This is a genomic window from Thioalkalivibrio nitratireducens DSM 14787 (assembly GCF_000321415.2).
Classification (GTDB): Bacteria; Pseudomonadota; Gammaproteobacteria; order Ectothiorhodospirales; family Ectothiorhodospiraceae; genus Thioalkalivibrio; species Thioalkalivibrio nitratireducens.
The window spans coordinates 3,675,269-3,732,939 of record NC_019902.2 but is presented as its reverse complement, the minus strand read 5'-3'; the positions used below and the strand labels follow the sequence as shown (position 1 = coordinate 3,732,939).

Genomic DNA, 57,671 nt, shown 5'->3' with positions numbered 1-57,671 from the left:
TGGAACTCGCGGTCTCGGGCAATGCCCGCGAGTTGGCGCTGGATCCGCTGCGGATCACGCTGGACGAGTCGACGCTGCGGGGCGATGCCGGTCTGCGACTTTCCGGACCGCGGCCGGCCGTCAGTTTCATGCTGAAGGGGGATCGGCTGAACCTGGACCGCTATCTGCCCCCCGAGGTCGAACAGGCGCGGGTATCGGAGGCGGAGCCGCCGCCCGGCGCCCCCCCGGTGCCCGAGGAGGTTGATATTCCGGTGGAGCTTCCGGCAGAACTGATGCGTGCGGTGGATCTCGACGGGCGTCTGACGCTGGAGACGCTGACGCTGCTGGGCCTGACCCTGGAGGCGATCGAGGTCAATCTGCGCGCCCGCGATGGCGAGTGGAAGGTCGAACCCCTGACCGGGCGCGGGTACGAAGGCCAGGTCGAGGGGCGCGCCACGGTCGATGCGAGCGCAGCGGTACCCCGCTACGCGCTGGCCGTGTCGCTTGCCGGGGTCGCGATCCAGCCGCTGCTGGGGGCCCTCAGACAGGACGAAGGCCGCCTGGTCGGCACCGGCAATCTTGCGCTCGACGTCACCGCCGCCGGCGCGAGTGTCCGCGCGCTGACTTCCAGCCTGCATGGTAGCGGCGACATGCGGTTCGTCGATGGCGCCGTCCGCGGGATCAACGTCGCCAGGATCATCCGCCAGGCCGACGCACGCCTGCGCGGGGAACGGCTCGAAGACGACGGGGAGCCGAACCAGACCGACTTCACCGAACTGAGCGGTAGCTTCCGGATCCTCGAGGGCGTGGTACACAACGAGGATCTCGTGGCCAGTTCGCCCTTGCTGCGGGCCACCGGGCATGGTTCGGCAAACCTTCCGGAGCAGACCCTCGATTATCGCGTCGACGCGACACTGGTGGCCACGATCGAGGGGCAGGGCGGGCGCAGCCTCGACGATCTGCGCGGAGTCAACCTGCCGATCCGCATCTCCGGAACCTTCGCCGACCCCCGTTTCCGGCTCGACCTCGACGACGTCGTTCGGGAACGCGTCGAGGACCGCGTCCGACGCGAGGCAGGGCGGTTGCAGGATCGTCTGCTGGAACGGCTCGGGGCCGATGAGCCCGGTGGCGATGCCGATCCGGCGGCCCCCGCGGACGCGGAACCTTCCGGATCCCGCCGGATCGAGGACGAGCTGCGGCGTCTGCGGGAGCGTCTGCGCTAGCGATGCTTCGCCTGCGGTGGTGGACGCTGTCGCTGCTGCTCGTGGTGTGGCCGATGCTACTCACGGGCACGGTTTCCGACATCCACGTTGCCTTCGACGGTGCCCGCGTGGAATTCCGTCTCGATGCGCTGGTTCTGGCCGCGGCCGAGGATGTGCGCGCGGTGGTGCACGACTACGAACGCCTGGACCGCGTGTTTCCCCTGGTTGCGGCCAGCCGGCGACTCGAGGGACGTGACGAGGGCCTGGAGCGGGTTTTCACCCTGATGCGGGGCTGCATCCTGTTCCTGTGCCGGGAACTCGAACACACCATCGATATCCGGACGGTACAGGACAGCTGGTCGTCCGCGGTCACGGTGCCGGAACTCAGCCGGGTCCGGCGGGGACAGTTCTCCTGGCTGATCGAACCCGGCGCTGGAAATCCCGAACACGCGCGAATCCGGATCTACGGGTATTTCGAGCCGGATTTCCGCGTGCCGCGCTTGGTGGGTGCACCCCTGGTCCGAATGCGGATCCTGTCCGAGTTGCGCGAGAGTGTCGCGAGTATCGAGCGCGCCGCGCTCGAACATGCGGCAGCAGTGCGATGAGCAGCGGCTTTGCCTCGCGCCTGCTCGCCTGGTTCGAACGCCACGGGCGGCACGGACTGCCGTGGCAGCATCCGAGGACGGCCTACCGCGTGTGGGTTTCCGAGATCATGCTGCAGCAGACTCGCGTCGAAACCGTCGTTCCCTATTTCACGGCCTTCGTCGACCGTTTCCCCGACCCGGAGACGCTGGCGGACGCACCGTTGGACGAGGTGTTACATCTCTGGTCGGGGCTTGGCTACTATGCCCGCGCCCGGAACCTGCACCGTGCCGCGCGGGTTGTGGTCGAGCGCTACCGCGGCGAGTTGCCGCAGGAGCCCGCGGCACTCGAGGCGCTTCCCGGCATCGGCCGGTCGACCGCCGCGGCGATTCTGGCCCAGGCTCATGATCGCCCGATGGCGATCCTGGATGGCAATGTCCGCCGGGTTCTGGCACGCCATCGCGCGGTCGATGGCTGGCCGGGGCAGTCGCGGGTACAGGCTACGCTGTGGGGGATCGCGGAGTCGCTGGTGCCGGGATCCCGGGCGGCCGACTACACACAGGCGATGATGGATCTGGGTGCGCTGATCTGTACCCGATCCCGCCCGGCCTGCAGCCGGTGCCCGGTCGCCGGCGACTGCCAGGCGCGCCTGCAGGACCGGGTCGCGGAACTGCCCGCTGCGCGCCCCGGCAGGGCCGTGCCCACGCGCACCCGCTGGGCGGCGCTGGTTCGTTCTCCCGCCGGCATCCTGCTCGAGCGCCGCGCCCCGAGCGGGATCTGGGGCGGCCTGTACAGTCTCCCCGAAGCCGACGAGCGCGAGCAGCTGGTCGACCGGATGACGGCCTGCTGGGCCGGCGTGTGCGAGCAGGATGGGCCGCCCGCCCGGATCGCGCATACGTTCAGCCACTACCGCCTCGACCTGTGGATCGTGAGTTTCCGGCTCCCCAGTGTGCCCTGTGGGATCATGGAAGGGCAGGCGGCGATCTGGTATAAACCGGCGTTTTCGCACGCGGTCGGGCTTCCGGCTCCGATCGCCCGCTTTCTGAGAGATCAGGGGACCCCGCACGATGGCACGAACGGTTAACTGCGTGTACCTGGGCAAAGAGGCCGAGGGACTGGACTACCCGACCTATCCCGGCGAACTGGGCAAGAGGATCTTCGCGAACGTCTCGAAGGAAGCCTGGCAGACCTGGCTCCGGCACCAGACCATGTTGATCAACGAATACCGGCTGAGCCCGGTGGACCCCAAGGCGCGCAAGTTCCTCGAGGAGGAGATGGAGAAATTCTTCTTCCAAGGCGGGGCGGCGAAGCCCGAGGGGTATGTCGACCCGGACGCGTCCAAGTAGGATCGCGGCCCGTCTGCTGTCGCGCCGCGGCGTGCAATTCCGTCCGGCTTGACGCCCGCCCCGGCGACCGGTTTAATACGCCCCTTCGCACCGTTGCGGTTCTCCGCGGTACACCGGCCAGGTAGCTCAGTTGGTAGAGCAGGGGATTGAAAATCCCCGTGTCGGCGGTTCGATTCCGTCCCTGGCCACCATTTCATGTTCCAGCAAGGTCCAAAGAAGTTACCAAGCCGCTGAAAGAGCGGCTTTTTTTGCGCCTGCAAGGTCCCGGGAGATCTAAAGGGGGCGTTTGAGTCATCCCGAGAGAGAGGGGTGCCTTCTGGGGTAATACGTCGACCCGAAAAGGGGGTTACCCCGCTACAGCCACTCACAGACGCCGAAACCCGCGCCCTGAAGCCCGGGGAGCGCCCGGTCAAACGCTTCGATGAGAAGGGGCCGTACGTCGGGTCGGGGTGCCGCTGTCCGGAGCGCTGCGCTGGCGGTTCCGGTACAAGTTCGCTGGCAAGGCGAAACTCATGAGCCTGGGGAGACCTACCCCGATGTCCGCCGCCGCGAAGGCAACCCGGAATGCCCGGGATGAGGCCCACGGCCTTCTCGATCGGCCGGGCCTTCGATTCCACCCCGGCGCTGAGCCGGGGATCACGAGCGTATGTCAGTATGGCGTGCCACCGATCACTCTGGCTTCAATTCCACTACGGTGCGTTGCAGGGCGTCCCAGTGATCGGCGGCCACGGCGGGACTGGCCGCCACCAGCACGCGGCGCACCCGACCGTCGGCCCACCGGTGCCCTGCATTCGGCACCGGCAGGATCGCGACCCGGCCGTCGCCCCCGTGGCCCATGAGTTCGGTGATGGCCGTTGCATCGAGCCCCGCCCGCTGCGCGGCTCGATGGACGGCATAACGAACCATCGCGGCCAGCCTGACCAGTTCGGTTCCGGGCAGGGACCACGGCCCGCCGTCGTCGATCGCGCGTAGACTGAAGGCCTGCGACCGCAGCAACGGCGGCGCCAGCGGATCGAGGTACGGACTCAGTGTCGCCTGCGGTTCGCGCGCCGCGGACGGCCCCGAGATACCGACCCGATCGCCGTCGTTGTTCGGCACCGAGGACCGTGCCGGCTCCATGCGCTCGGGCGCCGGTGCGTGGATCACCGGGGGCGGCAGGGTCTCGAGGCGCTTGAGGGCCGCCACGCCGCGCGCCCGCGCCGCTCGGCGCCCGCCAGCAGGGCCCGGAACACGCGCGCCGGTGACGATCGTTTCCTGCTTTCCTGCACAAGGGGGGGGCGTGAAACCAGGTTCGCGCCTCACATCGCAAGTGTGGTCTATCAGCATGCCCGGTATTTGCCCTTACGGGGAAAGGCACAACGTTCGCCTATACTTTTCATTTGTCCGGTTGAAGATCCGGGCATCGGGTCCCGTGCACCCGAAGACTATCGCCGACAGGCTGGCTGGCCGCTGTTCCGCCCCAGCGTCTTCGTGGACGCGCTCCAAGACCAGGTGACGGATTCGCAGGGTCCGGCAGTGGGTTGAGGTGAAGCGCGGGCCAGTGCAGGCGGCTTCCCCGCCGTCCGCATGCAGCCGGCCGCGCGATATCGAGGGCTCCGGATGTAGGGAACAGCCGGGGCGGCGCCGATGGGCTGCCGCAGAAATAGGGAGGAAGCGCAGTGGCCAGGAACATCGTATTGCTCTCGGACGGCACGGCGAACAAGGGCGGAGTCGGACACGAAACGAATGTCTGGAGGCTCTACCAGGCCTTGGTACATGACCAGCGCCAGCTTCTTTGCTATGACGACGGAGTTGGCACTCAGGACTTCAAGCCGTTCCGACTTGCGGGCGGTGCCTTCGGCTGGGGCCTTTCAAGGAATGTCCGCAGGTTGTACGGTTTTCTGGTACGGAACTGGGAACCCGGTGACCGTATTCTGCTCTTCGGCTTCAGCCGCGGCGCCTTCACGGTACGTCTGCTGGCCGGGCTGATCACCCGATGCGGAATTCTCGACTTCTCGCATTACGACTCGGAAGTCGAGTTGAACCAACGGATACGCGGCGCCTACTGCGCCTATCGGCGCAGCCACTTCCACCCCCAGTTTACGGAGCGGTTCTGCCTGCGACACGCGCGCAAGCTGCAGCCGGATGCGCCGGAAAATGACGTCGATGCCCGTCGGCCACCGATCCGCTTCGTCGGGGTTTGGGACACTGTCGATGCCATGGGGGTACCGTTCGATGAGCTTCGGGATGCCATCGACCTGGTGATCGAGTACAGTTTCCGCGACCGGATCCTCAGCCGCCGGGTGATGCACGGATGCCACGCCCTTGCGATCGACGACGCGCGCAAGACCTTTCACCCGGTGATGTGGGACGAGCGCCTGGAACCCGCGGGCGACGGGCGCATCGAGCAGGTCTGGTTCGCGGGGATGCACTCGAACGTCGGCGGCGGTTACCCCAAGTCGCAGATGGCCAGTGTGGCGCTGCGCTGGATGGTCGAACGCGTAACCGATGTCGATGCGGTACCCGAAGCCGAGGACCATCGGCTGCGTTTCCATCCAGGGGCCATTGAAGCGATTCGGCAGGACGCTGACGTACACGGTCAGCTCTACGACTCCCGCAGCGGCCTGGCCGCATTTTACCGCTACGCCCCGCGTCCGCTGGAAGAAATCCGGCGCGAGTACACGACCGGAGACGTGCGCCTCCACCCCACCGTTTGGGAGCGTATCGCACAGGGAACCGACCTCTACTCGCCGCACAATCTCGGTGCGAAGGTTCAGGACGCCCCGTCTCTGACGGGCACTCACGCCTGGCAGACCGCCATGCGACACTGCCACTCCGTGACGAGGCTGCGGCAACTTCTCTACTTCCTGCTGTTGCCGCTGACGCTCGCGCTGGCACTTTTCTTCCTGCCGCCCGGGGTGGCCAACCTTCTCGCGATCCTCGCGGGTTCGGACGCTTTCCGCCACCTGCCGGTGGCCGAGTCCTGGTTCTTCTCCAAACAGCACCTCTGGGCGCATGGTGCGGCGATCGTGGTACTGATCGGCGTTCTGGTAGGAGTCCGACAGTTCCTCAAGGGCAGGCAAGACGCACTGGCGAGTGCTGGCTGGGCCTCCATCCCCGACTTTGCGCAGGCACGTCCCAAAGGGAGGGAGATCCTCGTCTGGGCTTCCCGCTCATCCTGGCTGGCGGTCGGCCGATTTCTCGCGCGGCTATCCGCCAGCGGCGTTCCGGATCTGATCCGCGCCTTTTTCGTCCGCCTCTTCGCGCTGGTGCTGTACCTGCCGCTCAAGGTCGGCAGCTGGCTCCATTGCCGTTTCTGCTTTCGGGACCTGGATGTTTCCGCGCTGGCCGACCCGCTCCACCTCGATCCTGGAGAAATCCGCACGGTCCATCTCGAAACGCGCGACTACCTCTGCCCGACGGGCATCGAACTCAAACTCGGCGAGCACTACCGCGTTCGGGTAGTCGACTGGAAGGGCTGGTTCGATGCCCGATTCCGCGCCACGCCCGATGGGCTGGAGCAAGACGAAACCAGTCTGCCGGGAATCATGCGCCGAAGCCGTTTCCTCAGGCGCCGCCCCGACCAGCCGCTGCTACGGCTGCTCGCTGGCGTCGGGCGCGGGCGGCCCATCGACATCGGATCCGAGGAGACCTTTGTCAGCCCGCGCACCGCGATGCTCCGTCTGTTCGTCAATGATGTCGCGCTGTTTCCCGGGTTTCCGCTATGGGGTATGCGGGACTTGTTCTACAGCAACAACCAGGGAATCGCGATGATCACGGTCGAACGCATTTCGCGGGAATCCGAGGTCGAATGAACGCGGGCTGCAGGCTGCGGCTGAATCAACTGCATTCCACGCCAGCAGCCATCGCGTCGCAGCCTCTGGGTGAGTGTCTGACGTCAATTATTCTGGCCGGTCGGCGTCAATTACTTTGGCCGGTCGGTGATGGATGATTTACGTCAGTGTCTGAGCTTGTGGGTGGCCTCCTGGAGTCTTCGTGTGTGGGTCTTTTTCCGGTAGCTCTCGCCGCTGAGCTCGATGACGTGGGCGTGATGGATCAGCCGGTCGATGGTGGCGACGGCCATCATGTCGTCAGGGAAGATGCGATCCCAGGCGCTGAACGGCTGGTTGGAGGTGATGATCACGCTGCCAGCCTCGTAACGATGGGCGATGAGTTCGAAGAGCACGGAAGTCTCGGCTTCGCTGCGCTGGACATAGCCGATATCGTCGATGTCCAGCAGCCGATACGTGTCCAGTTTTGCCAGGGCATCGGACAGGCGCAGGGCCTGCTTGGCAGACTGGAGTTCCTGCACCAGGGCCGAGGCCGCGAAGTAGCGCACCCGCAGGCCCTGCTCGATCAGGGCATGGCCGATGGCCGCCGCCAGATGGCTCTTGCCGACATCGGAGGGACCGAACAGCGTCACCCAGCCATGATGATTCCGTTTTGCCTTCGTGGCTCCCGCCATGTCACGGGGCCAGTCGGCTCACCCCAGGGGCGGACGCGCAAGTGCGTCGAGCACTTCGCGGATCTGTGCCTCCAGATGGGGTAGGTCGCGATCGACCGTCTTCCAGACTACCGCGAGATCCACCTTGAAGTATCCGTGTGCGAGAACGTTTCTCGTCTCGTAGGCCTGCCTCAGCGGGAAGTCAGGATATTGCTCGGAGAATTCCGGGAAATGCCGCCGGACGTTTCCTGCTGCTTCGCCGATGACTTCCAGATGGCGGAGAACGGTGTCCTGTTTCTCCTCGTTCGCGAGAAAGCCGACATAGTCGATTTCCCGCAGGTAGCGATCGATGCGTTCGAGCGCCTGCTGGATATGTTCCAGGTATTCCCGCAGGTCCAGCGAGTCGCGCCTGGTCACAGCGCGCGTGCCTGGGTCAGCACGTCGTCTCTCCATCGGTCCGATTATCTTTCTAGCCCTCACGCGGGGGGCTAGTCAACCGATCCTGATCCAGGTTTATCTCAAGTTCCGGCCTGGCCACCGCTACTACCGGCCGTCGGCGTCTCTAGCCGACCCGGAGCCGTCGCCCACTGGTTCTTCGCGAACGACCCGTTACCGATCTGCTGCGGACGCCCGGGGTGGCGGCAGCGCGGGTAACAACAGGTCTGGCGGACCGTGGAGTCGACGGATTGGGGGGTTGATCTCTTTCCCGGGATCACGATGCCTGATACGAGCACTCACGCTCGGAACAGGTAGCGCGGAATCCACCAAACGTAGAGGGCCATGGCGAACAATTCCACCAGCGACTGGAGCACGATCACGACGACGGTCGTCTCCCAGCCGGCAGGGAGCGCCAGCGCAAAGGGCAACACCACGAAGGAATTCCGGGTGCCGAGGCTGAATGCCAGGGTACGACCGCTGCTGACCGGAAGGCTCAGGAATCGCGTCAGCACCCGTGCGATCAGGGCAGCCGAGAGTGCGAAGGCGACGAATACCGGCAGCACCGCGAGCAGCATGGCTCCGGAATCGCGAACCACACCGACCTGTGTTGCCGCGACCAGGAAAACCACGATGGCCAGAAGCGGAACGGGTCCCCAGGCCAGTCGGTCGCGCCAGACCCCACGTTCGGGGCGCGCCTCGATCCAGCGCTCGCTGATCGCCGCCAGGACGAGCGGTACCCCAATCAGGCCGATGGCTGCCCGGGCCAGATCACCGATCGAAAGCACCGAGGCAAATTGTTCGGACGGCAACATCAACCAGAGGTACATCGGCAGTAACAGGAACTGCAACAGCAGGTTCAGGGGGGTGACCGCGATGGCGCGGGCCGGGTCGCCACGGCCGAGTTGGGTGAAAGCGATATACCAGTCGGTGCACGGCACCAGCAGTACCAGGAGCACTCCGAGGCGCAGGGCCGGATCGTCCGGGAGCACCAGCACCAGGCCCCATACCAGGAGCGGAATGAGCACGAAATTACCAATCAGCAGCGCGAGCAGGAAGCGCCGATCCTGAAAGGCGTCGCGCAGGTGCAGCAGGGGTACCTGCGTGAACGTGCTGTACAGCAGGGCACCGAGCACTGGCCAGACCAGCGGCTCGAAGAGCGGACCGATATCCGGATCCCGAATGCCGAGCGCGAGACCGCCGACGATTGCGCCAAGGTACAGCCAGACCTGATGACGCTCGAGGATTAACCGATTGAACACGGAAGCTCGGGGGCGCCCGGTCTCAGCAGCAGTAGTCCCTGCCCGCTTCCCGCATGGGCGGGCAGCGTACGCTTCCGTAGGGGCAGAACACACAGCAGTCGCCCAGCTTCGGCCTGAGCAGTGCATGACAGGCCTGACACTCGTAGTACCACTGAGAGGCGTCTGAAGGCATGGTCTCCGTCTTTTTGTACGCGGACTCGGGCCACGTCAGCGTTGATTTCGAGAACGATCATCGCCTTTGCAGTTCCGGCCGGGTTCCGGGGCTCATGATCGAATCCGAGGGTCCCATGGCGCAAGCCTGTTGCAGCTTACGGGAACCTGATTATCACGAAACCTCCTCAGCCAGTGCGATACCTCTCCGCGTCGGTCGTCATTGCGAGCGAAGCGCGGCACTAATGCGCGCAGCGCATTGAACAGCCGAAGGCTGGCCCGCAGGGCGAGCGCAGCGAGTAATCCAGGCGGCGCGGGGGGACCATCGCCCTCTGGATCGCCACGTCCCGCCACGCTGCGCTCGCGGCTAAAGGCTTCGCTCCTCGCGATGACGCTGGTTTCGAAGATGGCCCAGTCCAGCTTGCGGAGCTTCCGTGATAATCAGGTACGGGAATGGGACACGGCTCTGAGTTCTCGCGTTGGAAAGGGCGGGGAGGGGCCCTCGCGACCTCAATGGAAGGACTGTATAAGGCTGGGCTCAGACCCCGGACCGGCCCCGAAAGTCTTTTCGCGACTCAAGAGAGTCTCCCGGCATTCGACGGCAAGGGTCCGCAATGATTCAGGTTCCGGCCTCCGTGGTTCACCGCCTCCAACTGCTCAGCGACGTGTGCGACCGCTCGGGAACGCTGGCGGATCGGAAGCAAATGACATATATTCCATCGGTACGCGGAATATTGGAGTACCAGATGCCTCGCTGCGAACACCCATCAGCCAGGCCCCCTGCAATCCCGGCGACCGAGCTTCTTGGTCATGCGGCCGAGTTTTTTCGGGCGATGGGCGACCTCGAACGTCTCCGTCTTCTCACGATGCTTCAGGAAGGCGAGCGTTGTGTTGGTGAGCTGGTCGGTGAGCACGAGAAACTCAGCACCGTGTCCGCGCGCCTGCAGGCCCTGCATCGCGCCCGACTGCTGCACCGGCGTCGTGAGGCCCGGCACATCTACTACCGGCTCGCCGACGAGCACGTGGCGAGTCTGTTGAACAATGCGCTGGAACACGCGGCGGAGCGGCTTGCGCCACCGTTACGACCCATTCCAGAGGACGATTCCGATGAGCTGCCAGAAACATCCTGATCACGATCACGAGCATGGCCCGGGTTGCGGGCACACAGCGGTAGAGCACGACGGTCACGTCGATTACTTGCACGACGGGCATCTCCATCATCCGCATGGGGACCATGTCGACGAACACGTGATCGCCGTGAGCGCAACCAACCCCGATCAATGCACGCCGGCCCACGACTGCGGCGGTCACGAAGCCGGTCACGTGCACGGACCGGGCTGCGGGCACGAGCCGGTGCCACATGGCGACCACATCGACTATCTCGTGAACGGCCATCTGCATCACCCGCACGGGGATCACTGCGACGACCACGGTCCCTTGAAGGTCGTCGGCTAACGGCGTTTGCGCACGCCAGACGCTTCGCCTGTGGGAGGGGTGCGTTCAGTTTCTCTCGCCCGAGCCGAACCCGGATGCACCGAACCCGGCTTGTCCGGCCGGTGAATCCGGGGAACGGGTCGCGGGAGTCACCACTTCGAGGAAGCCCAGCCACACGGCGCGTGCCTCGGCGCGCGTTCCGCGCACGCGGATCCCTTGGTACAGCGCATAGCGCAATCCGGCCTCGACATGCCGGAGCTGCCTCTCGTCCAGAGCTCGCAGGTACGGATCCCGTTCGGGCGGAAGAGCGTCGAACAGGGCCCAGCAAAGACGATCCCGGGCCACTCCGACCCCCCACTGCGCCGCGCCCGTCAACACAGCACGATGGGTGCGCGGTGCGAGGTACTCGATCAGCGGGCGGTCGTCGGTATTGATGAGGGCCTCGGCGAAGAAACGGCTCTCTTCGGGATTACCCGCGTAGAAAAGCAGGCCCAGCGCCTCGTAGTACTCGTCGGCCCCCTCGTATTCACCGAGCAGGCGGCGCGCGTTGCGAACCAGCACCTCCGGGTCGAGCGGTTCGGCCGTATTGCGGCCGAGCAACGCGACGATCGACCGACTCGGGTACAGGTCGCCGCGCCACAGGGTCAGTTCCGGAAACACCGAGGCCATGGTCGTGCCGATGATCGCCAGTTCCTGCATCGACACCTGGTACAACGGGATCCACTGCACGTACATTCCGCCGGGCTTCAGCCGCTCGGCCGCCAGCCGGTAATGATCCTGCGTGTAGAGGTTGCCGGTGCCCGCCTTCCAGGGGGTGAACAGGTCGGCAATGATGGCATCGAAGCGCTCGGGGCTGCGTGCCAGGCAATGGCGGCCATCCTCCGCGTAGATCGTTACCCGGGAATCATCGAACAGTCCGTTCACCCAGGGCTGGAAGCGGTCCCGCGCCAGATCGACCACCTCGCCCAGGAGCTCGCAGACCACCACGCGCTCCACTGGTAGCAGCAGCGCAGCGCCGGCGGTGATCCCGCTGCCCATGCCCAGGAAGAACACAGTCTCCGGGGGCGGGTGCACGAGCAGCGGGATCAGCGTCTGGTTGCGCTCGGCGATCGCGGCATGCGTGCTGCCGAGCGTGTAGTAGTTGTTCGCACGGATGCTGAGGCCATCCTCTCGCTCGATCACCGCGGCATGTGCGGCGTGCCCTTCGCGCAGCGCGACCAGCGTTTCGCCGTGGCTCGCATCCACCCGGACCGGAGAGGCCGTCAGATCGATTCCCGAGCGCGTGTAGACGAACCCCGTGGCCACGGACCGCGCCCGACCAGGATCAGGATTAGGCTGATTGGCGGCAGCCGCAGACGGCCCCCCATCGCGTGCCCCGCCCGGTGTTCAACGGCGCTGTCCAAGCCCCGGATCGGGTCCGCAACAGCGACAAACCCTCATCGAATTCCATGGCAGGTGCGCTCAATGCGCCGGCCTCGCGTAGCCCGGCATGCCGTGCGGCGTCTGAGGCGAGGGGATCTGCTATGTTCGTGGGAACACGGATGCGCTGGCCCCCCTGGAGGATGCTGATGTCTGAACCTCACGGAGATCGGGACTTGCCGGGCTCGCCCGTTGCGGAGGAACTCCGGCCGGATGATCTGCGCCTGGCGTGTCCGCCGGGCACTCTCGATTTCGAGACCACAGAAGACGTGGACGACCTGGATCGGGTGCTGGGGCAGGATCGCGCGCTGGAGGCGCTTCACCTGGGAATCGAGATCCCGCACCAGGGGTACAACCTGTATGTCCTGGGTTCGACCGGGCTCGGCCGGCGCACGATGGTCAACCGCCTGCTGCGCGAGGCGGCAGCGGGCCGGCCCGTGCCCAGTGACTGGTGCTATATCAACGATTTCGAGGCACCGCACCGGCCCCGGGCGCTGCGTTTGCCGCCGGGGCTGGGCCAGACCCTGCGCCGGGACATGCAGCAGGTGATGGAATCGATCATCACGGCGTTGGCAACGGCGTTCCAGAGCGAGGCCTACCGCGCCCAGGCGCAGGAGATCCACGACGATCTGAAGGAGCGCGATGAGCATGCGTTTGCCGCGCTGCGGGAGAAGGCCGAGGCGCGCAACGTGGCGTTGTTGCGCACCCCCGGCGGGTACACCCTGGCACCGATGCGCGACGGCGAGATCCTGAGCGCAGAGGAGTTCAGCAAGCTGCCGGAAGGCGAACAGAAGGCCACCGAGGAGGCGGTCGAGGAACTGAAGCAGGATCTTAGGCAGCTGATCGCCCAAATCCCGCGCTGGCAGCGCGAGGTCCGGGAACGTCAGAAGGAATTGAACCTGAGCGTATCCAGCCTGACGCTCGATCAGCACCTGGGCGAACTGCGGCGCAAGTACGAGGAATTGCCCGAGGTGCAGCGTTTCATCGACGCGGTGCGCGAGGATCTGCTGGAAAATTCTGAACAGATCCGCAGCCTCGGCGAGGACGAGCAGGGTGGTCCGAACCCGGCGGGGCAGGCGGCCCGGCAGCTCAACCGGTACAAGGTGAACGTGCTCGTGGATCATGCCCACCACCAGGGGGCGCCGGTGATCTACGAGGACAACCCCACCTACCAGAACCTGGTCGGGCGCGTGGAGCACACGGTGCAGTATGGCACCCTGGTGACCGATTTCACGCTGATCAAGGCGGGGGCCCTGGCACGGGCCAACGGCGGCTACGTGGTCCTGGATGTCGATCGGCTGCTGGGCCACCCGTTCGCCTGGCAAGCGTTGAAGCGGGCGCTGCGCGCCCACGAACTTCGGGTCGAGTCCCTCGAGACCATGCTCAGTCTCGCGAGCACGACGACCCTGGAGCCCGAGCCGATCCCGCTCGATCTGAAGGTGGTGCTGGTCGGCGATCGGCTGCTGTACTACCTGCTGCAGGAATACGATCCCGAGTTCGGCCGCCTGTTCAAGGTGGCGGCAGATTTCTCGGAGGATGCCCGCCGGGATGCCGACGCCACTCGGCTCTATGCCCGCCTGATCGCGACCCAGCAGCGCGCCGGCGGGCTGCGGCCGCTGACCCGGGACGCGGTTGCACGCGTGATCGAGCAGGCCGCGCGCCGGGTATCCGATGGCGAGCGCCTGTCGCTGCACCTGGGGTCGCTCGACGACCTCCTGCGGGAAGCCGACTACTGGGCCGGCAAGGCCGACTCGGAACGGGTGGACGAGGCACACGTGGACCGGGCAGTGGATGCCCGCATCCAGCGCCTGAGCCGGATCCGCGAGGACGTGCACGAGGCGATCACGCGCGGTATCCAGCTGGTGGACGTCGATGGCGACGAGGTTGGACAGGTCAACGGGCTCTCGGTGATCAGTCTCGGCGAGTTCAGCTTCGGGCGTCCCTCGCGCATCACCGCCACTGCGCGCCTGGGTGACGGCGAGGTGGTCGATGTCGAACGCGAGGTCGAACTGGGCGGTGCGATCCACTCCAAGGGGGTGCTGATCCTGTCCTCGTACCTCGCCTGGCGGTACAGCACTGACCAGCCGCTGTCGCTCTCCGCGAGCCTGGTCTTCGAGCAGTCCTACGGCCCGGTGGAAGGAGACAGCGCCTCGGTGGCCGAACTCTGCGCACTGCTCTCGGTGTTGGCCGGTGTGCCGGTGCGCCAGTCGCTGGCGGTCACGGGCTCGGTGAACCAGCACGGCGTGGTGCAGGCGATCGGCGGCATCAACGAGAAGATCGAGGGCTTTTTCGATGTGTGTGCGCGGCGTGGTCTGACCGGGCATCAGGGTGTGGTGATGCCGGCCAGCAACCGGCCGCACTTGATGCTGCGCCGGGACGTGGTGGAAGCGGTTCGAGCCGGCCGGTTCCATGTCCACGCGGTGAGCCACGTGGACCAGGTGGCGGAGTTGCTGACCGGGCTGTCCGCTGGAGAAGCGGACGCGGAGGGGCGCTGGCGCGCGGACAGCCTCAATGCCCGGGTACAGGCCCGACTCAGCGAGTTGGCGCGCCTGCGTCAGGCTTTCTCGGCACGTGGCGGTGGTGGAGATGACGGAGCCTGAGTTGCGCCTGCGCCGCATCCTGCTGGCGCTGGATGCCGGCGGGGCGGTGCCGTCCGCGCTGTCGCTGGCCGTGACGATCGCTTCGCGCTTTGGTGGACAACTGGAGGCTTTGCTGCTGGCGCAGGCCGAACTGACCCGCGCCGCGGAGTTTCCCTTCGCGAGCGAAGTGAGTCTCCTGTTCGGGCTGGAGCGGCCGTTGAACGCGCCAATCATGAGGCGCAGCCTGCAAACGTTGTCGGCACGGGTACAGTCGATGATGACGCAGCTCGCCGATCCGGCGCGGATCCCCTGGTCGCTGCAGGTCACCGAGCGCAGGCAATGGGAAGGGCTCCTGGCGGCGCCGGGTGAAGGCAGCCTGCTGGTGCTCACCCACGCGGGCCATCATGTACTGGCATCGCTGGCCCCGGCACCGGGTGGGCTGTACCTGCTGCACGACGACAGTCCCGCCGGGCAGCTGGCGCGGGCACTGGCGGTCGCGCTCGAGCCGCAGTGCGCGCACACGCGCTGGTCGGATCCCGGGGACGCCGGATTGTCGCCGGCCGCGGACGTGCCCGAGGTAGCCCGCCTGCTCGCCGATCTGCGACGGCTTCGGCCCGGGATCCTGATCCTGCCTGCGGCGCGGTACCGGGAGATCGAAGGGGTGTTGCGGCCGCTGATCGCCCGGCTTGAATGCACCGTCCTGCTGGTTGGCTGAAGCCATCGCGGTTGGCGGCGTTCCAGGGTCCGCGCGGGGTTGGGGGTTGACGCCACCAAGCGCGTGTACGACGGGCGCCAGCGCCGGTCGGCCGCGGCGCGGGCCTGTTCAGGATTCGGCCAGTTGCGGCCCGCTCGACTCGGGAAGCGCGGCACCCGTGCGGGACAGGATGCGGCCTCCGGCGATCGCGAGCACCTCGCCCGCTCCGACGGGCTCCCAGCGTTCGGCGGTCAGCGGGACGCTGGCGATCAGCGTCACGCGCTGGTGTGCTTCGGTGAGGCCGAGGGTCAACCCCTCGATCGGTTTCGGGGCGCGGCCCTCGATCTTGGCCGGGCAAGTCCGGCAGAGGGTGAACAACCCCGGTGGCTCGATCCGGCCGCAGGATTCCTGGGTCCGCTCGTGCCCGTGCGCGAACAGGTATTCGCTGTCGGAGTAGAGGAAGTTGGCGGGGCCGAACGGCCGCAGTAGCGCCGCGAAACGGCGGACCACTTCCAGGCGCAGATCCAGCGGCGGGGGTTCTGGGGCCTCCCACAGCGGCGCCAGGCGCGCCAGCAGCAGGCAGAATGCGTGTTCGGAATCGGTGTCGCCGATGGGCCGGAAACGTCCGAGGTCGGGCGCGGTGGCTTCCTCGATCCCGATCAGGTCGCCATTGTGGGCGAACACGTGCATACGTCCGCCCAATTCGCGTGCGAACGGCTGCGTGTTCTCTAGCGAGACGGCCCCCTTCGTGGCTTGGCGCACGTGGGCGAGCACGAGCCGGCTGCGGTACTGCTGTTCGCTCAGGAAGCGGATTCCGCTGCTCTGGCTGGCGGCCCCGGTCTCGCGCAGCCTGCGCACGTCGCGGCCCGCGTAGAACGCTGCACCCCATCCATCCTTGTGCGGGGCGCGCAGTCCGCCGCGTTCCGAGAACGCCTCAAGCGAGATCGACAGTGTTGCCGGTTCAAGGCTGGACATCGCGAGCAGTTCACACATGCGGAGGCCCCGCAGGGAATCGCAGCGCGTTCTCGCGCGAGGCGGTCGATACCGGGTGCTGGCGGTTGCGAGGCGGCATGGAAAAAGTATCAGTGGCCGGCGGGTCCGGGTCAAACCCAACCGCCGAGAGGTCTCCATGACAACGGGCCTCAGGGGTCTGTGCCGCCGGTGGGCCGCACAGGATCCGGAGTGACACGCGGTCCGCGGGGTCAGCGCGGGCCGTAATGGCGCATCTTCCGGACCACCCGGTCGATTTCGACATCAGGCAGCAGGCGCGGGCCGCCGAGGCCCAGGCTCAGGATGTACTGGTGGGCCAGTGTCTCCACCTCCCCCGCGAGCCAGAGGGCGCGCTCGAGTCCGGGTCCGGTCACGACGACGCCGTGATTGGCGAGCAGGCATGCGCTGCGATCTTGTAATGCCTCGACCACGTTGCGGGACAGCGCGTCCGTTCCAAACGTCGCATAGGGGGCGCAGCGGATGTTCGGCCCACCCGCGGCCGCGATCATGTAGTGGAGTGCCGGAATCTCCATGCCGCAGATCGCAAGGGCCGTGGCATGGAGGGAGTGGGTATGCACCACCGCAGCGATCTCGGGGCGGGACCGGAGGATGGCGAGATGGAAGCGCCATTCGCTGGAGGGCCGCTGACCAGGGTTGTGTTTGCCGCGGGCGTTGATGAAGACCATGTCTTCCGGCAGAAGCCGTTCGTAGGCGATTCCCGACGGCGTGATCAGCATGCCGTCGCGCCAGCGGGCGCTGACGTTGCCCGACGTGCCCTGGTTGATCCCCTCGCGGTTCATGCGCAGGCAGGTGTCGATAATGCCTTCCCGCAGCGACCGTTCCGCAGTGTCTGTTCCGGATTGACGCACGATTGACCTCGCGCCCCTATTTCGACCCGCTCCTGCGCGGAGATCGGGGGCTGGTGTTCGTGGGGAGGCGAATGACGCCGGATCCGCGCTGTTCGTCAGCGGCGAGGATCTGGCCGAAGGCCTCGGAAATGGGCATTGGATGGCTGATGAAAAAGCCCTGTGCATAGGTCACGCCATATTCTCTGAGCAGTTCCAGCACCTCGGCGCTGCCGACATACTCGGCCACCGTCTGTTTGCCGAAACCGTGCGCGATGTTGATCATCGCCTGCACCAGCAGGCGATCGTCGGGATTGCGTTCGAGATCCCGGATGAACAGCCCGTCGATCTTCACAAAACTCGCGGGCAACTGGCGCAGATAATGGAACGAGCTGAATCCGACACCGAAGTCGTCCAGCGAGAAGTGGCATCCCAGTTCGCGGATGCGGGAGATCATCCCCTTGGCCTTCACGAAATCGGTGACCGCGGCCGTTTCCGTGATCTCCAGTGTCAGGTGCGAGGCATCGATTCGATGTCGCTGGAGTTCCTTCGCCAACATGTCGTAGAGGTCGTCGGAATGCAGCGAATGGGCCGACAAATTGACTGCCAGATGCAGATCCGGGCGGGATCGGTGCAGCCGGCGCATCAGGTCGAGCGCCTCGCGCAGAACCCAGCGGTCCAGTTCGACGATCTGCCGGCTATGCTCGGCAATCGGGATGAAACGCCCGGGAGACACCAGTTCCCCGTTCGGGCCGCGCATCCGTACCAGCAGTTCGTAGTGGTTGACGTGGTCGTCGGCCAGACGCAACAGCGGCTGCGCAAACAGTTCGAACTTGCCTTCGGCCAGCGCATCGCGCAGATATTCGACCCAGTAAACGCGTTCCTGCACCGCCTCCCGGACCTTGTTCGCGGTGGGCAGGATGTGCCAGTGCCCCGGGCCGGCGTCCTTGGCCTGGTACATCGCCAGATCGGCGCTGGCCATCAGGTCGAGGGGGTTGTCGCCGTGGCGCGGGAACAGCGCCACGCCGACGCTGGCTGTGGTGCGGTGGCGCAGCCCCCCCACGGGCAGCGCCACGCGTTCGAGCCGCCGGGCCACGCGTTCGGCGAGGGCGGTGGCCTGGGGTTCCTCGGCATCCCGCAGCAAGATGCCGAATTCATCCCCTCCCAGCCGCGCGACCATCCCGTCGGCACCGACGACTTCTTCGAGCGCCTCGGCGACCAGGTTGAGCAGCTGATCGCCCGACTGATGGCCGCTGAAGTCGTTGATATCCTTGAATTGGTCCAGATCCAGGAACAGGATTGCGCCGCGCGCGGACGGGCGTTCGAATGCCTTGTCCATCGCCGCCTGGAAGGCACGCCGATTCGGGAGGTTGGTCAGCGGGTCGTGGCTGGCGAGCCAGCTCAGGCGCTCCTCGGCGGCCTTGCGCGCAGTCACGTCGAGCCCTACCGAGATCACCGTGGCGTTGCCCGTTTCCGCGTTGTGCAGCGGGGCGTGGTACCAGGCGACCGTGCGCGGCTCGCGGTCGCTTCCGAGTAGTGCGGTCTCCTCCTGCGAAAGCGGCTCCCCGGACGCTTGGTCTGCGCCGCCGTTCATGAAAATGTCCCGGAAGCGCTGCCCCCGGATCTCGTCTGCGGACAGTCCGACCAGGCTCTGGCCATAGGCGTTTACCAGGGTGATGCGTCCGCCCGCGTCATGGGTCACGATGATCACCCGCGCCGTATCGAGCAGCCGGTTCACGAAATCACGCTGGCGACCCAGTTCCGCCATACGCGCCGAGAGTTCCCGGTCGCGGGCCTTCACGCGCTCCTCCAGAGCCTCGAGCTGCGACGACAGATCCAGGGTAACGACGTCCATCAGGTCGATCTCGTCGGCAAGCTGCCTTCGTGGCTGCCCGACGGCCCGCCGTACCGCCTGGAATTCCCCGCGGGCCAGCAGCGGAAGCTGCTCCGATAGCCTGCGCAGGCGATCCATCGGTCCCCACAGGATGCCCAGGAGCAGCAGTTCGGCGGCGAGCCAGCCGCTCAGTGCGACTGCGAGGGCGGTACGCGTGTCCTGCCGGATGGCTTGCATCTGTTCGGTGATGTCGGAGATCAGCAGCAGGTGTCCCGCGCGGCTGCCGGGAGTCACCTCCAGCGGCAGGGCGGTCAGTTCGTAGTGCTGATCCTGCCAGTCGAGTTGCCGCGGGCTGTGCACCAGCGTCTCCAGCGGCCAGAGTTTACTCGCCGCGTGCAGGACGGGCCGGGTGTGGAGTTCTCCGGTCAGGATCGCCACGTTGCCTGACCAGGGCGCGAGATGCCGTTCCGGAACGAGATCGGGATCCGGATGGGCGCGATGGATCAGCAGCCCGATGTCGCTTCCTGAGATGCGCTGGGCGTTCAACGCGACCTCGGCGAGCGAGCGCGACAGCACCACCGCGCCTCCGAGCACGCCTTCCACCAGCAGCGGCACGATCGCGTACTGGCGGCATCGGGTTTCGCACCAGAGCGCGTGGCGTGGGGCCTGTTGCTGCAGGGCCTCGCGAATCCAGTCGGTGATCGGAGGTGCTGCACCGCGTTCGGGATGGCCCAGCGGCTCGCCCCAGGTCCCGAGGTGCTCGCCTTCGGCCGAGAAGATCAGTACCTCGTCAATGCCCACCTCGAGCTGAATCACCGGCCACTGCGGATCGAACGAGGCCGCGACGGCCGACCGATCGCGACGTTGCAGCGCCGGACCCATGCCGCTGAGTGACGGGAGCAGGGAGCCCAGTTGCTGCAGGTGCTCCCGGGAGCTGACCATTGCCACTCGGCTTTCGCGTGCCTGCCGCTCGTGGATCACCTCGCGGTGCTGCTCAAACTGCAGGTTCAAGTTCGCATGGCTGAGCAGTGTGTACATCACCGCGAGACCGAGCAGCACCAGGCTGGTTAGTAACAGCGCCCGCCACTTCAGGCTCAGGAACGGGCGCCGGGACCGGCTGGTGCGGGTCGGCCTCGTCGAAGGATGTACAGGACCGGGCATCGTGATCGCGGATCAGAAGCGCAGGGAGGCCTGGCCCAGCAGCATGTCCCAGCGCCGCGAGGTCGCGGTGGGGTCGGGGTTGTCCGGGCCGGGCAGCCAGCCGGTGCCATCCACCCGGTGGTACTCGGCCGCGAGCATCAGATTTGGGTTGACCTGCCACTGCAGGCCGACGCTCCAGTCCTTGGCGAAGCGCGTGTGTGCGGGCAGTCCGGTGGCCTGCGCGAACCGCTGGCCGGACCGGTCGTTGTGATCGGTATAGAGGACGTCGTAACGCAATCTCCATGTCCACTCGTGGTTCAGGCGGCGGGAGTACTCCAGGTAAGCGCTTTCGCCGGTTACGTCGAAATCCATGAACGGGGGGTTGAAGCCGGCCAGGCTCGAAGGACGGCGGGCATACTCGCCGGTGAGACTCCACTGCTCCGCGTTGTATTGCAGCGAAAGGATCCAGGGTGTAAAGCTGAACTCCACATTGCCGGGCCCGTCGGGGGGCGAACGGAACCGGGCACCGGTGTCCGCAGCGCTGAGCGCCGCGATGATGCGGCCTCCGTCATGTTCGTACAGGGCCTGGCCGATCACCGACGTCTTGCCCCGGAACGATCCCGGTTGTTTGCTGCCCATCGCGACCCACTCCAGGTCTTCCCCGGTCTGCGGCCTGCCGATCCCGAGGCGCAGGCGCACATCGCCCGCCGGGAGGTTGCGGTCCGCGTAGACCGCGACGCCATCACTCGACAGCGCCAGCGACCGGGTGCGGTCGAAATAGATGGACTGCGGAAGCAGGATTCCCGGCCGGGTGAATGCGACATCCCGGGTCTCGTTGAACAGGCCGAAGGGGTTCTTCGCGCGTCCGACCCGGATGCCCCAGTGGCCGTCGGGTCCCGCGTGCATCTGACGGTCGACCAGCAGGTAGTCGATGGCCGGCTGGGCATCACTGCGTTCTCCGCCGGCGCGGCGGCTGATCACCTGGCCGGCGATCAGCGTATCCGGCCGTGGACGTACCGAGGCATTGAGCCCCAGTTCGATGAACTGCAGGCTCGGGCGATCGCTGCTGGGCCCGAAGAAATTGTTCTGGTCGGTCACCACGACGCCTTGGGTCGCGAACCCGTGCAACTGCAGATTCGTTGGACGGGGGGCGCTCTCGCCGGCCCCGGCCTGCAGCGGCGGGAGCAGCAGGATCCCGGCGAAGGCGGCTGCCTTACTCCACCGGGATGATTCGAACGCGCGCATTGATTGCCTCCCTTGTCGCGTAGCCGACGGCGCCCGGTGTCGAGGCCACCCGTTCCACCATTTCGGTTTCGCTGTTGACCCGTTGCGGCGCCTGGCCGGACCCGGAAAAGATCTGGCGGTCCCAGGCCAGCCGAAGCTGGTGCGGGAAGGCACCCAGCACCACCTTCGTGAACTGGACGTGCACCGGGTGATCATCCGGGAGAACGAATACCCGCGCGGCCTGCCCATCCGGCCAGCTGCGTTGGCGCATTGCGAAAATGGCTCGAACCGAATGCGCCGCCAGTGTTTCGGCCGACAGGTCGGCATGCCCTACCACCAGCACGTCGTCGGACGCAGACGCCGCGGGCATCAGGAGCACGAGGATCACGCCTGCCAGGATCGTCGCCAGCATTCGTCCCCCGGCCGTCGTGGCATCGGCCACGGCCATCCCGAACGGGATGCGACCGGACCGGCTCCGTGCAGCGCCCATGAGCCCCTCGCTGATCGGGTGTTCACTCCCTGGTGCAGCGGCACTGGCAACGCTGAATTCGACAAGCCGCATGTCCCGATATCGTACTTCATGGACTATAGGGCCGTATGGCAGGGGCTGCAAAGATTGTGTCCGGAAGAATGCCTGTTCGATTCATTGCCCCGCGACCGAAAATCACCGCCGGCGTCGGCCGCGGCTTCCCCGGGGGCAGGCCCATTACTCGCGGTACCGGATCAGCCGGCGCCTGCAAGCTCCTCTCCTTGTCAATGAATGCGATCGATCGCGTGGGACGTTCCAGCAGACCGACTATTCCCCATCGTGCCCTGATGTGGCAAGCTGCCATTGCAATGGATCGGGTGCGGGGCCGTGTATTGTTTGCAATGGCGAAGCCCTCTGGACCGTGCATTCAATAGGGCGGCCGGGGTTCGCCAGGCTTGCAAGAGCGCGCTTGCAGGAACAGAGGTTGAAGCGCATTCGAGGTGCATCGATCGACGCGGGGAGATGCGGAGGGTCATGCCGGAAGTGATGTCGGGCGGGGGGCTCCACGGATTTGGCAGCGGCCCGGGCAATTCGTCGGCTCACGTCACGCAGGCCCATATGTGTTGTTCGGCGCGCGGATGACCAGCGACGCAAAGGGGGTGGCGTGAACGATGTATCCCTGGTCCAGACTTTCGGTAAATACTTCGATCTGGTGGTGCCCGCCGAGGGGTCCGAGGAAATGAACGAGATCTTCCGGATCCGATACGAGGTCTACTGCCGGGAATTCCATTTCGAACGCGAGGAGGATTGTCCCGGGGGAATGGAAACCGACGAATATGATGCACGGTCCTGGCATTGCATGATCCGCCACCGGCCTACCGAGCATGCCGCAGGCTGTGTCCGGCTGATCGGCTGCGACCCGGGGGAGCCCTCGAGTCGCCTGCCGCTGGAAAGCAAGTTCGGCGACAGCCTCTTCCACTCGGAACTTCGCCCGGATCTGATGGACCGTGGCACGATCTGCGAGATCTCCCGCCTGGCGGTTCATTCGACCTTCCGTCGGCGGGTCGGCGAGTTGAGCACCCCGCTCGGCAACCTGGCGTCGTTCAGCTTTGCTCCCGACCAGACCCGGACTTTTCCCCTGGTCACGATCTGCCTGTTCATGGCGGTCCTGATCGTCGGCGGGGCGCAGGGCAAGGAGCACGGTTTCGCGATGATGGAGCCACGCCTCGCGCGATTGCTGAAGCTCAGCGGCTTCCGTTTCACCCGAATCGGCGAGACCGTCGACTACCGTGGCACGCGGGCCGCCTATTACATGGACCTCGCGCGTGCCCTCCGGGTGGTTCGTGCGTCGCGTGTTCTCGGCAAGCTCTACACTGCGGCACAGCGTCGGCTGGAGGGAGCGACGGGTTGGAGGCAGACGGCGTGAACGGGTACGAGGCCGGGAGAGCCGTCGTGGTTGCGAGTGTCCGATCGGCAGGGACCGCGGCAACGTGGCTGCGGGAAACCCGATACCGCGGGTGGGGCCCGATGGTCGGCTGATCACGATCATGGACTGGAAGGCGCTGCAGAACGGTTCGGATATCCGCGGCATCGCGATGGGCCCGCGCGCGGAACTGACCCCCGAGGTGGCGCATCGGCTGGGCAGGGCATTCGCCGCCTGGCTCGCCCGCTCGCTCGAGCGGGCGCCCGAGGGGCTGACCGTCGCGGTCGGTCGGGACAGCCGCCTGACGGGCCCGGACCTGATGTCGTCGCTGATGCAGGGGCTGGCCCGTGACGGGTTGCGGGTATTCGACCTGGGGTTGGCCTCGACACCTGCGATGTTCATGAGCACCGTGACGCCCGGCTATGCCTGCGACGGGGCCGTGATGCTGACTGCGAGCCATCTCCCTCCGGACCGCAACGGCTGCAAGTTCTTTACACGCCAAGGCGGCCTGAACCGGGACGATGTCAGCGTGCTGCTGGAACTGGCGGAGTCCGGCGACTTCCTGTCGGCACCCGGCACGGGAGCGATCATGCCGGTCGATTTCATGACGGTGTACGCGCGCCAGCTGGTCGAGCGGATCCGGAACGGGGTGGCCCATCCGGAGCACCCCGAGCGGCCGTTGCAGGGCCTGCGCATCGTGGTGGACGCCGGGAACGGCGCGGCGGGTTTCTTCGTGGACCGCGTGCTGCAGCCGCTGGGCGCGGACACCACCGGCAGCCAGTACCTGGAACCCGACGGCACCTTCCCGAACCATGTCCCGAACCCTGAACATCCGGATGCGATGGCCGCTCTCACCCAGGCGGTGACGGCGCAGCGCGTGGATTTCGGAATCGTGTTCGATCCCGACGTCGATCGTGCGGCCGCGGTGGATTCCGACGGCCGCGCGATCAACCGGAACCGGCTGGTCGCCCTCGCCGCGGCGATGGTGCTGCGCGAACATCCGGGTTCCACCGTGGTGACCGATTCGATCACGTCGGACGGGCTGACCGACTTCATCGAGCGCGATCTCGGGGGCGTGCATCGCCGGTTCAAGCGCGGCTACCGCAACGTGATCAACGAGGCGCTGCGGTTGAATGCCGCGGGGCAGGAGTGCTGGCTCGCAATCGAAACCTCCGGCCATGCGGCATTGAAGGAGAATCATTTTCTCGATGATGGCGCCTACCTGATGGCGATGCTGCTGATCGAACTGGCCCGGGCCCGGCGCGAAGGCCGAAGCCTGGGCACGCTGATCGCAACACTGCGTGAACCGGCAGAGAGCGCCGAGATCCGGATCGGGAACGACGACCGTGATTTTCGCACCAGCGGCAACCAGGTGATCGACGCGCTGCGCGCCCGGGCCGGCGTCGAGCCCGACTGGAAGGTGGTGCCTGACAACTACGAGGGTGTGCGGGTCGCTTGCCGGGGTGCCGGCGAGCGGGGCTGGTTCCTGCTGCGCCTCTCGTTGCACGATCCGGTGCTGGCGCTGAACATCGAGTCCGAAACCCCCGGTGGGGCCGGCCGGATCGCGCACCGCCTGCTGCCGCTGCTGCAGGGGTTCGACGCACTCGAACTGTCCGCGCTCGAAACGGCGGCGAAAGGTCCGAGCGGCTGAGCGCCCGCGGAAATCCGTAGGCTGCTGCGGTGGTCTTGGTGGTCCTGAAGGTGCCCGGCATGGGAGCCGGCACCGAGGCCCCGGCTCGGGATCCGGTGGCCCGGTCGTTCGGTTTCGGGATCGGCCTGTTCAACGCGGCACGCGTTTGCGGCTCCCGAGCGCTGACCGGCACCGATGCGGTCCCGGGTGGGCTCGAGCAAAACGGTGTGGCTCTGGGCCGGTCCGGGCCATCGGCGCATCCAGCGGAAGGAACTGCCGCATCCCTGCGTCCTGATTGTTCAGGGGGTGCCGGATTCGCGGCGCCTCCGATCAAGACCCGCATCTACCCGGACAGGAGGCGATATGCAGATTCTGCGTGGTTTCGTGTTGTTGGGAGCCGTCACGGCACTGTTCCCGATGGCCCCGGTGACCGCCGAGGAAGAGTTCCCGCTTGCGATCAACGTGCGCCAGATGCACATGGAGACGGCGCTGACCGCCGCGCGGGCGGCGATGGCGGCCTGCCGTGCCGAGGGAATCCAGGTCGGCGTGACCGTGGTCGACCGCCGGGGGACCGAACAGGTCGTGCTGCGCGATGTCGTTGCACCCCACCTGACCCTGGCTGTCAGCCGCATGAAAGCCTATACCGCCAACGAAATGAGCGTTGCCACTTCAGCCCTCGAAGAGGATGGCCCTGACAGCCCGCTGGCGCATGTTCCCGGGCTGTTTCTGGGAGCCGGTGGCGTGCCGATCGAGGCCGGAGGCGTCTATTACGGTGCGATCGGCGTCAGTGGGGCGAGCACGGGAATACAGGATGAGGCCTGCGCCCGGGCAGGCGCGGAGGCCGTGGAGATCGAGCTCGAAATGAGCCTGTAGGTGGCCACACGTGCCGGAACCCGCCGCGGGCGACAAAGGCCCGCGCGGGTTTGGGTAGCCGGCCCCTGGGGGGTGGCCGTGCCTGGCCGGCGTGCAGACCTGCACGGGGCAGGGCAGCATTGACCGGGCCGGAGTGGAGGTCTAGTCTTGTTTCTATGGCCCTACAATATGTAGTGCTCGGACCAACTGGTTCCACCACCGATTGTGGAAGGCGGAGGAGTGCACCCCGCATGCAAGGTAGCCGCCCACTGCAGACCACTCCGTCCCTGGCCCCGGAGGTTCCGATGCAGCCCGCATCCATCGAGATATGGGATCAGAAATACCGCCTGAAGGGCCAGGACGGCGCCATCCTGGACCGCGACATCGACGGTACCTGGAAGCGCGTGGCGCGGGCGCTGGCCGACCTCGAGGCAACCCCGCAGTTGCGCGAACACTGGCACGAGCGTTTCCTCTGGGCACTACGTCAGGGGGCGATCCCGGCCGGGCGGATCATGGCCAATGCCGGTGCGCAAGAGCACAAGCCGGCGACGTCGACCATCAACTGTACGGTCTCGGGCACCATCGGCGACTCGATGGACGACATCCTGAGCAAGCTGCACGAGGCCGGGATGACATTGAAGGCCGGATGCGGCATTGGCTATGAATTCAGCACCTTGCGCCCTCGGGGTGCGTACGTGTCGGGGGCCGGCGCCTATACCTCCGGGCCGCTGTCGTTCATGGACATCTACGATAAGATGTGCTTCACGATCTCCTCGGCCGGCGGGCGCCGCGGGGCGCAGATGGCGACCTTCGATATCGGGCATCCGGACGTACTCGAGTTCATCCGTGCGAAGCGCGCCCCCGGGGCATTGCGCCAGTTCAACCTCTCGCTGCTGATCACTGCCGATTTCATCGCTGCGGTGCAAAACGACGCCCGCTGGCCGCTGGCCTTTCCGCTCACCGACGTCGAGGCGGCGCAGGGTGTCGTCGACCTCGACGATCCGGAACAGGTTCTGTGGCGTGACTGGCCGGTTACCGAGGGCTACATCACCAACGCGGCGGGGCAGGTCGCCTGCCGCATCTACCGCACGATCCCTGCCCGCCGGCTCTGGGACGTGATCATGAGTTCCACCTATGACTTCGCCGAGCCGGGATTCATCCTGGTCGACAAGGTCAACGAGATGAACAACAACTGGTGGTGCGAGGAGATCCGGGCCACTAACCCATGTGTCACCGCCGACACCTGGGTGCAGACCGCCGGCGGTCCGCGTCAGGTCAGCGAGTTGATCGGCCAGCCCTTTCTCGCCCGTGTCGATGGCCAGGATCACACCAGCGGGCACGAGGGCTTTTTCAAGACTGCGACCAAGCCGGTGGTCGAGCTCCAAACCCGCGAGGGCTATCGTCTGCGCCTTACCAGCGATCACCGGGTGCGCCGTGTCACTGCCTTTACCCGTTACCGCGCCGAGACCGAATGGTGCGAGGCAGGTCAGTTGCGCGCTGGGGATCGGGTATTGCTCAACGACCATCGGGCCAACAGCGAGTGGAGTGGCAAACATGGTCGCAACGAGGGCTATCTGATAGGCCTTTTGCTGGGCGATGGTACCCTCAAGCGGAACGAAGCGGTGCTGTCGGTATGGCGGCCTGCGGCGGTTGCCGATAGTGCCGATGCCAGCCTCTCCGGTGGCATTCAGGCGGTGATGGCCGAGGCGCTGGCCGCGGCCAGACAACTGCCACACCGGGCGGACTTCCAGGGCTGGTACCCAGCGGTCGGGCGCAACGAGTTGCGTCTGTCCACCGCCGCGATCCGCGATCTGGCCCTTGAACTTGGCATGCAGCACCGCAACAAGGCGATCACCCCGGTCATCGAGGCCGAGTCCAGCGCGTTCTGTCGCGGCTTCCTGCGCGGCCTGTTCGATGCCGACGGCTCGGTACAGAGCAGTCAGCGAAAGGGTTTGTCGGTACGCCTGGCCCAATCGGACGTCGCCATCCTCGAAGCCACTCAGCGCATGTTGCTGCGCCTGGGGATCGCCTCCACTCTCCATCGCGACCGCCGCGCGGGCAACACCTCCCTGTTGCCCGATGGCAGGGATGGGCAAGCCGAATATGCTGTTCGGCCACAGCATGAGCTGGTCATCAGCGGGGAAAACCTGCAGCAGTTCGACGTCCAGATCGGCTTCGCCGACAGCGACAAGGCCGCCCGCCTGCGCGGTTTGCTGGGTCGCCACCGGGGCAAGCTCAACCGAGAGCGCTTCACCGCACGGGTCGAGGCGGTCGTCCCTGCCGGGGTCGACGATGTGTACGACGTACAGGTGCCCGGCATCAACACCTTCGATGCCGGCGGTTTGCACGCCCACAACTGTGGCGAACAAGGACTCCCCCCCTACGGTGCCTGCCTGCTGGGCTCGATCAACCTCACCAGGTTTGTCGTCGATCCCTTCACCGACAAGGCCCGTCTCGACTGGGACGCCTTTGGCGAAACCGTCTCGGTGTTCACGCGTATGCTGGACAACGTGGTCGAAGTCAATGGGTTGCCGCTAGCCGAGCAGCGCGACGAGATTCTGCGCAAGCGCCGCCACGGGATGGGCTACCTCGGGCTCGGCTCGGCGCTGACAATGCTGGGGATGAAATATGGCGACGACGACTCCCTGGAATTCACCGAGCGCGTGACCCGGGAGATGGCGCTTGCCGGCTGGCGCGCCGGGCTCGAACTCGCGCGCGAGAAGGGTCCGGCGCCGATCATGGACGAGACGTTCACGGTGACCGAAAAGATGCTGCGCCTGCGCCCGGAAATGGCGCGAGACGGGGTGAAGGTAGGCGACCGGCTGCCTGGACGGATTCTGCATGCGCGGTACAGCCGCTATATGCAGAAGATCGCCGAGGTCGACCCCGAACTGGTCGAGCAGCTCGCGGATGAAGGCTGCCGCTTCACCCATCACAGTTCGATCGCGCCGACCGGCACCATCTCGCTGTCGCTCGCGAACAACGCGAGCAATGGCATCGAGCCGAGTTTCGCGCACCACTATGCGCGCAACGTGATCCGCTCGGGAAAGAAGTCCAAGGAGAAGATGGATGTGTTTTCGTTCGAACTGCTGGCCTACCGCGAGCGGGTAAACCCGCGCGCGATGCCCGGCCCCGAGTCCGAGGATGAGCGCCTTCCGGACTACTTCGTGACCGCCGACGACATCGCGCCGAAGCAACACGTCGACGTTCAGGCGGCGGCACAGCGATGGATCGATTCGTCCATCTCCAAGACCGCCAACGTACCCACCGACTTCCCGTTCGACGCTTTCAAGGACATCTACCTCTATGCATGGCAGCAGGGCCTCAAGGGCTGCACCACCTTCCGTTTCAACCCTGAGGCCTTCCAGGGCGTGCTGGTGAAGGAGAAGGATCTCGCGACGACCACCTACCGTTTCATGCTCGAGGACGGGACGTGCATCGAGGCGAAGGGCAACGACGAGATCGAATACGACGGCGAGGTTCATACCGCTGCGAACCTCTACGATGCCCTGAAGGAAGGGTATTACGGCAAGTTCTGACGCGGGGCGAGACGATGGCGATCCGGATCGACAGGAAGATCGTGGGCTACGAGGTTGCGCGCGAGGAACCGCAGGGTGAGCAGTCGGAACCCGCACCTGCGGCCCCGGCAAGCAAGGTCGTCCAGATGCACGAGAAGCTCGAGCGGCCCGAAGTGCTGATGGGATCCACCTACAAGATCAAGACGCCGCTGTCCGAGCACGCGCTGTATGTGACCATCAACGACATCGTGCTGAATCCGGGTACCGAGCATGAGCTGCGCCGGCCTTTCGAGATTTTCATCAACTCGAAGAACATGGACCACTTCCAGTGGATCGTCGCGCTCACCCGTATCATCTCGGCGGTATTCCGCAAGGGCGGGGACGTGACCTTCCTGGTCGAGGAGCTGCGTTCGGTCTTCGATCCGCGCGGCGGCTATTTCAAGAAGGGGGGCAGGTACATGCCTTCGCTGGTAGCCGAGATCGGCGATGCCATCGAGGGGCACCTGCGCATGATCGGCCTGATCCAGGACGACGGCCTTGATGAACACCAGCGTCAGCATCTCGAGGAGAAGCGCGCCCAGTTCGAGGCCAGTCGCAATCTTGCCTACACCGAGACCGATCCCGGTGATCCGTTCCCGCCCGGGGCGCAGCTCTGCAGCAAGTGCAACACCCGCGCGGTGGTCTCGATCGACAACTGCATGACCTGCCTGAATTGCGGCGAGAGCAAGTGCGGCTGAACCCGATCACGGCCCGCCTTCCTGCCGCGCGGGGCGGACGCCCGCCGCGCCGGGGCGCATGATGGCAACGCGGCAGAGCCCGTCGGTAGACTGGAGCGCAGCGACGGCGCACGAACGGCTCGAGCCCGAGTCTTGCCCGGAGAACCCATGATGACGAACGCTGCCCGTGAAGATCCGGGTGACCGGCACAGAGCCATCGAGGATCTGACCCGCATCGCACTGTCCGGCGAACGCCGGCTTCAGCGCCTGGAGCGGCTGTTCCGCTGGACTGCCCTGCTGTTCGCAATGACCCTGGTGCTGGGATTCTATGCCCTGGTGCAGCTGTTCAGCGCTGGGCCGGCCCAGGCCCAGCTCGGGTGGCCGCATGTGGCGCCGACGCCGGCGCCGCATCCGGTCCCAGAGGCGATCGCGCCGCCGCCACGGGTGGCGCCGCTCGAGGATCCGGTCGAGCAGCCCGCGACCGGCTTCCGCTCGCGGATCGAGTCGCTCCGCGATCAGATCGCCGGTGCCGAGGATCATGCGTTCGATCCCGGACACCTGCTGGCGGTGATCCTGCATGACATCCGGGATGTCCTGCACGACACGCGTGTCGCGCTGGAGGTGATGCCGCAGATGGGCGACGACATCCGGCAGATGCGGGCCGACATGGGACGCATCGCGGCCACAATGGGCACGATGGACCAGAAGATGACCGGGGTGACCGTGATGGCCGAGGAGATGCGGCGGCTCAACACCAATATCGACATCATGACGACGTCGATCGATTCCACTATGGGGCGGATGGGACGGATGATGCCCTATTTCTGGTGATCCGATGGCTGCGCGATCCCGGGATCGACGCTGCCCCGGTCAACTTGCGATCGTCTGTGCCCGCTGGCCGGCGTTCGCGGTGGCGCTGCTTCATGCCGGTGCCACGGCCGGGGCCGAAGTGCCGCATACGCTCGACCCGATCACGGTCACTGTCACCGCCCCGCGACTGGAGGTGCCGCTGAGCGATCTCCCGGCCGCGGTCGACCGGGTCGATCGGGAGGACGCGACCCGGGCACGCCAGGGATTGCAGCTCGACGAGGCGCTGAACCGTGTCCCGGGCCTGTTCGCGCAGAACCGGTACAATTTTGCACAGGACGTGCGCCTGTCCATTCGCGGATTCGGGGCCCGCGCGCCCTTCGGAATCCGCGGCCTGCGGCTGCTGCAGGACGGAATCCCGGAAACCACCCCGGACGGCCAGTCGCAGGTGGATGCGATCGACCTGCTGAACATCGACTCCATCGAGGTTCTTCGGGGCCCGAACGCGGCGCTGTACGGCAATGCCACCGGGGGCGTGATCGCGATCGGAACACTCGACGGCAGCGACCCCCGAGGTCATGGCGCGGGCCTGCTGGCCGGAAGCCACGGCTTCCGGCGTATCGAGGGCGTCAGCGAGGCCGCGGCGCAAACCGGTTCCTGGTCGCTGACCGCGCACGAGCTTCGCTATCCCGGCTACCGCGAACAGGCGCGCGCGGAGAAGCGGCTGCTGCGGCTGCACGCGCAGCAGTCACTGGAGGCGGGCGACCTCCGGCTGCACCTGCGCGTGCTCGATGCCCCGCTGACCGAGGATCCGGGTGCGTTGACCCGATCGGAGCTCGACGCCGACCGCCGCACCGCGGCGCCGCTCGCACGGGTGCTCGACAGCCGCCAGTCCGCCGAACAACTCACGCTGGGTGCGCAGTGGCGCCAGCGGGCCGGGGCAGGCGAACTGCGGCTCGGTGCATTCGTCACACGCCGGGATTACGCCCAGCAGCTGCCGTTCTTCGGCAGCAGCCAAGTCGCCTACGAACGCCGGTTCGAGGGGCTTCACCTCGGCTACGAGCGGGATCTCGGTCCCACGCGGGCGCTGATCGGTTTCGATCTGGAGGGCCAGCGTGACGACCGCACCCGTCACTGCATCAATGCCGCGCTCGAGCCTTCCTGCGCGCCCCCGGGTCAGCCCGAAACCGGGCCACTGGCGCTGGACCAGCGCGAACGCGCCCGGTCCCGGGGGGTGTTCCTGCAGACCGACACTTTGCTGGGATCGGACTGGAACCTGGTCCTGGGAGCGCGCCACGACCGGATCCGCTTCGGCATCGACGATCACCTGCGTGCGGGTGGTGAGGATCTCTCGGGGAGCCGTGTCTTCGACGAGACCAGCATCAGCGCGGGTCTGGTCTGGCACTGGCGTCCCGGGCACCGGGCATTCGCGAACGCTGCTTCCGCGTTCGAGACGCCCACTTTCACCGAGTTCGCGAACCCGGCCGGGACCGGGGGCTTCAACCCCGACCTGGACCCCCAGCAGGCGCACAACGTGGAACTGGGCCTGCGCGGTGATGCTGGGCGGCTGTCGTACGATCTCACCCTGTACAGCGCCCGGGTGCGGGACGAGTTAGTGCCGTTCGAACTGGACTCGGATGACGGGCGCACCTATTTCAGCAACGCGGGGCGGACGGCGCGTGACGGGATCGAGCTTGGGCTGGAGTGGCATTCGCCCGGGGGGCCCTGGAGGCTGCGTTCGGCGCTGGCATTGAACGACTTCCGCTATCGCGAGTTCACCGATGCGGCGGGCGCCGACCAGCGGGGCAATCGGCTGCCGGGGCTGCCCCGGCAGCAGTGGTTCCTCGAGGCGGCATGGAGTGACGGCCCGGCCTTTTTCGCGGTCGACGCGCTGTACACCGGGCGCCGCAACGCCGACGACGCGAACCGCGTGACGGTCGGATCGCAGACGACAGTGAATCTTCGCGCGGGCAGGCACTGGGACCGGGGGGCGTTGCGCACGGAGGGTTTTCTCGCGCTGAACAACGTGTTCGATGCGCGCACTATCGACAATGTCCGAATCAATGCACGTTTCGGGCGCTATTTCGAACCCGCGCCCGGACGTACCCTGCTGGCCGGCGTGCGGGTGTACGCCCGGCCCTGACCCGCGGCGGGGCCTTGCGGGTCAGGATCCGCGTGGCAGCACGCCGGCTGCGTCCAGCGCCTCGCGCCACAGGGAGCGCTTGGCGTGGTACCCGAGCCGTGCATTGGCGGGGCTGGTGGATGGCAGGCGCCAGGCAGCGATGCCCAACGCCTTTACTTCCCGCATCCGGCGGGCGCTTTCCGCGCCATTGTGGACGATCATGCGCAGTCGGGGGGCCTGCCGCAACAGCGTGCCGAGGTCGTTGGGCACGGCGTCGCGTATCGACGAGTCCAGGCTACCCGGGCGCACGCAGGTGGCGTAGACGTCCCAGAGACCGATCCGGCGCTCGAGCAGGTAGCCGATCCGCTCGGAATAGTCCCGATCGTGCAATGGCTCGCCGAGCAGATCGCCGAGAATCGGCCAGAACTGGTTGCGCGGGTGAGCATAGTACTGGCCCGCCTGCAGTGAGGCGACACCCGGGAAACTCCCCAGGATCAGCAGCCGAGTGTCGGCGCGCAGCACCGGTGGCAGTGAGGTCAGCACGGCGTCCCCGCGGGATGGTCCCGGCCCAGGGCCGGCGGCGGGTCGCAGCCCCGTCATCGGGCATCGCCCGCCGCGGGCCGGTCCCGGCACTTGCGGCAGATCCCGTGGAGTTCCACGACCTTTCCGGTAATCGAGAATCCCTGTGCCTGGGCGGCGTGGTCCAGGGTCTCCCTCAGGTTTTCCGGCTCCATCTCGTGGATGTCGCCGCAGCCATCGCAGATCATCAGCAGGGTTTCGTGGGCCTCGCCCGGGTGATTGCAGGCGACGAAACCGTTCAGGCTCTCGATCCGGTGGATGAACCCCTGCTCGAGGAGAAACGCCAGGCTTCGGTAGACCGTCGGGGGCTTGATGCTGCGGTCGGCGGAACTCAGCGCATGAATCAGGTCGTAGGCCTTGATCACACCGTCGGTCTTCAGGATCTGCTCGAGCACCCGCCTGCGCAGGGAGGTCAGGCGTACACCGCGTTTCGAGCACACGCGCTCGGCGGTATCCAGTGCCTCCAGCGGCTGCGTCGATGCCATCCCGGTCTACTCCGATTCCTGCACAAATGCTGTAAATATACCCGATGGGCGCATGCTGCCGGGCACCCACGCGTGCGATGGATCGCTGGGAACGATCGCCGCAGGCGTTGATCTGGATCATCTTTCGCGGCCGAAAGGGCAGTAGACTCGGTGCCAATTGGGGTGTCCGCACCGCAACATCCGCACCTCGGACCATGCGCGGTGTCCCGGTTCGACATCGGGTTGCGGGTGCGGTACCCTCGATTCACGGGATCATAATCCATATGCTGGCGTTCGGCTGGATTGGAGAGAAGCCTTGAAGAAGTTCCGGTCTGAGCGGTTGAAAGACTGCACGGTGTGCGTACTCACCCTGGCCGTCGTGGCGGGTGTGCCGATCATGACCTCGCTGAGCGTGCTGCTGTTCTTCTGATTCGGCCCACGGACAGGGGTGCACCTGTGCCCGCTGTCCCTGTCGCCTCACTGTCCCCCGGTCGTCTTGGCTCTACTGTGGGCACGCGCTCGGTCGTTTCCGAACGAGCCTCCTGAAGCGGTTCCAAGCGGTTGCGCGCGGGTCGGTCCTGGTTCACGCTCATGTCTGACAGCGTGCGAGGCCGGAGCCTGCGCATGCGGGCCCCCGCGAAGGCCGGCGTTGCAGTCGAGCGGGTCGCGGAGCCCATCCGACCCGCGCGATCGGCGGGGGGATCGCATCAATCCGCTGCTGTGGGGCCGTTCCGTGTTGCGGGCGGGGCGTTGGCGTGCCTCGCGGTGGCGCCAAGGCCCGGGGGGTCTCCATTGGCCCCCGGCTCGTTCCCGGACCCGGCCGGCGATCCTCCCGCTTCTTCGGCACCGATGCCGGTGCTCGCGCTTTCTGCCGCCGCATCGGTCCTGAGATCGGCTATAAGAGGGAACTGTTTCCCTTTTCTACGTGCCTGTGGATGTGATGCTGATACGCTGGCTGATGTCGTTCGTGCTGCTCGCGCTTCCCCTCGCCGGCTGCGGTGCCCCCGCTGTCGATGACATCGAGACCGGAGACCTCGATGCGCTGCTCGAGCGCGGCAGCCTGAGGGTGGTCGTCCCTGGAACCGCGCTCGGAGAGCCGTCGTTGCCCCGCCAGGGGTCGCCGATGGCGCTGCAGAGGGAACTGGCAGAGTCGTTTGCCGCGTCCCTCGGTCTGGATCTGGAGCTGGTTCCGGTGTTCCGGCTCGGCGAGATGCTGCCGCTGCTGGAACAGGGTCGAGCCGATCTGGTCGCTGCGAATCTGACCGTGACCGAGGCCCGCCAGGAGCGCGTCGATTTCTCGCTGCCGATCGATCATGTTTACGAGGTGGTGCTGGTCTCGGCCAGCGACGAAAGCATCGAGTCGATCGACGATCTGAGCGGGCGCCGGATCATGGCCGATCCGGCCACCTCGTTCTGGGAAACCCTGTCCGCGTTGCGCGAGGACCATCCCGACCTGCACCTGCACCTGCTGCCGACTCCGGATCACTTCGACGACGAGGCGCCGCTCGACATGATCGCGGCCGGGCATATCGACGCCACGGTTCGGGACAGCAACATCGCGGAGATGTATCTCGGGTACCGTGACGACCTGCGCCGGGCGTTCGTGCTGGGCGAGCGGCAGGCGATCGCCTGGGCCGTGCGCCGAGATACGCCCGACCTCCTCGCGGCGCTGAACCGCTTCCTGACCACCGAGCAGCTGACGCGTCCGCGCGAGGTACAGTACCTGGGGGATCTGCCTGAATTGAAGGAACGCCGGGTGCTGCGAATCCTGCTGCCGAATACCGCGGCCTCCTATTTCCTCTGGCGCGGGGAACTGGTTGGTTTCGAGTACGAACTGGCCAGGCGTTTCGCGGAACAGCAGGGCATGCGCCTCGAGGTCGTGGTGCCGCCCCGGCCGGATCTGGTCTTCGAGTGGCTGGAGACCGGGCGGGCCGATATCGCCGGCGGTTTCCTCGAGATCAGCGACCTGGAGGAGGTGCGTCCGGTCTCCTACACCCGGCCCTGGCATTTCGTCCAGCCCTACCTGGTCAGCCGGGCCGGGGTAGGTGAAATCGACGACTGGGATGCCGTGGGCGGCAGCACCGTTGCCGCAGCTGCGGACAGTCAGCTCTGGGAGGAACTGAGTCCGCTGTCCGCGCAGCACGGATTCACGCTGGTGCCGCTCTCCATGGTCGGCGATGCAGAAGAGGTGGTTCTGCGTCTGTTGGCAGGCGAGTTCGATTACGCGGTGCTCGAGGAACACCTGCTCGCGGTCGAATTGGCGCAGCGCGACGACATTCGCCGGCAGTTCCCGGTCGGAGAACCGATCGAACACGCCTGGGCCGTGCGCCTGGCCGACCAGGCACTGCACGAGGCGCTGAACGAGTTCTTCCGGGTGGAGTACCGTGGCAAGATCTACAACATTCTGTATCGGCGATATTTCCGGGATGAACGCAATATTCGGCGCCACCAGGACGAGCGCGTGCGGGGGACCGGGCAACTCTCGCCCTGGGACGACCTGGTGCGCCAACACGCGGAGCCGCTGGATTTCGACTGGCGGCTGATCGTCGCCCAGATGTATCAGGAGAGCCGTTTCGACCCGCAGGCCCGCTCGCCCTACGGGGCCACGGGGCTGATGCAGCTGATGCCGCGCACCGCGGCCGAACTGGGGGTGAAAGATCTCACCGACCCCCAAGCCAACGTGCGCGGCGGGATACGCTATCTGCACAACATGCGCGAACGGTTTTCCGACGATCTGTCGGTCGCCGACCGTGTCTGGTTCGCGCTGGCCGCCTACAATGCCGGTCTCGGGCATGTGATCGACGCGCGCCGGCTGGCCGCACAGAAGGGCTGGGACCGGGACCGCTGGTTCGACAACGTCGAGAATGCGATGCTGCTGCTTTCGCAGCGCCGCTACTTCTCGCAGGCTCGCCACGGCTACGTGCGCGGTAGCGAACCGGTGGCCTACGTCGACCGCATCAGTGCCCGCTACAAGGCATATGTACAGTTGACCGAAGAACAGCTGGTGCAAGTCCCAGAGGCCGCGGCAGGCGGTTCGAACGGGCTCGCCGGCCGGGTTGCACCGCTTCCGAATTGAACTTCCTCCAAGGAGACAGGAAATGAGTTGGGTAATCGACCTCGCCGAACTGACCATGGGCGACGTCGCCCAGGTGGGCGGCAAGAACGCCTCGCTGGGCGAACTCTTGGGCAATCTCGCCGAGGCGGGAGTCCAGGTTCCCGGGGGCTTCGCGACCACCGCGGATGCCTTCCGGGCCCACCTGGCCCAGAACGGGTTGGATCGTCGCATCCAGGAGCGTCTCGCCGGCCTGGACATCGACGACATCCAGGCGCTGCAGTCCGCGGGTCGGGAAGTGCGCGACTGGATCGAGCAGACGCCGCTGCTGCCGGAACTGGAGGCCCAGGTCCGGGAACACTATGCGCGTCTCGGCGATGACGTGCCGGTGGCGGTGCGATCCTCCGCGACCGCGGAGGATCTGCCCGAGGCCTCGTTCGCCGGTCAGCAGGAGACCTACCTGAACGTCCGCGGCATCGACGCGGTGCTGCGCGCGCTGCGCCAGGTTTTCGCGAGTCTCTACAATGACCGAGCGATCGCCTACCGCGAGCACCAGGGCTTCGCGCACGACGAGGTGGCATTGTCGGCCGGCGTGCAGCGCATGGTGCGCTCGGATATCGGCTGCAGCGGCGTGGTGTTCACGCTGGATACCGAGACCGGCTTCCGCGACGCGGTGTTCATCACCGGTGCCTGGGGGCTCGGCGAGACCGTGGTGCAGGGTTCGGTGAACCCCGACGAATACCAGCTGTACAAGCCGGCCCTGCGTTCCGGCAAGAACGCGATCATCGGCCGGACCCTGGGCAGCAAGGCGATCCGCATGGTCCTGACCGACAGCGGCGGCACGCGCGTCGAGGATACACCCGAGGATCTGCGCACCCGCTTCTGCCTGTCCGACGAGCAGGCGCAGACGCTCGGCCGCTACGCGGTGGCGATCGAGGATCACTACGGCCGTCCGATGGACATCGAGTGGGCCGAGGACGGCGAGACCGGGGAACTGATGATCGTGCAGGCCCGGCCCGAGACGGTGGAAAGTCGCGTCGAGGTCGGGGTCAGCGAGAGCTACCGTCTCGCGCCGCACGACCAAAAGCCGCTGGCGGTGGGCCGCGCGATCGGTGCCCGCATCGGTGCCGGCCGCATTCGCGTCGTCGAGTCCCCCGACGCGATGCACGCAGTGGAACGGGGCGACATCCTGGTCGCGGACATGACCGACCCGGACTGGGAACCGATCATGAAACGCGCCTCCGCGATCGTGACCAACCGTGGGGGCCGCACCTGCCACGCGGCGATCATCGCCCGCGAGATGGGCATTCCCGCGGTGGTCGGCTGCGGCGACGCCACCGAGGTGCTGACCGACGGCGTCGAGGCCACTGTGTCCTGCGCCGAGGGCGACGACGGCTACGTCTACGACGGGCGGATCCCGTTCGAGGTACAGCGAACCTCGGCCGGCGATCTCCCGCCATTGCCGGTAAAACTGATGCTGAACGTCGCTAACCCAGGGCGTGCCTACGCTTTCTCGCGCCTTCCCCACGCCGGCATCGGGCTGGCGCGACTCGAGTTCATCATCAACAGCCACATCGGCATTCACCCGCTGGCGCTGCTCGACTATCCGAAGGTGCCGGAGGACGTTCGGGCCGAGATCGCGACGCGCATCGCCGGCTTCGAAAGCCCTGAGGATTTCTTCGTGCGCCGCCTCAGCGAAGGCATCGGTACGCTCGCCGCGGCCTTCGCGCCGCAGCCGGTGATCGTCCGGCTGTCCGACTTCAAGAGCAACGAATATGCGCACCTGCTCGGCGGCCGCGCCTATGAGCCCGACGAGGAGAACCCGATGCTGGGATTCCGGGGCGCGTCCCGGTACCTCGCGGACTCGTTCCGGCCCGCGTTCTCGATGGAGTGCCGCGCGCTGAAGCGCGTGCGTGAGGACATGGGGCTCGACAACGTGCAGGTCATGGTGCCCTTCGTGCGCACCCTGGACGAGGCGCAAGGTGTGCTGTCGGTACTGGAAGAGGAAGGGCTAAAGCGCGGCGAGAACGGGCTCAAGGTGGTGATGATGTGCGAGATCCCCTCCAATGCGCTGCTGGCTAACCGGTTCCTCGATCTGTTCGACGGCTTCTCGATCGGGTCCAACGACCTGACCCAGTTGACCCTGGGCCTGGACCGCGACTCCGCGCTGGTGGCCGCAGGCTTCGACGAGCGGGACGACGCGGTGAAGGCACTGCTGTCGATGGCGATCCGCACCGCGCGCGAAAAGGGCAAGTACGTGGGCATCTGCGGCCAGGGCCCGTCGGATCACATGGACCTGGCCGAGTGGCTGGTTGCCGAGGGCATCGAGAGCATGTCACTGAACCCGGACTCGTTGATTCCGACCTGGGAGCGGCTTGTCGAGGTCGTGGCGAGTGGCTGACGCAGGGCAGCCGCAGATCTACCTGCTCTCCGACGGAACCGGGATTACCGCGGAGACGCTGGCCAGAACGCTGCTCACCCAGTTCGACGGCCTGCACCCCGGCTGGCACTTGCGCCCGTTCGTGCGCAGCCGGGAACAGCTCGACGAACTGTTCGCCCGCATGCGGTCAGGGCGCCAGCCTGCCCTGGCCGTGGCCACGTTCGCGGATTCGCGGCTGCGCGAGCAGCTCAGGCAGTGCCCGATTCCGGTACTGGACATCTTTTCCGATCATCTCGACCAGCTCGAGCAGGTGTTTGGGCGCAAGGCCGAGTCGGTCTCCGGTCGGGCACACGGCATCGGCGACATTGCGCGCTACGACCGGCGCATCGAGGCCCTGAACTTCACGCTGGCTCATGACGACGGCCTTGCCACCGGCGACATCGGGCATGCCGAGGTGGTCCTGATGGGCGTGTCGCGTTCGGGCAAGACGCCGACCTGCCTCTATCTCGCGATGAACTACGGCATGTTCGCGGCCAATTATCCGCTGATCCCCGAGGACCTGACCGGGGACACCCGGCTGCCCAGTTCACTGCGCGGGTTGCGTGGCCGCTTGCTGGGGTTGGTGATCTCCCCCGAGCGGCTGGCTGACATCCGCGAAGGGCGGCGGCCGGGAAGCCGCTACGCGAGCCTGGCCCAGTGCCGTGCCGAGTGCCTCGCGATCGACGAATTCCTGTTTCGTGAGCGTATCCCGCGCCTCGACGTGACGCATCTGTCGGTCGAGGAGATCGCGACCCGCGTCAGGGCCGAACTCGGCTGAAACGGCCTGGCGCCGACCGCGAAGCTGCAGGCCCCGATCCGCCGCGAGGCACTCTATACGGGCCCGACCATGCGCGCAGGGGCCAGCAGCCGTGCGTCCGTGTGCAACCAGCCGCGTTCCGGGGTCAGGTCCGTGCAGACAGATCGCCTGCATCGGGCGGCAGGGTCCGTCCCGCTGAAGGCACCCGGCTGCGACGCGTGGACGCGTTCAGTCGGCCGGGAAGTTCACGACCGTGGTGACCTGCGCCTCGACCACCGCGTTCTGCGGCTGCTGGAAGTCGAGTTCGTCGACGGCCAGGCGTTCATCTTCATCCGCCGCATCCGGATCGGGTAGGCGTTCCTCGTCGGCCCGGCAGGTGAAAGCCACCGTGTAGTCGCCCGGAGGGAGGAACGCGACGGTGTAGGAACCCTCGCCGGTGGCGTCGAACGTCACCGCGGAGGTCGCGAATGGGGCCGCCGTCGGCACGGTCTCGTCGGCGTTGATGTCGCCCGGGACCCGGTTCCAGCCTTGGTAGACGTAGACTGCATTGCCGGTCATCGGGTCATGGTCGCTGCACAGACCGCTGCTGCCGTCGAGCAGCGGCAGGGCCACCGTGCCCGCGATGCGCCCGGTGTTCTGAACGGCTTCCACCCGGAAGGCCGGGCGCAGGAAATAGCACGAATTCCGGAAGGCGGCGGGCTGATGCAGTGCCTGGCGCAGGTCGAAATCGATCACCACGGCCGCGAAGCCATCCACCGGGACGCGGAACGGACTGGCCAATTTGACCCCGGTGTTCGCACCGCTCGGAACGAACAACGGTACCAGCGCCCCGGTTTGATCCACGACCACGTGGGAGCCGGCCAGCGGATCCTGCCCGATGCACTCGCCCGGGGTGCGCGCGGGCGCCTCGAGCACCAGCCGGGCGTGCTCGTACACACCCGCCGGCACGCGCTCGTCCTCGAACAGCGGGAACGTCGCCCCGTGCTGGTAGTCGAGAAGGTTGAATTCGAGGGCGGCCCCGAATTCGTCGCGGACGTCGACGACCACCCAGTCATCCTCGCCGGCTCCCTGCAGACGCAGTTCCAGCGCGATCACCCGGAGGTTCACGGCCTTCAGATCGTCCACGGCCGCGTCGGTGATGCTGGCGCTCAGGTGCCCGGTGCCACCCTCGGAACCACCACCGCCACCGCAGGCGGCCAGTTGCAACATCGCGATGCCGGCAAAGGCCAGGCCCGCAAGCATTTTCGGGTTCATCATCCTCGCTCCTTCTCGCATACGCGGACCGGATGGCCGCCGTCGCACGGTTTGAAGATAGTGCCAGCGCTCCGACGGAAAGACCGACTCCTTCACAAAAGAGCGCCGTCATGCGCTGCCCGATAAGGGCCACACTTGGTTTTCCCGACGTTGTCGTGGCATCGAGATGGCCGGTGGCAGGTGAGAGAAAGTGGCCGAAGGCCGTGATCGGCGATCCGGTGCCGGGGCGCCGCGGGGAGCCATCGCGTGCGCTCAGCGCCCGCGGGCCCGGCGCGTGTTCGGCGGAGGTACGGTGAGGGACCGGCGCAGTTCATCCAGTTCCCGGGCGAGGCGCGGGATCGACACCTTCTCGAGGGTGCCGAGTTCCTGCGCGAACACCGAGACCCGCAGCTCCTCGACCCGGTAGCGGAACCGGAGCACGGCCGGATCCTCCGGGTGGGCGGCGCGCAGGCGCTTGGCTTCGTCCCACATCGGTTCGATGTCGACCCGCAGGCGCCGGTCCTTGTCCGGCGTGTGTTCCAGACGCTCTAGCCGGCGTGTGATGGCCTGCAGGTAGCGGGGCAGCTCGCGCAGCACCTCCGGCGGCGTGGCCAGCAGGAAATCCGCGGGCACGAGGTGCGCGAGCTGGTCGCGGATGTCGCGCCCGGCCTCGATCCACGACAGTGGCAGGTCGCCGTCAAGCCGGCGGCGCAGGTCGTGCCAGTCGGCGAGGATCCGCGCCGAGAGCTGCGCGAGTTCCATGGTGATCGCACTCAGCCGGGGCTGGCCCGCCTCGAGCCGCCCGCGAAACGCCTCGGCGTCGCACGGCCACGGGGTCTCGGCCAGGAACACCCGTTCGGCTGCGGCGGCCAGGATCTGCTCGCGCAAGGCCTCGCAGTTGCCGAGTGCCGCATAGTGCAGGCAGGCGCGCTGAATGTCGGGCAACTGCCGGCGCAGGTCGCGCACGATCCGGTGCGACCCGAGCAGGAACAGCCGGCGCAGCCCGCCGCGGTGCAGCCGGCGGGCGTTGTCGGGATCCGATTCCAGGCGCAGCGACACGCTGTCGCCGGCATCGACCAGCGCTGGGTAGGCGCGCAGCTGTGCGCCCTGGTGTTCGAACTCGACGAACTCCGGCAATGGCCCGAAATCCCAAATGGTGATCCCGTCGCGGGCGATGTCGTCGGGGCGGGTGGCGTCGAAGTGGGCGCCAGCGCTGTCGCCGAGGCCGCGCTTCAGCGCCGGCAAGTCGCGGCCGCTGGCGGCTTCGGCACCGTCGGGTTCGAGCACGCGAAAGCGCATCTGCAGGTGCGGTTCCAGCTGCTCCGGACGCCAGGCTTCAGCGGGCACGCGGGTGCCGGTGATCGCTTCCAGCGCTTCGGTCAGCGCGGGCAGCAGCGGCCCCTCTGCAGCGGGCATGCGCTCGAGCGCGGCGCGCGCGAATTCCGGGGCCGGAACGAAATTGCGGCGCAGTCCCTTCGGCAGGCTGCGTAACAGCCCGGTCACACGCTCTTCCAGCAGCCCCGGCACCAACCAGTCCCCGAGCCAGTCGGGCAGGCCGTTCAGCGCTGCGATCGGCACCGTCGCGGTCACGCCGTCGTCCGGCTGGCCGGGTTCGAAGCGGTAGCCCAGCGGCAGGCGGATGCCCTGGATCTCGAGCGCATCGGGATAGGCGCCTTGGGGCAACGCGGCCCCGGGCTCGTTCATCAGTTCCGCGGGCTCGATGCGCAGGAGGTCCGGGTCTGCCCGTTCGGCCCGGCGGCACCACGCCTCGAAGCCGGGGCCATCGACGATTTCGGGGGGCAGGCGGGCGTCGTAGAACGCGCGCAGGCGATCTTCCTCGGCGAGCAGATCGCGCCGGCGTCCGCGCGCCTCCAGTTCGGCAATCTCGGCGACTGCGGCCCGGTTCGCGGCGAGTCCGCGCGAGCGCGAGCGCAGCTGGCCCTCGACCAGCCCGTGCTGGATGAACAGCCGCCGGGCCTCCTGCGGATCGTGACGGGCGAAGTTCACCGGTGCGCGCGGCGCGACCACCAGCCCGTACAGCGTGATCCGGTCCCAGGCGCCGACGCGCCCGTCGCGCGCCTGGAAATGCGGCTCGTGGACGTGGTGCTTCAGCAGATGCGGGCCGACCTCCAGGATCCAGTCGGGACGGATCGACGCGACCTCGCGGGCATAGACGCGAGTGGTTTCGGCGATCTCGGCGGCCATGATCCAGTCCGGGCGCTTCTTCGCGAGCCCCGACCCGGGGTGGATCTGGAAATGCCGGTTGCGCGTGCCGAGGTAGTCGCCGCGTTCGGTCTTGCGGCCGACATGCCCCAGCAGGCCCGCGAGCAGCGCCTTGTGCAGGGGCTCCGGGTCGGCCGCTTGTTCGTTGCGGTGCAGATCGAGTTGGCGCGCAAGCGTCGCAAGCTGGGCGCGCAGTTCCTGCCATTCCCGCATGCGCAGGTAGGACAGGAAGTGTTCCCGGCACCAGCGTTTCAGCGCACTGCTGCCGAGCTCCTCGCGGGTACGGTGCCAGGCGTTCCAGATCTGCACGATGGTCAGGAAATCGGAGCCCTCGACGCGAAAGACGCGCTGTGCCTCGTCGGCGGCCTGAGCGTGCTCGGCCGGACGCTCGCGCGGATCCTGAAGTGCCAGAAAGCTCGCGATGGTCAGCGTCTCGGTCAGCACGCCGCGCTCGCCGCCGGCAAGCAGCATCGCCGCGAAGCGCGGATCGACCGGAAAATGCGCGAGCCGGCGGCCGTGCGCGGTGATGCGGCCCTTGCCATCGACTGCGTGCAGTTCCTCGAGCAGCCGGTAGCCGTCGCGGATCAGCCGCGGGTCGGGCGGATCGACGAACGGGAAGTGCCGGGGATCGCCCAGCCCCAGCGCCGCCATCTGCAGGATCACCGCGGCCAGGTTCGAGCGCAGAATCTCCGGGTCCGAGTGTTCGGGCCGCAGCGCGTAGTCCTCGTCGCTGAACAGCCGGTAGCAGATGCCGGGGCCCAGGCGTCCGCAGCGGCCGGCGCGCTGGTTGCAGGAATCCTGTGCGACCGGCTCCAGGCTCAGCCGCTGTACCCGCGAGCGCCAGGAATAGCGCGAGATCCGCGCCAGCCCGGTGTCGATCACGAAGCGGATGCCGGGCACCGTCAGCGCGGTTTCCGCGACGTTGGTCGCGAGCACGATGCGCCGGCCGGGGTGGGGCCGGAATACCCGGCTCTGCTCCGCCGCCGAGAGCCGGGCGTACAGCGGCAGGATCTCGGTATGCGCCGGCTGTTCGCGGCGCAGGCGCAGCGCCGCGTCGCGGATTTCGCGCTCGCCGGGCAGGAACACCAGGATGTCGCCAGGGCCTTCGCGGCAGCACTCGGCGACTGCGTCGGCGATGCCGTCGAACAGGTCGCGTTCGGGGCGGCTGCCGGCGGCGGGTTCCCGGGAGGGGTCGTCGTCGGGTGCCTGCAGCGGGCGGTAGCGAACCTCGACCGGCCAGGCGCGCCCCGGGACTTCCAGGATCGGCGCGTCGCCGAAGAAAGCGGCCAGCCGTTCCGGATCCAGCGTCGCCGAGGTGATGATCAGGCGCAGATCCGGCCGGCGCGGCAGCAGCCTTTTCAGATAGCCCAGCAGGAAGTCGATGTTCAGGCTGCGTTCGTGGGCTTCGTCGATGATCAGCGTGTCGTAGCCGAGCAGGTCGGGGTCCTGGCGCAGTTCCGCGAGCAGGATTCCGTCGGTCATCAGCTTGATGTGGGTGTCGGGGCCCGTCTGATCATTGAAGCGCACCTTGTACCCGACCGCGGCGCCGACCTCCGACCCCAGTTCCTCGGCGATGCGCGCCGCCACCGATCGGGCGGCGATCCTGCGCGGCTGGGTGTGCCCGACCCGTCCCCGGCGGCCGCGCCCTGCATCCAGGCAGAGCTTCGGCAGTTGCGTGGTCTTGCCGGATCCGGTCTCGCCGCACAGCACCGTGACCGCGTGGTTCTGGATCGTCGCGACGATGCGCTCGCGCGCGGCATGAATGGGCAGGTCGTCCGCGTAGCGGGGCTCGGGCAGCGTCGCGCGGAACGCCTCCGCCCGCAGCAGGGCTTCGTCGAGGTAACGCGCGGCCTGCGCGAGCAGGCGGTCCGCCGGTTGCTCGCGCGCGAGGCGCCGTGTGGCGCGGTCCAGCAGCGTGCGCAGCGCGGCCTCGTCGCGGCGAAGAAGGTCCGGGATCCGCGCTTCCAGCTCCCGGACCGGCGCAGGCGGCGCCGGAGTGGTCATCAGCCGGAGGCGGGCAGGCGCAGGGCCTCGATGTTCTCGCGCCGCAGTCGCTCCAGGGTGCGGTTGACCTGGGCGTCGCTGTCGAACGGTCCCAGGTACACCCGGTGGAACGTCTGCCCGTTTACTTGGACCTCGCGGATGTTCGCCTGCAGCCCCATCATCGCCAGCCGCGCTTTCATCTCGTCGGCCTGCGCGTACCGCCGGAACGAGCCGGTCTGCAAGAGCACGCGGCCCTGGGGTTCGGAGCGGCTTTCCGGGGTCGGAGCCGGTTCGGGGGTGGCGACCCGGGGAGTCGTGGGCGCCGGCGGAGGCGGTACCCGTACCTCATCCTGGGGCAGCAGCTCGTAGAACTGGAAGCGGGTGCGATCCTGCGGGACGGGCTCGGGCCTCGGTTCCTGGGCCGGGGGCGCCGGAGTGGCCGTCTCGCCCTGGGTGAGCCAGCCGGGATCCTGCCCCATCCGGTCCGCGCCCTGCAGGTAGAACACCGCCGCGACGGCCAGACCGACCAGCATGCCCGCGAGCAGCCAGACCCATCCGGGAATCGGACGGCTGCCGTGTTGCGGGGCCGGCCTGCGCCGGACCTTGCGTGCCTGGGCCATGTTGAAATCCTAACCGATCTTGAGTTTGCCGGCGCGGCCGTTCCGCGGTCCCGCAGCGCCGGAAAGCGGGTGGCGCGCAAGCGCTGCGATCTGTGGGCTACATGCTCTCGGGAGCACGGACACCGAGCAGGCCCAGACCGTTCGCAAGCACCTGCCGGATGCCGCCGATCAGCGCCAGCCGTGCCCCGATCAGTTCCTGATCCTCGGCATTCATGAACGGCACCGCGTTGTAATAGGCGTGGAAGCCTGCCGCGAGGTCGCGAAGGTACTGGGCCAGCTGGTGCGGTTCGTGCGCGAGCGCGGCGGTCGCCACGAGTTCGGGAAAGCGGTCCAGCCGGGTCAGCAGGTCCGTCTCCGGGTCCAGCGTCAGGCGGGACACTTCGGGGCCGTTCGCGGCGGCGGCGGACAGCCCGCGCTCGGCCGCCTGGCGCTGCACGCTGGCGATGCGCGCATGGGCGTACTGGATGTAGTACATCGGGTTGTCGTTGGACTGGGTCTTCGCCAGTTCCAGGTCGAAATCCAGGTGCTGTTCGCAGCGGCGCTGCACGTAGAAAAAGCGTGCCGCATCGGAGCCCACCTCGTCGCGCAGTTCCCGCAGCGTCACGAAACTGCCGGAACGCGTCGACATCTGCACCCGCTCGGTGCCGCGGTACAGGATCGCGAACTGGACCAGCAGCACGTCCAGACGCGCGTCGTCGAGGCCCAGCGCGCGCAGCGCGGCCCGCACGCGGGCAACGTAGCCGTGATGGTCTGCACCCCAGACGTTGATGATGCGGTCGAAGCCGCGCTCGAACTTGTCGCGGTGGTAGGCGATGTCGGACGCGAAATAGGTGTAGTCGCCGTTCTCGCGGCGCACCACGCGGTCCTTGTCGTCGCCGTACTCGGTGGAGCGGAACCAGAGCGCGCCGTTGTCCTCGTAGAGCGCACCACGTTCCTGCAGCAGCGCGACCGCGGCGTCGATGGCTCCGGAATCCGCAAGACTGCGTTCGGAGAACCAGTTCTGATAGTGCACACCGAACGCGCCGAGGTCGTCGCGGATGTCGTCGAGGATCGCGTTCAGACCATGGTCGAAGAACTGCCGGTACAGCGTCGGACCGAGCAGTTCCCGGGCGCGTTCGACCACGGCATCGATGTAGGCCTCCTTGTCGCCCCCATCGGGTTCGTCCGCCGGCAGATCGCGCAGCACCGCGTCGGCAGGATGCACGCCGGCATCGTTCAGCAGCACCGCGAGGTCGTCGGCGATCGCGTTGACGTACTCGCCCCGGTAGCCGTTGGCCGGAAACGGCAGCTGTACGCCGCGTTTCTGGAGGTAGCGCAGCCACACGCTTGCCGCCAGGATGTTCATCTGCCGCCCGGCGTCGTTCACGTAGTATTCGCGTGTCACGTCGAAACCGCAGAACGCGAGCAGGTCGGCAACCGTCGCTCCGTAGGCCGCGCCGCGACCGTGACCCACATGCAGCGGGCCGGTCGGGTTGGCCGACACGAACTCCACCTGCACGCGCTGCCCCTGACCGACGTTCGATCGGCCGTAATCGGCGCCGCCATCGGCGATGGCCGCGAGGACCGCGAAGCGCGCGTCGTCGGCGAGCCGGAAGTTGATGAACCCGGGGCCGGCGACCTCGACTGCGGCCAGCCCTGCCACATCGGGCAGCGCCGCCGCGATGCGTTCGGCGATCTCGCGCGGCTTGCGGCGGGCGGGCCGCGCCAGTTGCATCGCAAGGTTGGTTGCGAAATCGCCGTGCTCGCGCTCGCGGGCGCGGGTCAATTGCACCTCGACGCCGTGGTCCGGGGGGAGGGTGCCTTCCTGCACCAGCTGTGCGAGCGCCGTCTCCAGCGCTTGGACGAGCGTTTCTTTCAAGGCCGTGGTAACCGGTTGTTCCAAATAGCCCGCTATTCTAACCGCAAGCGCCGCTCGAGTGGGCACGGCCACCGCAGGCAACAGGGCTCCCGAATAATCACGCCTTTCGGAACACCAGGTTAGTCCCGTAGGGCGGAATAGCGCAGCGTCATCCGCCACACGGCGTTCCCAGTGCCCAGGCGCCCGCAGCATCCCCGGGGCGCCGGATGGCGGATGACGGCCTTCGGCCTTTTCCGCCCTACGCCTCTTTCATCATCGGGGGTGGCCGCGTGCGCCATGAGAGTTAATCCCGAGATCTCAGGCGAGGGTGATCGGGTCGACGTCGATGCTGATGCGCAGGTTGCGCGGGGGCGGGTGCTCTTCCCAGTGGCGCCGTGTCTCGCCAAGGGTGTGATGCAAGGTGGCCCGGCGGCTACTCGCCAGCAGAATCTGCTCGCGGTACCGGCGATTCACCCGGTGCCGTGGCGCGGGCGCCGGACCCAGAACGCGCACCTCGCGCGCGTGGCGGCGCAGCTCGCGCGCCATCTCCTCGGCCTGGCGCTGGGTTGCCTCTGGGCCGGGGCCGTCGACCCGGACCAGCGCCAGGTATCCGTACGGCGGCATTCCCGAATGGCGCCTCTCGTCGAGCAGCGGTCCGACCATGGCCGCATAGTCCCCGGCGCGCAGCGCGCGCATCAGCGGGTGTTCCGGGTGCCCGGTCTGGATCAAGACCTCGCCGGGATCTCCGGCACGGCCCGCGCGGCCGGCGGCCTGTAGCACGAGTTGCAGGGTCTGCTCGGCGGCGCGCAGATCCGAACTGAACAGGCCCTGGTCGACGTCGATGATGCCCACCAGCCCGACCCTCGGAAAGTCGTGGCCCTTCGCGAGGATCTGGGTGCCGACGACGATCCCCGCGTCCATCGCGCGGATCGTTTCCAGGCTCCGTTCGAGGGCGCCCCGGCGCCGGATGCTGTCGCGGTCCAGGCGCATCAGCGGCGTGTCCGGAAAATGCCGGGACAGAGCCCGTTCCAGGCGCTGGGTTCCCACCCCGAGGTGGCGCAGCGGCTGCCCGCATTGCGGGCAGGATTCGGTCAGCGGCTGGGTGAACCCGCAGAGGTGGCAGATCGAACGCCGGATCGAGGCATGGACGGTGAGATGCGCGTCGCAGCGCGGGCAATCGGCCACCCAGCCGCAGTGGTCGCAGGTGAGTACCCGGGCAAAGCCCCGCCGGTTCAGCAGGATGAAGCACTGGCGCCCCTGTGCCAGCGTCCTGCGCATGGCGTCGAGCATCGGGGCGCTGAGACCTTCGTCGGTCGCGTGGACACGGGTGTCCAGGCAATTCACCGCGGGCGGCCGGGAGCCGTCGGGACGCGTGCCGAGGCGCAGGTGGCGGTAGCGTCCGCTGCGAGCCTTCTCCAGCGTCTCCAGCGTCGGCGTGGCCGACCCCAGCACCACCGGCAGCGACTCGATATGCCCACGCAGGATTGCGAGATCGCGGGCATGGTAGTGCAGGCCGTCCTGTTGCTTGTAGGCGGGGTCGTGCTCCTCGTCGACGATGATCAGTCCCAGCCGCGGGAGCGGGGTGAACAGCGCCGATCGGGTACCGAGCAGCAGGGGGCGTTCGCCGCGCCGTGCATCGTCCCAGGCGCGCAGGCGTTCCCCCGCGGCCAGCCCCGAATGCAGCGCCGCGACCTGTCCCGGAAAGCGCCGGCTGACACGCTGGATCAGCTGCGGGGTCAACGCGATCTCGGGAATCAGGATCAGCACCTGTCCGCCCCGGGCGAGGCTCCGGGCGGCGGCTTCCAGGTACACCTCGGTCTTGCCACTGCCGGTCACACCGTCGAGCAGAAATACCGTGGGCCGGCCCGTCTGGCCAATGATCTCGGCGATGGCATCGCGCTGCTCCGGGGTCAAGGGCACTGCCGGGCCGCCGTCCTCCGAGGGTTCGGGGGTTCCCGAGGCTGCGGGCTCCGCCGCAAGAAGCCCGCGAGCGGCCATGCGCTCCAGCTCCGCCCGGCGCAATCCCAGCCCGGTGAGATCGTTCAGCGCGTCGCGGGTCAGCGGAGCCCGGGCCTCGCGCAGCGCGTCGATCGTCGCCTGCTGGCGCGGCCCGATGCGCCGGGGCTGGTCTGCGTCGATATCGGCACGCCAAAGAGATTCGGGAACGCGCGGATCCGGCAGGGGGGCGCCCCGCCGGAGTGCCGGCGGCAGCGCGTTGAGCACGACCTCGCCCAGCGGATGGTGATAGTAGCGGGCGGTGAAGCGCAGCAGTTCCAGCAACGGTGCGGTCAGCACGGGATCCGGATCGATCAGGGCGCCTAGGGCCCGGATCCGGGAGGACGCGACTGCCGGGGTCTCCACCGATTCCATCACCACCCCGACCGTGTCGGTGCGCCCGAACGGCAGGCGGACCCGCTGTCCCGGGAGCGGCCGAAGCTCCGGCGGGCAGCGGTAGTCGAACAGCCGGTCGAGTGGGCGGTCGATCGCGACCCGGACGAAGGTTTCCTGCGGCATAAGGGCAGTCTACGGGATCCGGGGGGCAGGTGAGTTATCCACGAAAGCTGTGGATAACTTTGTGGAAAGAATCGGGGTATCGGCCTGAACCCCAGGTTCTGCAAGGGGATGTGTCAATCTGGTTAAAAAATGCCCAGAGTCGCTAGGTCCAATAAAAACAGACACTTGTGGGATGTTTATCGGGGGTGGCGATAGCAACCTGCTCTATCCTGGGTACGCCGGCAGGTTGCACCGGTCTTGTGCATAACCGCAACCGGTCCCCAGAAAACGCAAGGCCCGGGACATGCCCGGGCCCTGAGCCGACAACGGGGGTGTCCCCGATTCAGCTGATCTCCTTGATCGCGGAAATCAGTTCCGATGCAACCTTCTGGCCGTCGCCGTAGAGCATGCGCGTGTTGTCGGCGTAGAACAGGTGGTTCTCGATGCCCGAGAACCCGGCGCCGCGTCCCCGCTTGACCACGATCACGTTCCTGGCCTGGTCAGCGTTCAGGATCGGCATCCCGTAGATCGGGCTGTCCGGGTCGGTGCGGGCGATCGGGTTCACCACGTCGTTCGCACCGATGACCATCGCGACGTCGGCAGTCTTGAACTCGTTGTTGATCTCGTCGAGGTCGTAGATGATGTCATAGGGAACGCCGGCTTCGGCCAGCAGCACGTTCATGTGGCCGGGCATGCGGCCCGCGACCGGGTGGATCGCGAATTTCACCGCGACCCCACGCTCGATCAGCAACTGTGTCAGCTCCCAGATCTTGTGCTGGGCCTGCGCCACCGCCATGCCGTATCCGGGCACGATGATCACCTTGCTCGCAAAGGCCATCATGATGCCGGCGTCCGGCGCCTCGATCGGCTTCAGGCTGCCGGTGACCGCCTCGGCCTCGCCGCCCCCGCCGCCGCCGAACTGTTTGAACAGCACGTTCGAGAGCTTGCGGTTCATCGCCTTGGCCATCAGCTGGGTCAGCAGCGTGCCGGCGGCACCGACTACGACCCCGGCGATCATCAGTGCCGGGTTGTCGAGCACGAAGCCCTTGAAGCCGACCGCGAGCCCGGTCAATGCGTTGTACAGAGAGATCACCACCGGCATGTCGGCGCCACCGATCGGCAGCGTCATCATCACGCCGAAGGCGAGCGCGAGCACGAAGAACAGCAGCAGTACGAAACCGTTCACATCGCCGCCGCTGAGCGCGAGCGACAGCCCCAGCAGTAGAGTGATCGCGAACACCGCGAGGTTCACCCACTGCTGCGCCGGGAAGTGCACGGTCTTGTCCATCAGGCCCTGCAGCTTCGCGAACGCGACCATCGAGCCGGAGAATGCGACCGAGCCGATCAGCGAGCCGAGCACCGCGATCGTGAGCACCACGTCGGAGGCACCGGGCTCGGCCTGCAGCAGGTAGATCGCGCCGATTCCGGCCGCGGCGCCGCCGCCCATGCCGTTGTACAGCGCGATCATCTGTGGCATGTCGGTCATCGCGACCCGCTTGCCGCTCCACCACGCCAGGCCGCCGCCGATCGCGATCCCGAGGATGATCAGCAGGTAGTTGACCGTACCCTCAAGTTCGGGGTGGGCGAAGGTGACCACGGTCGCGATGACCATGCCGGCACCGGCCCAGACGATGCCGCGCCGCGCGGTGGTCGGCGACGACATCTGCTTCAGGCCGACGATGAACAGGATCGCCGCAACGAAGTAGGCGACGTTGATGATGGTGACGACCAGGCCCATTACTTGTCTCCCTTGCTGGTCTTGAACATCTCCAGCATGCGTTCGGTCACCACATAGCCGCCGACCGCGTTACCGGCGGCGAGAATCACCGCGACGAAGCCGATGAGCTGCTCCAGCGGGGTAGCCGCGTGTCCCAGTGCCACCATCGTGCCGACGAGTACGATGCCGTGGACGAAGTTGGAGCCCGACATCAGCGGTGTATGCAGGATCACCGGCACCTTGGAGATCACCTCGTAGCCGGTGAAGGCCGCGAGCATGAAGATGTACAGCGCGACAAAACCCTCGATCATGATGCGTCTCCCTGGATCGCTTCGCGGGTGGGGGCGTGGACGATCTCGCCGTCCCGGGTCAGGCAGCTGCTGGCGATGACCTCGTCGTCCCAGTCGGGGTGGAACTCGCCATCCTTGAGCATCGGGCTCAGGAAATTGAGCACGTTCTTCGCGTACATTTCGGATGCGTGCAGCGCGACCTGCGAGGCGATGTTCAACGGTCCGTGGATGATCACGTCGCCGTGTTCGATGGTCTCGCCGGGCCGGGTCAGTTCGCAGTTGCCGCCGCCCTCGGCGGCCAGATCGACGATGACCGCGCCAGCCTTCATTCCCTCGACCATCGACGCCGGGATCAGCTTCGGAGACGGGCGCCCGGGGATTGCCGCGGTCGTGATCAGCACGTCGGCCTTCGCGATGTAGGCGGCCAGCGCCTGCTGCTGCTGTTTTTTCTCTTCCTCGGTCAGCTCCCGCGCGTAGCCGCCCTCACCCTCGGCCTTCACGCCCAGATCCAGGAACTTGGCGCCGAGCGATTCGACCTGCTCCTTGGTCGCGGAACGCACATCGTAGGCCTCGACCATCGCCCCCAGGCGGCGGGCGGTGGCGATCGCCTGCAGGCCGGCGACCCCGGCTCCGATCACGACCACCTTCGACGGGCGGATGGTGCCGGCGGCGGTGGTCAGCATCGGGAAGAAGCGGCACGACAGGTCGGCCCCCATCAGCGCCGCCTTGTACCCGGCCACGGCCGCCTGAGAGGACAGCGCGTCCATGCTCTGCGCGCGCGAGATGCGCGGGATCAGTTCCATCGCGAAGCTGAGGATCTTTCGGGTCTGCAGCGCGGCCACCACTTCGGGGCTGCGATGGGCGTGGAAGAGGCCGACCAGGGTTGAGCCCTCCGGGAGCTTCTCCACCTCGGCGGCCGTGGGCGGTGCGACCCGCACCATGACATCGGCTTGCGAGTACACGGCGTTGCCGTCCAGGAGGTCCACTCCGGAATAGGCGCCATCCGGGAAGCGCGCGGCCAGACCGGCACCCCGTTCGATCTGTACCGACACACCCATCTTGCCGAGGCGCGCGGCCACGGCCGGGTCCAGGGCTACCCGACGCTCGCCGCTCGCGGTTTCCTTCGGCACGGACAATCTGACTGGCATGCGCTCTCTCCCCGGGCCCGGGCTGCTGCGGGCCGCTCTGGCGGATCGTTCTCTGAATGTGGCCGTCGCACCGGGTTGGTGCGCCACGGCAAAAGCGACGGGGGAGTGTAGCGGAATCGACCACTGGCTTAAACCTGACCGAAAGGCCTGCCGCGCCGACAGGCCGGTCTCGGTCGGCCGGGAAGCAGCCCGGTGGCGTGTACCGGTGCAGAAATTGCATTCCGACCCGCGCGTGTTTATTGTCCTGCGAGTTCAGGCGAGACTTGGGAGCCCCCCATGGTGCCGCTGCAACAGCAGGTTCTGCGTACGGACGCTTCGGGAATGCCGCTGGAGTGGATCGATTACCAGCAGGCGGTCCGTCTTTACCATGGCGGGCAGGTGGCCTACACCTGCGGCAGCCTGCTGTACCGCGTGCGTGGCGGGATCAGCGCGCGGACCGGGTGTCGCTCGGTCGTCGAGGTCAACTCCATCGTCGCCACGCATGGAACCAATCGTGCGCTCCACAAGGGCTACGTACCGCCCCTGAACAACGGCACGCTGTTCCGCCGCGACGCCCACATGTGCCTGTATTGCGGTAGCCATTTCCCCGCGCACGACCTGTCCCGGGATCATGTGACGCCTCTGAGCCAGCAGGGGGAGGATAGCTGGACCAACGTTGTCACCGCATGCAAGCGCTGCAACAACCACAAGGCCGGACGGACCCCGGAGCAGGCGGGGATGCAGCTGCTGGCGATCCCGTTCCGGCCCACGCACGCGGAGTACGTGTATCTGAAGGGGCGCCGTGTGCTCGCCGACCAGATGGACTTTCTGCAGGCGCATTTCCCGCGCAGCAGCCCGCTGCGTGACCGCCTGCGGCAATCCCGGGGAAGCGCTGATTACGGAAACACTGAACAAAGCGCCCCGTCATTGTGAGCGAAGCGCGGAAATCCAGGTGGACCCAAGAAATCAGTGTCTTATGGATCCCCGCGTCGCTTCGCTCCGCGCGATGACGAATTGGCAAGCGCTTCCTTGAGTCGGCGGCGCGACGAGCGGAGGTTTCAGCCGCGCTCGATCCCCGTCCCTGGTATCCACCCTTGAGGGAAACCCGTGAAATACCTTGGTGAAGCCGACTACACGCATGGCAGCCCGGCCCGGGTCGGTGTGCTGGTCACGAATCTGGGCACTCCCGATGCACCTACGCCGAAGGCGCTGCGCCGATATCTGAAACAGTTTCTCTGGGATCCTCGCGTGGTCGAGGTGCCGAGGCCGCTGTGGTGGCTGATCCTGAATGGCGTGATCCTGAACATCCGGCCTCGGCGCAGCGCCCGAAAGTATGCCTCCGTATGGACCCAGGAAGGATCCCCGCTGCTGGTGATCGCCCAGCGCCAGGCGGAGGGTATTCGCCGGCGCCTTGCGCAGCTGGAGGCGGAGCAGATCCCCGTTGCGGTGGGCATGCGCTACGGCAACCCGTCGATACCGGACGCGTTGAACGAACTGCGCGCGGAGAACGTGCGCAAAGTGCTGGTGCTGCCGCTGTACCCACAGTATTCCGCGAGTACCACCGCATCGACGCTCGATGCCGTGTCGGAGGAGCTGAGGCGCTGGCGCTGGGCCCCGGATCTCCACTTCCTCTCCGGCTACGAGCGTGAGGCGGGTTACATTAATGCGCTCGCGGCCAGCGTGCAGGAGCACTGGGACCAGCACGGCCGCGCGGAACGGCTGATCATGTCGTTTCACGGAGTGCCTCGGCGCTACCTGCTGGCCGGCGACCCCTACCACTGCTTCTGCCATGCCACCGGCCATGCGCTGGCACAGGCACTCGGGCTGGAAGATGGACGCTGGCAGGTCAGCTTCCAGTCGCGATTCGGCCGCGAGGAGTGGCTGCGCCCCTACACCGACGAGACCCTGGCGGCGCTTCCGGCGCAAGGGGTGAAAAGCGTCGAGGTGATCTGCCCCGGGTTCTCCGCTGACTGCCTGGAAACCCTGGAGGAGATCGGCGACGAAAACCGGGAGATCTTCCTGGACGCCGGCGGCGAGCATTTCGCCTACATCCCGGCCCTCAACGACCGGCCGGACCACCTGGATTTCCTGTCCGACCTGATCCTGCGCAACCTCCGGCCCTGGCTCGATACGCTCGACAACGACCGCGAGCGGCTCGCCGACGCCCGCCAGCGCGCGCTGGAACTCGGCGCGCCCCGATAGGGCTGGCTTCCGTGCCCATGGCAGAGACCGAGATCGGGGCAGTGATCATTGGCGACGAACTGCTGAGCGGCAAGCGCCGGGATCGCCACCAGGCCGCGCTGATCGCGGCGCTCGCCGAACGGGGTCTGGAACTCGCCTGGGTGCGCATCGTCGGCGACGATGCCGGGCTGCTGACCGCTACCTTCCGCGAGACGACCCGCCGCGATGCCTGGGTCTTCAGTTTCGGCGGGATCGGCGCCACCCCCGACGACCGCACCCGGGCCTGTCTGGCCCGGGCACTGGGACGCCCGCTGGTGCGCCACCCGGAGTTCGTCGCGCTGCTCGAGGGGCGGTTCGGCGCCGAGGCCTATCCGAACCGGGTGTTGATGGCCGATCTGCCGGGGGGGGGGCGGGCTGATCCCGAATCCCGTGAACGGTGTCCCGGGTTTTCACTGCGAGCGCCACTTCTGCGTGCCCGGTTTCCCGGTGATGGCCGAGCCGATGGCGCGCTGGGTGCTCGCCGAGTATCTGGCCCGCCTGGCGCCGGCGCAGGCGCCGGTGGAACGGTCGCTAAGGGTGCACGGGATTCCCGAAAGCCGGCTGGTGCCGCTGCTGAACGACTTCGAGGCGCGGTATCCCGAACTGCGCATTTCCAGCCTGCCGGGCAGCGTCGGCGACGTGCCGCGTGTGGAACTCGGGGTGCGCGGGGCCCCGGCACCGGTCGCGGCGGCCTTCGAGGAACTCCGGCAAGCGCTGGTGGCTGGGGGCCTCGTCGCCGGCGAGCACGAGATCGAATGGCTGTCCGGCGGCACCCCGCCCTCGGTATAGTACGGGCTGCGGGTTTCGCGGCAGTCGCGGGCCACCTTCCTTCCTCTGGAGCGCTACGCGTGGAAACGACGGGCTGTCGTTCGGACGCCGAACCCGGCGATGCCCTGGCATCGCGTGGATGGGTGGTGTTGCCGCGATTCTTCGACCCGGGCCTGGTCGCGGCGCTGCGCGACGAGGTCCATCGCGCCGGGCTCGTCGGAATGCGCCGCGCCGGGATCGGCCGTGGCCGGCAGCGTCGCGTGCTGGATGCGGTCCGGGGCGACTGGATCCGCTGGCTGGACGGTTCCACAGCGGCGCAGCGAGAGTTTCTCGAACGCCTCGAGGATCTTCGAATTCGTATCAATCGGGCGCTGATGCTGGGGCTGTTCGAAGTGGAGGCCCACTTCGCATTGTACCCGCCGGGCACTGGGTACGAGTGCCACCTGGATGCGTTCCAACAGGACAATCCGCGTCGGCTGTCGGCGGTGCTCTATCTCAACCGGCATTGGCGAAGGTCACAGGGAGGCACTTTGGCGATCCATGATGCCCGGGGCCAGATCGTCGAGCATATCCTTCCCGAGGCCGGAACGATGGTGCTGTTCCTGAGCCAGACGGTGCCTCATGCGGTGTTGCCGACGCGGCGCTGGCGCGCCAGCATCGCCGCGTGGTTTCGCGTCCGAGACATTGGTGATGGGCCCGGAACGCGGTAGGGGTGCCGGGGATGCCTGTCCGACGTTTGCGACCGAAATGGCTGTCGCCCGGGTCGTCGCCCGGGTCGTCTCCGGGGGCTCGTTCCGGTGTGGACCGTGACGAC

General features: G+C 67.1%; 43 protein-coding genes, 1 tRNA gene and 1 pseudogene (1 of these 45 cut by a window edge). 24 read left to right on the top strand and 21 right to left on the bottom strand.

Translation table 11 applies throughout. The features are described from left to right. The 5 genes from TVNIR_RS17030 to TVNIR_RS17010 form a co-directional block, all read left to right on the top strand. Positions 1-1,202, top strand: the 3' portion of a protein-coding gene (locus TVNIR_RS17030) for an AsmA family protein (protein ID WP_015260316.1). 1,018 nt of this gene lie to the left of the window's left edge; 1,202 of the gene's 2,220 nt are visible here — the last part of the coding sequence; its start codon lies off the left edge, out of view; it ends in the stop codon at positions 1,200-1,202. A 2-nt stretch (positions 1,203-1,204) separates the two neighbouring features. After that, positions 1,205-1,786 (top strand): SRPBCC family protein, encoded by a 582-nt coding sequence (locus TVNIR_RS17025; protein WP_015260315.1) that lies wholly within the window; start codon positions 1,205-1,207, stop codon positions 1,784-1,786. After that, positions 1,783-2,847, top strand: coding sequence for an A/G-specific adenine glycosylase (gene mutY / locus TVNIR_RS17020; protein ID WP_015260314.1), 1,065 nt, complete (start codon positions 1,783-1,785; stop codon positions 2,845-2,847). Before TVNIR_RS17025 ends, mutY begins: the two co-directional genes overlap by 4 nt. After that, positions 2,831-3,109, top strand: coding sequence for an oxidative damage protection protein (locus TVNIR_RS17015; protein ID WP_043739888.1), 279 nt, complete (start codon positions 2,831-2,833; stop codon positions 3,107-3,109). The genes mutY and TVNIR_RS17015 overlap by 17 nt, the downstream gene beginning before the upstream one ends. Before the next feature lie 115 nt (positions 3,110-3,224). Beyond that, positions 3,225-3,300, top strand: a tRNA-Phe gene (locus tag TVNIR_RS17010). A 478-nt stretch (positions 3,301-3,778) separates the two neighbouring features. Here the strand turns inward: TVNIR_RS17010 and TVNIR_RS17005 are convergent. Beyond that, positions 3,779-4,294, bottom strand: coding sequence for a CRISPR-associated protein, GSU0054 family (locus TVNIR_RS17005; RefSeq protein WP_015260312.1), 516 nt, complete (start codon positions 4,292-4,294; stop codon positions 3,779-3,781). A gap of 473 nt (positions 4,295-4,767) precedes the next feature. On the opposite strand from TVNIR_RS17005, the gene TVNIR_RS17000 reads away from it, so the two are divergent. Beyond that, complete coding sequence (locus TVNIR_RS17000; protein WP_083499497.1) at positions 4,768-6,903, top strand: DUF2235 domain-containing protein; 2,136 nt, start codon at positions 4,768-4,770, stop codon at positions 6,901-6,903. A gap of 143 nt (positions 6,904-7,046) precedes the next feature. On the opposite strand, the gene TVNIR_RS16995 is transcribed toward TVNIR_RS17000, so the two are convergent. From TVNIR_RS16995 to TVNIR_RS20900, 4 genes are all read right to left on the bottom strand, one after another. After that, on the bottom strand, positions 7,047-7,553 hold the full coding sequence (locus TVNIR_RS16995; protein WP_043739887.1) for an ATP-binding protein: 507 nt from the start codon (positions 7,551-7,553) through the stop codon (positions 7,047-7,049). Between the two features lie 18 nt (positions 7,554-7,571). Beyond that, positions 7,572-7,949: a HepT-like ribonuclease domain-containing protein gene (locus TVNIR_RS16990; protein ID WP_015260309.1), complete on the bottom strand. Its 378-nt coding sequence runs from the start codon at positions 7,947-7,949 to the stop codon at positions 7,572-7,574. Between the two features lie 317 nt (positions 7,950-8,266). Continuing rightward, a complete protein-coding gene (locus TVNIR_RS16985) occupies positions 8,267-9,229 on the bottom strand; it encodes an arsenic resistance protein (RefSeq protein ID WP_015260308.1) in 963 nt (320 codons plus the stop codon). A 22-nt stretch (positions 9,230-9,251) separates the two neighbouring features. Then, entirely contained in the window at positions 9,252-9,440 is a 189-nt protein-coding gene (locus TVNIR_RS20900; RefSeq protein ID WP_083499496.1) for a GDCCVxC domain-containing (seleno)protein, read from the bottom strand. Positions 9,441-9,993: 553 nt separating this feature from the next. Here TVNIR_RS20900 and TVNIR_RS21160 point away from each other — a divergent pair. After that, positions 9,994-10,509 carry an ArsR/SmtB family transcription factor gene (locus tag TVNIR_RS21160; RefSeq protein ID WP_335338107.1) on the top strand — a complete coding sequence of 172 codons (516 nt, stop codon included), beginning with the start codon at positions 9,994-9,996 and terminating at the stop codon, positions 10,507-10,509. Further along, a complete protein-coding gene (locus tag TVNIR_RS20260) occupies positions 10,487-10,834 on the top strand; it encodes a hypothetical protein (RefSeq protein ID WP_043739884.1) in 348 nt (115 codons plus the stop codon). Before TVNIR_RS21160 ends, TVNIR_RS20260 begins: the two co-directional genes overlap by 23 nt. Positions 10,835-10,879: 45 nt before the next feature. Here the strand turns inward: TVNIR_RS20260 and TVNIR_RS16970 are convergent, their stop codons facing one another. Continuing rightward, entirely contained in the window at positions 10,880-12,118 is a 1,239-nt protein-coding gene (locus TVNIR_RS16970; protein ID WP_015260305.1) for a spermidine synthase, read from the bottom strand. 263 nt (positions 12,119-12,381) lie between these two features. Here TVNIR_RS16970 and TVNIR_RS16965 point away from each other — a divergent pair, with 263 nt between their 5' ends. Further along, a complete protein-coding gene (locus TVNIR_RS16965) occupies positions 12,382-14,832 on the top strand; it encodes a Lon protease family protein (protein WP_052316681.1) in 2,451 nt (816 codons plus the stop codon). Next, entirely contained in the window at positions 14,819-15,526 is a 708-nt protein-coding gene (locus tag TVNIR_RS16960) for a hypothetical protein (protein WP_043740859.1), read from the top strand. Before TVNIR_RS16965 ends, TVNIR_RS16960 begins: the two co-directional genes overlap by 14 nt. A 108-nt stretch (positions 15,527-15,634) precedes the next feature. On the opposite strand, the gene TVNIR_RS16955 is transcribed toward TVNIR_RS16960, so the two are convergent. The 5 genes from TVNIR_RS16955 to TVNIR_RS16935 form a co-directional block, all read right to left on the bottom strand. Beyond that, on the bottom strand, positions 15,635-16,498 hold the full coding sequence (locus TVNIR_RS16955; RefSeq protein ID WP_015260301.1) for a class II glutamine amidotransferase: 864 nt from the start codon (positions 16,496-16,498) through the stop codon (positions 15,635-15,637). Positions 16,499-16,707: 209 nt separating this feature from the next. Next, positions 16,708-17,367, bottom strand: coding sequence for an L-fuculose-phosphate aldolase (locus TVNIR_RS16950; protein ID WP_257720621.1), 660 nt, complete (start codon positions 17,365-17,367; stop codon positions 16,708-16,710). Positions 17,368-17,380: 13 nt separating this feature from the next. Continuing rightward, positions 17,381-20,335 (bottom strand): bifunctional diguanylate cyclase/phosphodiesterase, encoded by a 2,955-nt coding sequence (locus TVNIR_RS16945; RefSeq protein ID WP_015260299.1) that lies wholly within the window; start codon positions 20,333-20,335, stop codon positions 17,381-17,383. Between the two features lie 12 nt (positions 20,336-20,347). Next, complete coding sequence (locus TVNIR_RS16940) at positions 20,348-21,559, bottom strand: porin family protein (RefSeq protein WP_015260298.1); 1,212 nt, start codon at positions 21,557-21,559, stop codon at positions 20,348-20,350. Further along, positions 21,528-22,028: a type 2 periplasmic-binding domain-containing protein gene (locus TVNIR_RS16935; protein ID WP_015260297.1), complete on the bottom strand. Its 501-nt coding sequence runs from the start codon at positions 22,026-22,028 to the stop codon at positions 21,528-21,530. The genes TVNIR_RS16940 and TVNIR_RS16935 overlap by 32 nt, the downstream gene beginning before the upstream one ends. 643 nt (positions 22,029-22,671) lie before the next feature. Between TVNIR_RS16935 and TVNIR_RS16930 the strand changes: the two genes are divergently transcribed. The 7 genes from TVNIR_RS16930 (at position 22,672) to TVNIR_RS16900 (ending at position 33,096) form a co-directional block, all read left to right on the top strand. Continuing rightward, the gene (locus TVNIR_RS16930; protein WP_015260296.1) at positions 22,672-23,433 is read left to right on the top strand and encodes a PEP-CTERM/exosortase system-associated acyltransferase; all 762 of its coding nucleotides are present in this window, start codon (positions 22,672-22,674) and stop codon (positions 23,431-23,433) included. Between the two features lie 64 nt (positions 23,434-23,497). After that, on the top strand, positions 23,498-25,081 hold the full coding sequence (locus tag TVNIR_RS16925; protein ID WP_237251680.1) for a phosphohexomutase domain-containing protein: 1,584 nt from the start codon (positions 23,498-23,500) through the stop codon (positions 25,079-25,081). A gap of 342 nt (positions 25,082-25,423) precedes the next feature. Next, positions 25,424-25,933 (top strand): GlcG/HbpS family heme-binding protein, encoded by a 510-nt coding sequence (locus tag TVNIR_RS16920; protein ID WP_015260294.1) that lies wholly within the window; start codon positions 25,424-25,426, stop codon positions 25,931-25,933. A 230-nt stretch (positions 25,934-26,163) separates the two neighbouring features. Continuing rightward, positions 26,164-29,451, top strand: coding sequence for an LAGLIDADG family homing endonuclease (locus TVNIR_RS16915; protein ID WP_043739883.1), 3,288 nt, complete (start codon positions 26,164-26,166; stop codon positions 29,449-29,451). Positions 29,452-29,465: 14 nt separating this feature from the next. Continuing rightward, positions 29,466-30,167: a TSCPD domain-containing protein gene (locus tag TVNIR_RS16910; protein ID WP_015260292.1), complete on the top strand. Its 702-nt coding sequence runs from the start codon at positions 29,466-29,468 to the stop codon at positions 30,165-30,167. Positions 30,168-30,314: 147 nt separating this feature from the next. After that, positions 30,315-30,977: a hypothetical protein gene (locus tag TVNIR_RS16905; protein ID WP_157092305.1), complete on the top strand. Its 663-nt coding sequence runs from the start codon at positions 30,315-30,317 to the stop codon at positions 30,975-30,977. A 4-nt stretch (positions 30,978-30,981) separates the two neighbouring features. Continuing rightward, entirely contained in the window at positions 30,982-33,096 is a 2,115-nt protein-coding gene (locus TVNIR_RS16900) for a TonB-dependent receptor family protein (protein ID WP_015260290.1), read from the top strand. A 21-nt stretch (positions 33,097-33,117) separates the two neighbouring features. Here the strand turns inward: TVNIR_RS16900 and TVNIR_RS16895 are convergent, their stop codons facing one another. Together TVNIR_RS16895 and TVNIR_RS16890 are read right to left on the bottom strand one after the other, a co-directional pair. Continuing rightward, a complete protein-coding gene (locus TVNIR_RS16895; RefSeq protein ID WP_043739882.1) occupies positions 33,118-33,675 on the bottom strand; it encodes a DNA-deoxyinosine glycosylase in 558 nt (185 codons plus the stop codon). Beyond that, positions 33,672-34,139, bottom strand: coding sequence for a transcriptional repressor (locus TVNIR_RS16890; protein ID WP_015260288.1), 468 nt, complete (start codon positions 34,137-34,139; stop codon positions 33,672-33,674). Before TVNIR_RS16890 ends, TVNIR_RS16895 begins: the two co-directional genes overlap by 4 nt. Before the next feature lie 919 nt (positions 34,140-35,058). On the opposite strand from TVNIR_RS16890, the gene TVNIR_RS16885 reads away from it, so the two are divergent. Genes TVNIR_RS16885 through TVNIR_RS16875 form a run of 3 tightly spaced genes read left to right on the top strand, consistent with a single transcriptional unit; the run spans position 35,059 to position 40,367 of the window. After that, positions 35,059-37,194, top strand: coding sequence for an MltF family protein (locus tag TVNIR_RS16885; RefSeq protein ID WP_015260286.1), 2,136 nt, complete (start codon positions 35,059-35,061; stop codon positions 37,192-37,194). 22 nt (positions 37,195-37,216) lie between these two features. Beyond that, positions 37,217-39,571: a phosphoenolpyruvate synthase gene (gene ppsA, locus TVNIR_RS16880; RefSeq protein ID WP_015260285.1), complete on the top strand. Its 2,355-nt coding sequence runs from the start codon at positions 37,217-37,219 to the stop codon at positions 39,569-39,571. Continuing rightward, the gene (locus TVNIR_RS16875; RefSeq protein ID WP_015260284.1) at positions 39,564-40,367 is read left to right on the top strand and encodes a pyruvate, water dikinase regulatory protein; all 804 of its coding nucleotides are present in this window, start codon (positions 39,564-39,566) and stop codon (positions 40,365-40,367) included. The genes ppsA and TVNIR_RS16875 overlap by 8 nt, the downstream gene beginning before the upstream one ends. Positions 40,368-40,574: 207 nt before the next feature. On the opposite strand, the gene TVNIR_RS16870 is transcribed toward TVNIR_RS16875, so the two are convergent. The 8 genes from TVNIR_RS16870 to TVNIR_RS16835 all read right to left on the bottom strand — a co-directional run bounded on the left by TVNIR_RS16870 (position 40,575) and on the right by TVNIR_RS16835 (position 53,890). Next, positions 40,575-41,603: a DUF4382 domain-containing protein gene (locus tag TVNIR_RS16870; protein WP_015260283.1), complete on the bottom strand. Its 1,029-nt coding sequence runs from the start codon at positions 41,601-41,603 to the stop codon at positions 40,575-40,577. Between the two features lie 249 nt (positions 41,604-41,852). Continuing rightward, complete coding sequence (hrpA, locus tag TVNIR_RS16865; RefSeq protein ID WP_015260282.1) at positions 41,853-45,806, bottom strand: ATP-dependent RNA helicase HrpA; 3,954 nt, start codon at positions 45,804-45,806, stop codon at positions 41,853-41,855. Then, positions 45,806-46,405 carry an SPOR domain-containing protein gene (locus TVNIR_RS16860; protein WP_015260281.1) on the bottom strand — a complete coding sequence of 200 codons (600 nt, stop codon included), beginning with the start codon at positions 46,403-46,405 and terminating at the stop codon, positions 45,806-45,808. Before TVNIR_RS16860 ends, hrpA begins: the two co-directional genes overlap by 1 nt. Positions 46,406-46,502: 97 nt before the next feature. After that, positions 46,503-48,263: an arginine--tRNA ligase gene (argS, locus tag TVNIR_RS16855; protein ID WP_043739881.1), complete on the bottom strand. Its 1,761-nt coding sequence runs from the start codon at positions 48,261-48,263 to the stop codon at positions 46,503-46,505. 297 nt (positions 48,264-48,560) lie between these two features. Then, positions 48,561-50,756 (bottom strand): primosomal protein N', encoded by a 2,196-nt coding sequence (locus TVNIR_RS16850; RefSeq protein ID WP_015260278.1) that lies wholly within the window; start codon positions 50,754-50,756, stop codon positions 48,561-48,563. A gap of 322 nt (positions 50,757-51,078) precedes the next feature. Beyond that, positions 51,079-52,473 carry an NAD(P)(+) transhydrogenase (Re/Si-specific) subunit beta gene (locus TVNIR_RS16845; RefSeq protein ID WP_015260277.1) on the bottom strand — a complete coding sequence of 465 codons (1,395 nt, stop codon included), beginning with the start codon at positions 52,471-52,473 and terminating at the stop codon, positions 51,079-51,081. Next, on the bottom strand, positions 52,473-52,766 hold the full coding sequence (locus TVNIR_RS16840) for an NAD(P) transhydrogenase subunit alpha part 2 (RefSeq protein ID WP_043739879.1): 294 nt from the start codon (positions 52,764-52,766) through the stop codon (positions 52,473-52,475). Before TVNIR_RS16840 ends, TVNIR_RS16845 begins: the two co-directional genes overlap by 1 nt. Beyond that, entirely contained in the window at positions 52,760-53,890 is a 1,131-nt protein-coding gene (locus TVNIR_RS16835) for a Re/Si-specific NAD(P)(+) transhydrogenase subunit alpha (protein ID WP_015260275.1), read from the bottom strand. Before TVNIR_RS16835 ends, TVNIR_RS16840 begins: the two co-directional genes overlap by 7 nt. Positions 53,891-54,166: 276 nt before the next feature. On the opposite strand from TVNIR_RS16835, the gene TVNIR_RS16830 reads away from it, so the two are divergent. From TVNIR_RS16830 to TVNIR_RS16815, 4 genes and pseudogenes are all read left to right on the top strand, one after another. Continuing rightward, a complete protein-coding gene (locus TVNIR_RS16830) occupies positions 54,167-54,802 on the top strand; it encodes an HNH endonuclease (protein ID WP_015260274.1) in 636 nt (211 codons plus the stop codon). A gap of 174 nt (positions 54,803-54,976) precedes the next feature. After that, positions 54,977-56,071, top strand: a complete 1,095-nt coding sequence (hemH, locus tag TVNIR_RS16825) for a ferrochelatase (RefSeq protein ID WP_015260273.1) — start codon at positions 54,977-54,979, stop codon at positions 56,069-56,071. A gap of 17 nt (positions 56,072-56,088) precedes the next feature. Continuing rightward, positions 56,089-56,878, top strand: a pseudogene (locus TVNIR_RS16820) (competence/damage-inducible protein A). Positions 56,879-56,937: 59 nt separating this feature from the next. Next, on the top strand, positions 56,938-57,567 hold the full coding sequence (locus TVNIR_RS16815; RefSeq protein WP_015260271.1) for a 2OG-Fe(II) oxygenase: 630 nt from the start codon (positions 56,938-56,940) through the stop codon (positions 57,565-57,567). The last annotated feature ends 104 nt before the right edge of the window (positions 57,568-57,671 follow it).

Bases quoted from the DNA above. Each gene is read 5' to 3' on its own strand.
- TVNIR_RS17025 (WP_015260315.1), top strand. From the start codon at position 1,205: ATGCTTCGCCTGCGGTGGTGGACGCTGTCGCTGCTGCTCGTGGTGTGG.
- mutY (WP_015260314.1), top strand. From the start codon at position 1,783: ATGAGCAGCGGCTTTGCCTCGCGCCTGCTCGCCTGGTTCGAACGCCAC.
- TVNIR_RS17015 (WP_043739888.1), top strand. From the start codon at position 2,831: ATGGCACGAACGGTTAACTGCGTGTACCTGGGCAAAGAGGCCGAGGGA.
- TVNIR_RS16995 (WP_043739887.1), bottom strand. From the start codon at position 7,553: ATGGCGGGAGCCACGAAGGCAAAACGGAATCATCATGGCTGGGTGACG.
- TVNIR_RS21160 (WP_335338107.1), top strand. From the start codon at position 9,994: ATGATTCAGGTTCCGGCCTCCGTGGTTCACCGCCTCCAACTGCTCAGC.
- TVNIR_RS20260 (WP_043739884.1), top strand. From the start codon at position 10,487: ATGAGCTGCCAGAAACATCCTGATCACGATCACGAGCATGGCCCGGGT.
- TVNIR_RS16965 (WP_052316681.1), top strand. From the start codon at position 12,382: ATGTCTGAACCTCACGGAGATCGGGACTTGCCGGGCTCGCCCGTTGCG.
- TVNIR_RS16960 (WP_043740859.1), top strand. From the start codon at position 14,819: ATGACGGAGCCTGAGTTGCGCCTGCGCCGCATCCTGCTGGCGCTGGAT.
- TVNIR_RS16955 (WP_015260301.1), bottom strand. From the start codon at position 16,498: ATGTGTGAACTGCTCGCGATGTCCAGCCTTGAACCGGCAACACTGTCG.
- TVNIR_RS16945 (WP_015260299.1), bottom strand. From the start codon at position 20,335: ATGCCCGGTCCTGTACATCCTTCGACGAGGCCGACCCGCACCAGCCGG.
- TVNIR_RS16940 (WP_015260298.1), bottom strand. From the start codon at position 21,559: ATGCGCGCGTTCGAATCATCCCGGTGGAGTAAGGCAGCCGCCTTCGCC.
- TVNIR_RS16935 (WP_015260297.1), bottom strand. From the start codon at position 22,028: ATGGGCGCTGCACGGAGCCGGTCCGGTCGCATCCCGTTCGGGATGGCC.
- TVNIR_RS16920 (WP_015260294.1), top strand. From the start codon at position 25,424: ATGCAGATTCTGCGTGGTTTCGTGTTGTTGGGAGCCGTCACGGCACTG.
- TVNIR_RS16915 (WP_043739883.1), top strand. From the start codon at position 26,164: ATGCAAGGTAGCCGCCCACTGCAGACCACTCCGTCCCTGGCCCCGGAG.
- TVNIR_RS16910 (WP_015260292.1), top strand. From the start codon at position 29,466: ATGGCGATCCGGATCGACAGGAAGATCGTGGGCTACGAGGTTGCGCGC.
- TVNIR_RS16905 (WP_157092305.1), top strand. From the start codon at position 30,315: ATGATGACGAACGCTGCCCGTGAAGATCCGGGTGACCGGCACAGAGCC.
- TVNIR_RS16900 (WP_015260290.1), top strand. From the start codon at position 30,982: ATGGCTGCGCGATCCCGGGATCGACGCTGCCCCGGTCAACTTGCGATC.
- TVNIR_RS16895 (WP_043739882.1), bottom strand. From the start codon at position 33,675: ATGACGGGGCTGCGACCCGCCGCCGGCCCTGGGCCGGGACCATCCCGC.
- TVNIR_RS16890 (WP_015260288.1), bottom strand. From the start codon at position 34,139: ATGGCATCGACGCAGCCGCTGGAGGCACTGGATACCGCCGAGCGCGTG.
- TVNIR_RS16885 (WP_015260286.1), top strand. From the start codon at position 35,059: ATGCTGATACGCTGGCTGATGTCGTTCGTGCTGCTCGCGCTTCCCCTC.
- ppsA (WP_015260285.1), top strand. From the start codon at position 37,217: ATGAGTTGGGTAATCGACCTCGCCGAACTGACCATGGGCGACGTCGCC.
- TVNIR_RS16870 (WP_015260283.1), bottom strand. From the start codon at position 41,603: ATGATGAACCCGAAAATGCTTGCGGGCCTGGCCTTTGCCGGCATCGCG.
- hrpA (WP_015260282.1), bottom strand. From the start codon at position 45,806: ATGACCACTCCGGCGCCGCCTGCGCCGGTCCGGGAGCTGGAAGCGCGG.
- TVNIR_RS16860 (WP_015260281.1), bottom strand. From the start codon at position 46,405: ATGGCCCAGGCACGCAAGGTCCGGCGCAGGCCGGCCCCGCAACACGGC.
- TVNIR_RS16850 (WP_015260278.1), bottom strand. From the start codon at position 50,756: ATGCCGCAGGAAACCTTCGTCCGGGTCGCGATCGACCGCCCACTCGAC.
- TVNIR_RS16845 (WP_015260277.1), bottom strand. From the start codon at position 52,473: ATGGGCCTGGTCGTCACCATCATCAACGTCGCCTACTTCGTTGCGGCG.
- TVNIR_RS16835 (WP_015260275.1), bottom strand. From the start codon at position 53,890: ATGCCAGTCAGATTGTCCGTGCCGAAGGAAACCGCGAGCGGCGAGCGT.
- TVNIR_RS16830 (WP_015260274.1), top strand. From the start codon at position 54,167: ATGGTGCCGCTGCAACAGCAGGTTCTGCGTACGGACGCTTCGGGAATG.